Source organism: Prevotella sp. ICM33 (assembly GCF_000517825.1).
GTDB lineage: Bacteria > Bacteroidota > Bacteroidia > Bacteroidales > Bacteroidaceae > Prevotella > Prevotella melaninogenica.
Genome location: NZ_JACD01000046.1, coordinates 1 through 57,671, shown reverse-complemented (window position 1 = coordinate 57,671; position 57,671 = coordinate 1). Strand labels below are relative to the sequence as shown.

The window sequence follows — 57,671 nt, the reverse complement described above, 5'->3', positions numbered from 1 at the left end:
GCACCATAAAGAGGCTCAGCAGCATAAGTCGATTTGGGCAATTGAAATGTTTTTTGTATTTTTGTACGACAAAAGATAGTATATCCTTTCATACCTTATAATATATAAGGAGGGTAGGGAGGATAAAGAAAGACTATCATGCGCAGTAATGTAGAAATTACATGAAACAAAAACTATGGCAAAATTAACAGTAAACAATTACGATGAGCTTGCTGCCCGACTGGGTGAGAAGCTTGGTGAGAGCGAGTGGTTACTCGTTGACCAAGAGAGAATTAACCTCTTTGCTGATGCTACCCTCGACCATCAGTGGATTCATGTTGACACAGAGCGTGCAGCTGTAGAAAGCCAGTTCAAGAGTACTATCGCACATGGCTATCTTACACTTTCACTGCTCCCACACATGTGGCAGGAGATTATTGAGGTGAACAACCTTAAGATGATGGTCAACTACGGTATGGATAAGATGCGCTTTGGTCGTCCAGTCCTCGTGAACTCACGCATTCGTCTTGTTGCCACGCTCGATAGTATTGAGAATATCCGTGGTATCTGCAAGGCTGGTATCAAGTTCCAGATTGAGATTGAGGGTGAGCGCAAGCCAGCACTTGAGGGTGTTGCAACCTTCCTTTATTACTTTGAATAAGTAGAGATAAACTCTTATAAATACGCATAAGCGGGCATAAACGATTTGTATTGTTTATGTCCGCTTATTGTTGTTTTATGTTATCAAAGTACGACTTTAGCTATACAATTAATGTTAAAAATCGGCTTATATCATTAACGATAAATATAAATTGTTGTACCTTTGCAGTACGAACAGATTATTTTCAGGTAACAATATAGATTAAAGTTTACTTCAGGAGTTTAAAGTTATCAAAACATTTAAGGAAAAAAGAATGGTATACGACCAACTAAAACTGCAGAACCAACTCTGCTTCAGATTGTACACAGCAAGCCGCCTTGTTACTCAAACTTATTATCCATTGCTTGAGGATTTAGGTATTACCTATCCTCAATATCTTGTACTAATGGCTCTTTGGGAAGAAGACAATCAAAAGGTGATGGAACTTGCACACCGACTTTATCTTGACTCAAACACAATGACTCCACTTGTTCAGCGTATGGCTCAACTTGGATTGGTTAACCGTGTCAAGGGTGAAAAGGATGGAAGAGAAACCTATGTTTCGCTTACTGAGCATGGACAGCAATTGCAAGAGAAGGCGAAGGATATCCCATCGTGCATGGTAGGAAAGTTGTTTGAGAGCGAAGAAGAGATTGTTCAGTTCAAGGAAATAGCTGCTGATCTTGATCGTCTTATTGCTCGTCTTTCGGGACAACGTTCTAAAGAGAAGGAAGAGGCAATGGCTAAGATGCGTGAAGAGCGCTTAGCTTCTAAAAGAAAAAGAAAGTAATTTCAATAAACTTTATCACATAAAGTAATGAAGGTGTACCAATAATAGGATGACTATTAGGGTACACCTTTGTTAATTCATAATTCATAATTCAAAATTCATAATTCAAAATTCATAATTATGATTACTTAATAACGCTCAAAGTTTAAACCTCAAATATCAAAGTTAATAGTTCAAAGGATGAAAAACATTCGCGAAATTCGTAGTCGGTAAAAGTGAGATAGAGGTTTGTACATATCATAAAGTTCAAAGTTCAAACCTCAAAGTTCAAAGTAAATGGTTCAAAGTTTAAAGTAAATTTTCCCCTTTTCTTGCTCATTCTCCATATTTTTCATAATTTTGTAACGTGTCATTATATCATTGTTTTAAAATGATAAAGGCAGCTGAAGACACGGAATAAATGAAAGAAGAAGAATGAAGAAAATACTACTATTATTGACAGTGCTTCTCTTTACTATGGGAGCACGTGCGCAAAAAGATATTGTTTCGATGGCTGATGCTATTAAAATCTTTCAAGCAAAGACACTACAAGTGGGTAAACAGGTGCTTGAAAAGCAAGGCTACAGCTATAAAGGAGTCTCATCGGACGAGTTTGGAAAGGACTATAACTGGGTGAAGAATATGAACCTAACCAGTGACTTCTTACCAACTGCCATGGGACGTGGTAACTCCAGTATGGTACTCTTGGCACAAAATGGCAAGACGGTTTATATCTATGTCTTTAACCGTACTGCCTTTGCGGGCTTGCAGGCACAGGTGAAAGCGATGGGATATGACATGGGTAATGCTGTGAAGGGAGACAAGACCACGCTGATTTGTACGAAGGATAATCAGCCAACAATTAGCTTTCTGACCCTCCAGCAGCCACTTCCTTACTGTGTGCAGATTACCGAGTAAGCGAAAAAGACAATAAGATAAAAGGATAGAAAACGAAGATAATGAAGAAGAAACCAACCTATAAGGTACCCGTATCCATCTGTGCTATTGTGCTTGTGGTGGGTGCTATAGTACTTGCTGTTCTTATGGAAACACGTGAGATGGCTCCTCCTCGTAAGTACGAAGTGGATATGTCGGGTGAAGTTATCGGTATTGATAATGGTCCGAAGATTCCTGTATTGACAAAGGAAGAGGAGAAAGATGAAGAGGTGAAGGAGGAGAAGAAGACAGAAGCTCCAAAGAAAGAATCTTCTGAGTCGGAAGAGACAGCAGATCCAGAGAACCCTGTTATCGTTCCTAATGTTCCAGAAGGTCAGACTGAACCAGTTGTAAAGGCTCCTGTGCCTGAGATTAAAAAGCCTACGATTGACCAGATTGAGAATTAATGTGGATGATATAGGTGTTGGGTGTTAAATGTTGGGTGTTGATGGTTTGTAAAAAGGGCTATATAACATCGTATTCTCGTTTTGTCCCAATCTTCGGGCGGGTGTTGATGGTTTGTAAAAAGGCTATATAACATCTCACATAGAATATCAAGTTATATGTACTTGGTATTTTTAAAAATAAGTTGCTGTCACTTTTAACATTTCGCATAAATGAATGAAATGTTGGTACTTATGAGCCTAAAATAGCTGACAGGAGTGACAGCAAGTTTTATTTTACCAGCCATTAACCCCAATGTAAAGCATCTTGTTTTTGGATAGTTTTGTTTTATTGTCGGTATTTTGTCAGTCTTTCTATCTTGAACTAATTCGCTACAACGCTAATATAAAGACAATTAGTTCGTTCGACAATAAAACAAAACTTGTTTAAGTGCTAATCTTATTTACCTTAAAAGGGTAAACCTATTACCAATTAATATGGGTTATTCTGCCGTTCTTGATTGTCGCAGAGATAACATAACTACGTTTTGACTTACCACCCTTGCGATCGATATCCAATGTAGCTGGTATCTTTAGGCGAATATCTGCACCCGCTTCATTACTCTTTTTGGTTACTTCAGTAGGCGAACCAAGGTGCCAGTTAATTGTCTTGACATCAGCTTGATAAAGTCGGTCGGTCATATAACGGCGAATATCCTTCACCGTAGCACCACCTGAACCAAGGAAGTTTAATGATGGCGCAACAGCACCAGAAATCTTATCCGTGCTTTTACTGTTGATACCTTGTAAGAGTTGGCGCACCGCAGCAACCGCTTTTGCTCTCTCACCATCCGTTACCTTTGCAACAGCTGACTCCTCAGCCTTCTCTGGTGTCAGAATATTCTTCAACTTCTCATCGGCTTCCTTACTATGAATACCATTCGGATGCTGCGCCTTATAGCCAAGATAAGCATTCTCGTTGTTTTTAGCTACAGCTCCTGCCCAGTCTATCTCGTCAATCTTTGCTTCCAACTCACCACGATGTTTTGAGTCTGGATACTTAGCAATAAACTGCTGCAACACTTCCTTTGAGTTGCTGGTCAATGCCACAGAAAGGTCATTATCAGACTGTTGCATGTTCTGAGTGGTAGTTGTCAGCACCTTTAGACGGACTGATATACTATCACGATGTGCCTTAGAAGCAGATGGATTCTCCTTGAGATAATTCTTTAGTACGGTTGGCTCGCTACTACTCATTGCTTGTGCGAAAGCCTCCTGTTCATTGTTAGCTTTGCTTGCTCCCACCCCTTGGTTATAAAGGAAGAGCAATACGGCTGCAGTGATAGCAGCGATGAGCAGTGAGACAGCCAATGACAGATGATTATTCTTATCCGGAGTGCTTTCCTCATCGTCCTCAGCTATAGCCTCGGCATTAGCAATCACCTCCTCGTCAGCATTATCATCCATGATGAAGTCGGCGTCGACAGCCTCTTCCTCCGTGTTTGGCTCGTTAATCGTTTCTTGTGTCTTATCGTTGTAATTATCCGTTTCGTGTTCTTCCGTTTCCTCTACTGGGATGATAACATCATCGTTTCCTGTTGCTTCCCCCTTGTCAACTGACATGAGAACAACAGGCTCTTGCACCTTACTATCGTTTGTAGCCTCGCTTGTGTGATGCTCTGTAGCCGTAACAGAACTATCAATATGGTGTTCCGTATGATGACAGTTTGGACATGATGATTCCTCTTTGAGGTATAATTCACCGCAATGAGAACATTTAATGATATGTCTGGCAATCTCTACACCGCAGCTTGGGCATACGGGAGCCTTGTCGCTCACTTGATGGCCACATTCAGGGCATTTGATGATCATTTATCTAACGTAAGATTATAGTAGTGTGGATAATTATCTATTTCCTTTTCTCTTGGTGTTGAAGCTAACGCTTTCGTCGGAATCGCAACTCACGCATACTGTGGTTACCCATCAGTCGAGACTTATCAACATATCCTCTCACGCCGTTGATACGTCCCTTGCCAGTGTACTGCCAAGCAAAGATGTCTCTTCCATCGTTCAGCTCTGGCTCGCGTCCGTTATACTGTGCAATGAAAAGTTTATAGCCGTCGAGTGCACCGCTGAGATACCTGTTATAGAAGTTTGTATATGTGTAAACCAATGGTTTAACACCATATTCCTGTGTCATAAGTACGAGGAACCTCTGTAAACTATCGCGTAAAGCCTCCGTACTCAGTCCGCCAGTAGTCTCAATATCTACCATTGGGATGAGGTCTTGGTCTTGTGGACGACACTGCATGCGGAAGTTGCGCAACTGCTCCTCTTGTGGGATAGCAGGGCGATAGAAGTGGTAAGAACCGACATTCATACCATAGCGTTGTGCTGCCTCGATATTCTCAAGATAGCGTTGGTCAATACGTGAACCGCCTTCAGTGGCTTTTAAGTAAACGTAATTGAGTTTATGATTGCTGTTTTCAGCTACTGTTTCCCACCATACATCGCCTTGGTAATGGCTCATGTCAAGCCCATGAACATGGCTGCAGGTGTCTTCGCATTGGATAGTATATTGTGCCTTTAGACCTGCAAAAGAGAATATGCAGGCGATGAGCATTATTATCTTTTTTAACTTCATAGATGCAAAGATAACATTTTAAGTTGAGATAGCAGTCTGAACAAAGTATAATTCTGTTGATTTTAGTATTTCTTAATTCATAAATCTTAGATTTATTGTGTCTTAATGTCAGTGCGTAGAGTGAAAAGAGGTGTAAGATTTATAAATTTATAGGGCATGATGATTAATTCAAAATCGGCTTATGAAAGGGGGAAATAGCCAGACGAAACTGTGGGAAAAGTAGTTTGTTACTATGCTTTCATTCAGTGTTTCCTGTCGTTCAATACAATCTGATAGTTTTCTTGTAATGGTTTTTGTCAATTATTTTCTACCGGCTCGAACGCAATACATGCTCTTTTAGCTTCTTAAAGACGCCCTTTAGGCTTGCAAAAGATGCCCTTTAAGCCTCTTACTAACGCCCTTTTGAAGTCCAATTAAGCACCTTTTGTTTTACTTCTTTATAACTATTTGATTTACTGATGGTTGTAAGCGTGGTTTTCTTAGGTGTTTTTTGTCTTTTTAGGAGTTGTTTTCAATGAAATTATGTAAGGTTTTTTTCAAGTCTTTATTGTTGTTTTTTGCGGTGTTAAGATAGAGTAGTTTTTAGTGTGAAAGGGTGGGGTGAGATCGTTTGTTGGTAGTGTTTAGGATAGCTTGGGATAGCAAAAAAAACAGGTCCTTTCGTTAAAGTGGTATGATAAACGTACGCACATTTAACGAAAGGACCTGAAAAGATAAGCCTTTTGTTAGCTTATTATGCTTCTGCAGCCTTCAGATACTGGTCGTAAAGCCACTGCTTTTGCTCGGCAATTGTGAGCTGACTGTTGTCGAGTTCGAGGGCATCATCAGCCTTGCGAAGCGGTGATGTCTCACGATGAGAGTCGATATAGTCACGCTCTTGCACATTCTTAAGGATGTCGGCAAAGTCTGCTTCCATTCCCTTCGCCTTCAACTCATCGTAACGACGTTGCGCACGTACCTCTGCTGAAGCGGTAACGAAGATTTTAAGTTCGGCATTCGGGAATACCACCGTACCGATGTCGCGACCGTCCATAACGATTCCTTTCTCTGCTCCCATGCGCTGCTGCTGTTCGACAAGTGCCTTACGCACAAAGGCGAGTGTGGCGATAGGGCTAACATGAGATGACACCTCCATCGTACGGATTTCGTTCTCAACATTCTCACCATTGAGGTAAGTGTCTGGACGCCCCGTCTCCTTATTGAGTTGGAAACTGATGTTGATATCCTTCATCTGCGCCTGCAACTCCTCTTCACGGATGGTTCCGTCTGCGTTGAAGAGGTTATGACGTAGCGCATAGAGTGTAACGGAGCGATACATAGCACCCGTGTCTACATAGATATAGCCAATCTCCTTGGCAAGGTCTTTTGCCATTGTGCTCTTTCCACATGATGAAAGGCCGTCGATGGCGATAGTTATTTTCTTCATATACTTTGTTAATTCATAATTCACATCTACTTAATTCATAATTCACAATTCATAATTCATAATTATGATTACCATTGCTTGATATGTTTATTGCTACACACAGCTTGTCAATTCATTATCACCCATCATTCAACACCAAATACTCTACCCATAGTTTGTTAATTCATTATCACCCATAACTTAACAAATCATCAACACCTATCACCTAACACCCATCACCTAACACCCAACACCGAATACCCTACACACATTCTCATTGGTTTGGTGGGCAAATTCGGCTTCATCAACGCCATAACTAAGGGCAAGGGTGCGCATCACTTCAACGATGAAAGCACTCTCGTTACGCTTACCACGATGAGGGACTGGAGCCATGTAGGGGCTGTCGGTCTCAAGAACGATGCGGTCAAGGGGTACTGCTGCAGGGAGATCTTCGCGCAGATGACTGCTCTTAAAGGTTGATACACCACCCACTCCAAGCACGAAACGGTCGAAACGAAGGAACTCCTCTGCCTCCTTCTGATTACCGGTAAAGCAGTGGAAGACACCACCCGGCAGTTCTTTTTCGTAGGGGCGCATGATATGTAGCATCTCGTTTTGTGCCTTACGGCAGTGAATCATCAGCGGAAGACGTGTCTCAACGCTCCATTTCACAGCCTCCTCAAAGGCTGCAAGCTGCTGTTTCTCGTATTCACGTGTCCAATAGAAATCAAGTCCTACCTCACCAATCGCAATCACTGTCTCACCCTGTTTGGCTGTTCCTTCTGCCTTCTGGCGAAGCGAGAGTAGGATTCGTTCGTGCATAGCGTCCAACACTTCACGCCAATCATCGCGCACCTCCTCTGGCTGCAGTCCAATCATTGGATAGCAGGTGTCAGGAAACTGTCGGCAAACAGCCAATACAGTGTCCACTGATTTGAGGTCGATAGCTGGTAGGAAAATCTTTCCTACACCTGCCTCGTGGGCACGACTGATAACCTCTGGGAGGTCGTCAGCAAAGTCTTCTACATCTAAATGGGCGTGGGTGTCTATTATCATTGGGTGGTGAGTGTTGGGTGTTGGGTGTTAAATGTTGGGTGTTGATGAATTGTTGGAGTGGTGGGTGTTGGGTGATAAATATTGAGTGTTAATGATGTGTTCCTAAGAAAGTTATTCTAAGAGATACACATCGCCTAAGTCTCCCCAGCCTTTCCTATTTGGGCTCCCCTCCTTTCGGAGGGGTCGGGGGAGGCTTCACCACTTCCTATGTAGCATCCTCTGTGCATACGCTAACAGTTCTGCCTTGCGTTCATTAGGAAGGTTTACTGCCGCAATATATTTGTTTGCTTCATCAAAATAATAGTTGATGCGCTCAATAGCTAACTTGTCAACGCCGATACTGTTATACAACTCTGTGACAGCGGCAACCTTCTCCTCGTGATTGAAGTTCTCACAACCAATCCACTTCTCCAACTCCTTACGCTGACGAGCATTCGCCTTGTTGAAAGCATTGATGAGCATGTAGGTCTTCTTATTGCAAATAATATCGCCACCTATCTTCTTACCAAATACCTTTGGGTCGCCATAAACGTCAAGATAATCGTCTTGTAGCTGGAAAGCAAGACCAATCTGCTCGCCAAACTTGTAGAGATTCTCCACATCTTCAGCAGGAGCATCAGCAAGGATAGCACCAATCTTCATCGCACAAGCCAACAGAACACTGGTCTTAAGACGAATCATCTCGATGTATTCTTCCTCCTTTACGTCATTACGATTCTCAAACTCCATGTCGTACTGCTGACCCTCACCAATCTCAAGTGCCGTAACGGTGAAGAGACGAAGCACCTCACTGAGGTGTCGGCTGTCGCACTGTGCCATTCTTTCGAAAGCTAAAACGAGCATTGAGTCGCCCGATAAGATAGCCGTATTAGCATCCCAACGCACATGAACAGTCTGCTGTCCGCGGCGAAGCGGAGCATCATCCATCAAATCATCGTGCAAGAGTGTATAGTTGTGATAGGTCTCAAGGGCGCAAGCCGGTGAGAGAATCGTCTCCGGGTCGTCCTTAAAAAGATTGTAAGAAAGCAGCATCAGCGTAGGACGGATGCGCTTCCCTCCCAATGAGAGGACGTATTTTATCGGTTCGTACAAGCTTTGTGGCTTGCGGTCATAAGTAAGGTTATTTATATACTCGTTTACTTTACTCAGAATTTCATTAGCAGTGTACATATAGAATTGGAGTTAAAAGTTGTTTTCAAAATAAGCGTTGAAGGCTTTTGGGCGGGTCAAAAGTCTTATGCAAGTTGGAAGACAAACGGAATCTCTATCAGCGAACGGCATGGTTTATTCTTCTCAATGCCTGGCTTCCACTTACCCATTGTCTTGAGAACGCGTAGTACTTCGTCGTTGAGAACAGGTACCTTACCACTCTTGATTCTGACATCATCAACCGTACCATCAGCATTGATGATGAAAGTAATATTCACCGTTCCCTGCAGTTTGTTCTCCTTTGCAGCAGCAGGATATTGCAATGTCTTTGTAAGCCACTTCATAAACTCCACCCATCCGCCTGGTGGTGTTGGTGTTTCGGAGAGTATTCGCTTGCTAACCTTGTCGTCATAGCGTTCTACAACCTTGTCGGAATTATCATCGGTCATCTTCTCCATCTCCTTCTTAGCCTCTTCTTTTATCTTCGGAGGTTCAGGAGTAGTAGTTACCATCGGCATAACAATCGGTTCGTTACTTACCTGTGGAGCCCCCGTCTTCTTATCGTTCGAGTTCATACTTCCTGCATCGTGAGGCGTAACCTTATTCGGAATATCACGGCGTTTAAGGTTGAGCATGTCCTCCATCGTAGGCTTCTTGTCTTCTTGTGTCTTGGCAAGGTCTTGCTGGTCAATGGCAGGCAGCATGTCCATATCGTGGAGCGTGACATTCTTGATGGCCTTAGTATTAGCCGAATCATCATCACTCCCCGTTGCATTATACTCCATGGCAACAAAGAAGAAAGACAGTGCAACGATGATTCCCAAAAGGAAACCAACCCACCGCTTATTCTCTAAATCTGCTCTATTTGACTTCTTTATTTCCAAGATAAGATATACTAAACACCTTTTTCTGCCGTTATACAATCCATAATGGGCACAAAAACGTCTCATTATAAGTTGCAACGACAAAAGTAATAAGATATTCGGAAAAAGATGTAACTTTGCCGAGAAATTAATTTAGATTAAATGAAAAAAATCGTTTTCACCCTCCTGTTAACCCTTTTTGCGGTTGTAATACGAGCGCAGGAGAGTCAAACTGAATACAACTTCCTACGTCTTCCAGTGAGTGCGCATGCTGCTGCATTGGGTGGAGAGAATATTACTATCATTGAAGACGACCCTTCACTGATGTTCTCTAACCCTGCTTTGGCTTCTTCCGTAAGCGATAAAACCGTGGGACTTAGTTACATGAATTATATGCGTGGAGCCCATTATATGGGTGCTTCTTATACGAAAGCATTGGGTGAGAAAGCTACGCTTGCAGGTGGTGTGCAGTATATGAACTACGGAAAGATGAAGGAAGTCGATGCTAACAACGTACAGACGGGTACTTTCAATGCCAGCGAAATCGCTGTTGAAGGTATCTTCTCCTACGAATTAGCACGTAATTTGGTGGGTGGTATCACGGCAAAATTCATTACTTCTTACATTGGTAGTTATAACTCTATGGCGGTGGGTGTAGACCTTGGTCTTAATTGGTATGAGCCTGAAAGACAGTGGTCGGTATCGTTAGTTGCCAAGAACCTCGGTGGACAGATTAAGGCATACGAAGAGGAGTATGGTAAGATGCCGATTGATGTGCAGGTGGGTGTGAGCAAGACTTTCGCTGCCCTCCCTGTCAGAGTGTCTGCTACCCTCGTTAATCTTACGCATTATGACTATCGTTTTATCAATCACCTCAATCTCGGCGCAGAAGTCTTACTGTCTGAAAGTATTTGGGTTGGTGGTGGTTACAACTTCCGTAAGGCAGACGAAATGACCATTGGTAAGGATGAGAACGCCAGTGCGCATGGTGCAGGATTCAGTGTCGGAGCTGGTATCAACCTTGAACAATTCAAACTCAACCTTGCCTACGGTAAGTATCATGCTGCCAGCAACTCAATATTGGTGAACTTGGCGTACTCCTTTTAGAAGGCATAGATAATTCAGAATTCATAATTCAGAATTCATAATTATGAACACTAATGTTAACTGTGGTTTATTGCTACTGTAACGTGTTATCTCGTCAACTACGAATTACGCAAATGACACGAAATCTTTTGTAATAAGGATTCGCGTAATTAGTAAAATTCGTAGTCGGTAAAAGTGAGATAGAGTGCTAAAGCACATATCATAAAGCTCAAAGTTCAAAGCTCAAAGTTCAAAGCTAATATGGTAATCATAATTATGAATTCTGAATTATGAATTCTGAATTATTACAGCGTCTACATGAACAGCATGCCCACTTGGAAGACCACAGCACTAACGATCCAAGCTAATGCTGTAGTGTAACCTGCAGCAAAGAGAGCCCAACCCCAACTGCCTGTTTCGCCTTTAATAGCTGCTATCGTGGCTACACAAGGGAAGTAAAGCAGTACAAAGAGAAGGAACGAGAAGGCTGTAAGTGTTGCAATAGGCTCTGCTTCCTCGTAGCTGATGTGATGCATAGTTGCTACATCCTTTGTAATCAGATTATGTAGCTTTGAGTATTTGCCTGTCTCACTACTATAACCACTGTCGTCAGAGAAGCTACCATCATTAGAATAGAGTACGCCCATTGTTGATGCAACAATCTCTTTTGCACCCATACCAGACAACAAGCCAACATCCAATTTCCAATTGAAACCCTGTGGACGGAACACTGGCTCAACGGCTTTACCGATTCGTCCGATATAGCTTTGTTCCTGTCGTGCTTGATTATCCATGTTCGGATCGTCTGGAAGAGGGAAGTAGCCTAAAGCCCATACGATGATAGAAGCAACAAGGATAATACCTCCCATCTTTTTAAGATACTGCTTACCTTTCTCCCATGTATGGCGACCAATTGCCTTCCATGTTGGGAAACGGTAAGGTGGTAGCTCCATCACAAATGGCGTATCCTCACCTTTGACCACAAAAGCTGAGAACAAACGACTCATTGCCACTGCCATCAATACACCTATTATATATAAGGAGAGCATGGCAAGCGAACGATATTTCAACGCAAAGAACGAACCCGTAATCATTACGTAGATAGGTAGACGAGCCGAACAACTCATCAAGGGGAGAATCAACATTGTTATCAATCTACTCCTCCGACTCTCAATCGTACGTGTTGCCATCACCGCTGGCACATTACAACCGAAGCCCATGATAAGTGGGATAAATGACTTTCCATGCAGTCCCATCTTGTGCATCAGTCGGTCCATGATGAAGGCGGCACGTGACATATAGCCGCAGTCCTCCATGTAGGAGATAAAGAAGTAAAGTATTAATATCTGAGGGAGGAATACAATAACAGCTCCTACACCGCCGATAACACCATCGACGATCATATCTTTTACTGGTCCGGCAGGCATATTCTTAGAAATGAACTCGCCTAACCAACCCACACCAGCCTCTATCCAATCCATTGGATACTGACCAATGACGAAGGTTGCCGTGAACATCACCAACAATATAAAGAAAAAGATTGGGAAGCCAAAGTATTTGTTTGTCAAGACATGGTCGATGACATGGGTGGTCTGATAGGTATCTTTCTTATCACCTGTCGAGAAGTTTGCTTCCTTCAGCGCACCATTAATAAAACCATACTTGGCATCCATGATGGCTGTCTCGCTGTCATTACCCGTCTCCTCCTTTACACGAGCGGCTGCCGTATCACGATGATTGAATATCTCAATCGAATCACCTAACGGACTAACGAGTTGCTCTACGTCCTTGTCATGCTCTAACAGCTTGATGGCAAGATAGCGGGTAGAGTAGCGATGGCAGAGTTCAGGGTATTTCTTCAAATGCTCCTGCATCTCTTTAATACCATTCTCTATCTCATGTCCGTGGTTGATATGGATATGACGGAACTGCAACGACTCGTCTTCTTTCCCTTCATAAACGGCAATAATCTGGCGGAAGAGTTCCTTCACACCTCTACCATTGGTGAATACTGTTGGTATCATCGGCACTCCGAAGAGCTCAGAAAGCTTTTGTGCATCAATATGGTCACCACGCTGTTCTGTCTCATCAAACATATTTAGCGCACAAACCATACGTATGTGCATGTCTATCAACTGGGTTGTAAGATAGAGGTTGCGCTCAAGGTTAGACGAGTCTATCACATTGATGACTACGTCTGGAGTCTTGTCAACCAACTGCTTACGCACATAGAGCTCTTCAGGGCTATAGGCTGATAGGCTATAGGTACCGGGGAGGTCAACAAGGTTAAACACATAACCATCAAACTCGGCATGACCAACCTTCGCATCAACCGTCACACCCGAATAATTACCTACTCGTTCGTGTGCTCCCGATGCAAAGTTGAAAAGCGATGTCTTACCACAATTTGGGTTACCGACAAGTGCCACATTGATTGTATGACTCTTACGGCGCACAGCATCTGATTGTTTCTCGGGCGTTAGCTCCTTGTCCGTGCTGTCGTATGCGGTTGAATCCATCTCAACCTGATTATCTTCCTGCTCCTCCTCATTTCCAACAGAGTGAGTCTTCACATCCGACAATACCTCAATCTGGTCAGCCTCGCTATGACGAAGACTAACCTCATAACCCATAATCTTATATTTAACGGGGTCTTGCAAGGGTGCATTGAGCAATACCTCAACGGTCTTACCCTTGATAAATCCCATCTCTATGATTCGTTTACGAAAACCACCGTGTCCCGATACCTTTACGATAACACCAGTTTCTCCAGTCTTTAATTCTGATAACTTCATAGCTTTGATAATTTAGAATTCAAAGTTCATAATTCATAATTATGATTACTTCTGTCTGTTGTATTTATTGCTGCAAGCAACTTGTTCACTTGTCTACTTGTCCACTTGTCTACTTGTTTACTCGTTCACTCGTCAACTTTTCAAAGTCCCTTTGTCTTCTTCTCAAGCAACTTGTTTACTCGTTAACTCGTCAACTCGTCTACATCGTAAGAAACAAAGGTAATGAAAAAAAACAGAATAGAAAATGTTTATATAGTAAATACCTAATAATGGGGATAGGCAACGGCATGAAAAAAGGTATAACAGGTATTTTTCTTCATGAATAATAACAATACACTTGCCAGAGGGATGAGGTAATAAAAGCCTCCTTACACAAAGAGCTACTATTACCAAACCTACAAGAATAGTTTTGTTTTAGTTTGCTGTCACTTTTAACACTTTACGTAACAATACTGTAAATTAATGAGTTAAGTGATGATTGCGGCTGACAGAAGTGACAGCAACTCTGAAATACAGAGAAGACAAGATGTCTACTATCAGTTTATAAACAAGGCGTTTATCCTCAAAGTTATTAAGAATCTGTACGCTATACCTCTGTCGCTCTTAGTTTCATCGTTCTCTCCGTGCCATTTCCTTTTCTCCGTTCCCTCCGTTTCTCCGTGTGACTTATTATATAAGTTTGTAAATAAAATTCACAACCTTGAAAAATAAAGACCATCTTTTAGACTTGAATTAACGCCCTTTTGACTTGCAAAAGATGCTCTTTGAGAGCCTTAGTAACGCCCTTTTGAAGTCCAATTAAGCACCTTTTACTTTCTTGTTCTGTAACTTGTTGATTGTTATAGAGTTGCGATGGTGATGAGAAATACTGTTTTTTGTGTGAAAAGAGGTGTTTTGTGGGGTTAATATGTAAATATATTTCTAAACATATAGACGGCAATAGCTATTTTTATTAGCTCTTTAAAAACGAGTAAAAGATTATCCTATGCAAATGATTCTTTGGTTTTTGCATATGTAAGGATAAGAATTTTGCATAAATAATCGTTGTAAGTCAATACCACACATATGGTATTTTTCGTCGCTTTCGATAAACTTTTCGGAATATTGTTAGGATAGAATGGGAAATTATCCCTATCTTTGTAATGAATTAAAGATATTGCCGCAGTGCTATTCTCCACATAGCCACGCTTATATAATAAGGTAGGGCGACATAGCATTGTAGGTAAAAATGTATAAATATAAAAGATTGTAAGATATGAAATGTTTAGAATTACTATTCCCAAAAGCTGAGAGTACAAAGGCATCACTTATATTATTGGCATCACGCCTTGTGTCGGATTGACATTTGCGAGCCACGGACTCGACAAATTACAGCACTTCTCAGAAACAGCTACACACTTCCCTGCACCCTTCGGTATGAGTGGTGAGGTGGCAGTAGGATTGAGTATTTTCGGTGAGTTAGTATGCGGTTTGGCATTCGTTTTTGGTTTCCTCACACGTTTAGCACTCTTACCAATGATTTTCACCATGATAGTTGCCTTCACAACTGTCCATGGCGGTTCTGTTAGCAATGGTGAGTTAGCCTTCCTTTACCTTGTCATCTTCGTTCTTTCATGGTTCGCTGGTGCTGGCAAGTTCTCTGTTGATGGTATCATTAGAAGCAAGATAAGCGGGGGTAATTCATAATGCATAATTCAAAATTCATAATTATGAACACTAATGTTAACTGTGGTTTATTGCTACAGTAATGTGTTATCTCATCAACTACGAATTACGCTAATTACACGAATTCTTTTATAACAAGGATTCGTGTAATTAGCGTAATTCGTATTCGATAAAAGTGAGATAGAGTTTGCACATATCATAAAGCTCAAAGTTCAAAGCTCAAAGCTAATAATGGTGTTCATAATTATGAATTTTGAATTATAAATTATGAATTATAGTAGTAATCATAATTATGAATTTTGAATTATGAATTCTGAATTACCAACATTCAATATCTTTTGCTATATCGGGCATTGTCTCTCGTTTGAAGACAGGACTCTTCACGCCTGCGCGCTTCTGTTGACGATAATCATCGAGCAGGCGGAAGGCATATTTACCAAGTGTTAAGATAGCAACGAGGTTACAAATAGTGATGAGTGCCATGAAGAAATCACCAATACTCCATACAAGGTCGAGGCTGGCAATGGCACCAAACATCACCATCACACCACCTGTTATCACACGCAAAGCGAGAATGGCTGAAGGCTTTTGAGTAAGGAATCGTACGTTTGCCTCACCATAATAATAGTTTCCGATAATACTACTAAAAGCGAAGAAGAAGATGGCAATCGCTATAAATATTGGACCTGCTGCGCCCACTTCGCTCTCTAAAGCAACCTGAGTAAGGAGAATTCCTGACTCAGAATTGTTGACATAAAGTCCACTGATGATAATGATAAAAGCCGTACAGCTACAAACGAGGAGCGTATCTGTGAATACACCGAGCGACTGGATGAGTCCTTGTTTCACGGGATGAGTAGTAGATGCGGTTGCTGCAATATTAGGAGCAGAACCCTCACCCGCCTCATTACTGAATAGTCCACGCTTAATACCGTTCATCATCGTAGCACCTAAGCCGCCACCTGCCACCTGTTCAAAGCCAAAAGCATTCTCAACGATAAGGCGGAAGACGTGTGGAATGAGTTGAATATTCATTACAATAATGACCAAGGCAAGGAGTACGTAACTCACTGCCATCAGCGGAACGAGTACGCTACTAACCTTGGCAATACGCTGAATACCACCGAAAACTATTGCTAAAGAGAGTATAGCGAGAGCGCCACCCATCCATGTCGGATCAATAGAAAATGCCTTTTGCATAGCACCACAAATCGTATTACTCTGTATGGATATATAAGCCATACAGAAGGTCATTGTTATCAGCACGGCAAAGAGTTTTGCCATCCATTTACAATGCATACCATGTAGAATGTAATAGGCTGGTCCACCAATGAACGAGTCGGCATGACGACGCTTATAAAGTTGGGCAAGTGTAGACTCTATGAAGGCTGTCGCAGAACCTAAGAGGGCAATAACCCACATCCAAAAGACAGCACCAGGACCACCAATAGCTATCGCAGTTGCCACACCAGCAAGGTTTCCAGTACCTACACGTGAGGCAATTGAGACGGCAAAAGCTTGAAAAGATGATACATGTTTCTCACCTTCGTCATGTGTTCCTGTCGAATCTCCTAATAGGCGAACCATCTCGCCAATCATGCGAAACTGCACAAAGCGCGTCCGCCATGTAAACCACAAAGCACAAATAACGAGTCCTGCTACGAGGATATATGTCCATGTAAAATAATTGACAGATACTATGGCTTGATTCAGCCAGCCGTCTGCGGAAAACAATTCTATCATTTAATATAAGGCTAAAAATTACGCGCAAAAATAATAAAAACATCTGAAAGATATAAGTTTTGTGTGCAAAAAAATTAGCTATTCACTTGACTTTCATAATTATTTCACTAACTTTGCACAATGCTAATGGTTGACAAACACAATGGTAAGAAAAAGAAAAAACAAGTTTAGAGATGTACGCGAATTTCTGATGATTGCATTGGCAATGATCATCGGCAGCTTTGGCTGGTGTGCATTCTTATTGCCACATCATATCACGATTGGTGGTATTGCGGGTATTGCATCGGTTATTCAGTGGGGTCTTGATATCCCTGTGCAGTATACCTACCTTACTATCAACGGCATACTACTCTTTGTCGCGTTAAAGATATTGGGTTGGAAGTTTTGTGTTAGGACGATTTTCGCCGTACTGGTGTTCGCCTTTTCTACGTCGGTATTGCGTGAGGTCTTTGCTGGACATCCGTTGTTTTCAGACGAACCTTTCCTCGCCTGCGTTGTAGGTGGTGTGTTATTAGGTGTCGGAGTCAGCATCGCCTTGCAGTATAATGCCAGTTCGGGCGGTTCGGATGTCATAGCAGCCATGATTCACAAGTATCGTGATGTGTCACTCGGACGTGTCATCCTTGCTTGCGACCTCTGTATCATCAGTTCCAGTTACTTAGTCTTGGAAAATTGGGAAAAGGTTATCTATGGTTACATAGTTCTCTTCGTAATGACCTATGTGGTGGACTACCTTATTAATGGTATGCGTGGTTCCGTACAGTTCTTTGTTATCTCTGAACACTGGGGAGAGATTGGTTCTGCCATTAACAACGATGTTGATCGTGGCTGTACGGTTATTGAGGCACGTGGATTCTACACTGGTAAGAAGGTGGGGATGCTCTTTGTCATCGCACGTCGTTCTGAAGCCCACTCCATCTATCAAGTGATTGACGAAATAGACCCTAACGCCTTTGTCTCACAAGGTGCTGTCAATGGTGTCTATGGCATGGGATTTGATAGAATGAAAGTAGCACATAAAAAGAAAACAGCTGACGAGAAAGTCAGAACAAAAGAATAAGAAAGAAGGAAAGATTGTAAAGATGAATATTCAGGAACTCGAAGGTAAGCGTATTGCTGTTCTCCTTTCTGGCGGTGTTGACAGTTCGGTTGTGGTCTATGAGTTTGCACGATTAGGACTGCATCCAGACTGTTTCTATATCAAGATAGGACCGGAAGAGAAGGAAGACTGGGACTGTAACTCTGAAGAAGACCTTGAAATGGCTACACTTGTGGCACGCCGCTTTGGCTGTAAGTTGGAAGTCATCGACTGTCATAAGGAGTATTGGGACCAGGTGACACGCTATACCATGGAGAAGGTGAAGGCTGGTTTTACGCCTAACCCAGATGTGATGTGCAACCGACTGATAAAGTTTGGGGCTTTTGATGAGAAGATGGGACATGACTATGACCTCATCGCAACGGGCCATTATGCACAGACAGAATGGATTGACGGACGTAAATGGCTCACCACAAGTCCTGATCCAGTCAAAGACCAGACTGACTTCTTAGCACAGATTTACGACTGGCAGCTGAAGAAAGCAATCTTCCCTATTGGCCACTACGAGAAGAATGAGGTGCGAGAGATTGCCGAGCGAGAGAATCTTATCAATGCGCACCGAAAGGATTCGCAGGGAATCTGCTTCCTTGGAAATATCGACTATAATGAGTATGTACGCCGCTATTTAGGCGAAGAAATAGGCGACGTCATCGAACTTGAAACGGGAAAGAAGATTGGCGAACACAAAGGACTATGGTTCCATACTATCGGGCAACGGAAGGGACTCGGTCTTGGCGGTGGCCCTTGGTTCGTTATTAAAAAAGATGTAACTAAAAATATCCTGTATGTAAGTCATGGCTATGACCCTGCTACAGCCTACAAAAAAGATTTCCCGCTCCATGACTTCCACTTCCTAACAGAAGGTATTACAACCTTACCTGAGAAGATTACCTTCAAGATTCGCCACACACCTGAGTACCATCCAGCAACTGTTGAACAGTTGTCGGACGGTAGGTGTATTATTCACTCTACCGAAAATATCCATGGCGTTGCCCCTGGACAATTCTGTGTTGTCTATGATGAGCAGCACCATCGCTGCTTTGGTTCTGGAGAAATAACTTTGTAAAGTTGACGAGTTGATGTGTTGACAAGTTGACAAGTAGACGAGTTGACAAGTTAACGAGTTATGTGTTCTGTTTGTTGAGTTAGTCTGAAGGTTCTTTATGTTACCTTTGCTACAAAAACAAACAATCATTGTCGGGTTGTTTTTTCATACAAAAAGAATAGATAAAGATAGGCTATAACAGCTTTTCTAAGTATTGCTGTCAGGTAAACATTCACTATATCCTTTAGAAATTAGTGGCTTACTATCTTTATTACTATAATCTTATCGCCTCTTTCTTTCTGTCTTCAAATGATGTGTTGACGCCCCGCACATGTCGTGCTGATGCTTAGCACCAATGGTGCTGAGTACTAATTACGTTGTAATATATGACCGATGAGGGTTTAATTTGTTGTTAGAAGTGGGTTATACTATTAAAAATAAGGTTCTTCCGAAATATGGAGTGATAAACTAAAAGTCTTATATGATAGGCACACGGAGGCACGGAGAGGACGGAGGTTGTGCAATGTTACGGAGGTGCTGACGGCACAAAGAGCGACGGAGGCGTAGCGTACAGATTCTTGAGAAGTCTTTTGGGATAAACGCTTTGTGTATAAATTACTAATAGAAATGGCAAACAAACTCCGTCGCTCTATGCACCGACGGTGCCTCCGTGACTTCCATTGCTTTGTTTTAATAATCCTCCGTCCTCTCCTTTTCTCCGTGTGACATTTCGTCAGAAACCTAACCTTAAGTGGCAAAAATTATCACTCCAAAATCCTGAAGACCCAGAAATAAGCTTAATAGATTACTGGTCTAAGAGCAGAGAAACAAATTAAAACGATTTTTCTTATATAGTTAATAGGTGGGATTTGATCGTTTCCTGCCACTCATCAAACGACTTTGTAGATAATTCTTCTTGTTAACTTCGTTTTCTAATATCTTTTATTTTCTTAAACTAATGTCGTATACTTTTGTCTACTTATTTACATATTCAAATGTGTCCTTTTTACAACCACATCCCGTTCTCTTTTATCTAAATATCTGCTCAACCCTTTTGTAGCTTACAACCTACGAAGATTTTATAATTATAAGTGTTTTATGTACTCTTTTGTTTGAAATAGAAATTAATAATACATTTTATGATTTAAAGTATAATTTTAATCGAAAAAAGATTGCTTCTTTTATAAATAATATTTATATTTGCAGCAGATATGTTATAGAACGAATAACCTGTAAGAGTATTTACTCATCATTCGTCTAAAAAACTCTTCAAATAAGAGTTAAGATACCATAGAGATAATAGTTGCATCTGATATTTGGTCACTAATAAATATGTATATATGAAGCAGGTTTACTATTTTATTTTCTTAATGCTACTGGCGTTTTCGTCAGTAAACGTAAAGGCTGACACGACTGTAAGAGTCAAGGTTGATGATATCAACAGAGTTTCAGTCAAAGTAAATTATGTGCCCGTTATCAATCTTGCTAACGGAACAAATGAAATTACTGTGCCCCAATATGGTGCCTTAACCATTGAGGCAAAACAAGGTTATTACTTAAAGAGCGTCCTCAAGACGATTAATAATGATAACTCTGCACCACAGACTATTAATAATCTAACCAGTTGCAACATCTATGTTTCGGATGCAGACAATAATAAGCTCTTCACTGTTAAAAGTGCTGACTTAGCTAAAGCTCGCACAGGTTCATGTACTGTAAACGTTGATAATGCCTCAAAAGTGAGGGTGTCACGCAACGAATCACGCACGTCTGTAGAGTTACAAAATGGTGAAAACACAGTAAAATGGATTCCTAATACCGAAAAAACGCTTGTAATTACCAATGCTAATTATGGTGATGCCCCTATATATAAGGTGACCCTCGACGGTAACGACGTTACTCCTTCAAGTGGTCAATACTTTGTCACGTTGACCGCTGGCTGTGTTGTTGACATTAAAGCCGATTATCCAGACGTATCTTATCCTGTTAAATTCAACTTTACTGACGAGAAAGCAAAGGGTGTTATCTCAAAGGTAATGGCTGATGGTGTGGAAGTTAAGAACTACAATGACGCTGATTTCAAGCTGAAAGCTGGAACAAAATTATCATTAACTTTCGACCAAAGCAACTATGCTTTAGATGCTTTCAAGGTTAATGGGACTGCCACTACGATATATGGTACCTACGAATGCTATGTGAAAGACAACCTTGTCTTTGATGTTCAGGCACATAAATATGCTACTGTAAAGGCTGTGTTGACTGTTGATAACGCAGCAAATATCACCGCTTATGAGGGACAAAGCTATAATAATAAGGTGATAACGCTACAGAATGGTAGCAATAATATTGAGTTAGGCGAGAAGAACAATGTCATCCAAATAAAGCCAAACAGCGGTTGTAAGATTGAGTCAATCAAGGCAAACGGTACTCCTGTAACAGCCAATTACGAAGGAGCATACGAGATAAGATTAACCGATGGTATGACGATTGAGGTTACGACATCAGCCATTGTGCGCGACCAGAAGGCAACAGTTTTCATTGACGACATCAGCGTTGCGAACTATGGTTTGAGTTTCTATCGTTCTGACCGTTCGATGGTAAAGATGCAGACAGGTGAAAATACAGTGATGTTCTCTGCTGACGACCATCATTTCATGCTTGCTGCTTACGGAAATGACATGAGTAAGATGGTGATAAAATTGAATGGAACAAATCTTGACCCATCTTATCCTGGCGGCACAAGTTTTGAGTTTGATTTAAAGAACGGGGACCGTTTGGAGGTCTTACTCAAGGGCGACACAGCTGGTATTGATGCCATAGAAGCCGTAAAACAAGGGAAGGCTGTAGTCTATCGTCTCGATGGCAAGCGCATAGAAGGCACACAACTGCCTAATGGAGTATATATTATTAACGGTAAAAAAGTTATAGTTAACAAGCGATGAGAAAAATTCTACTCACTGTATTTTGTTTATGTTCGGTAGGATTAGCTTACGGTCAGTCGAAGCTTGACCTACAAAGTCAGTTGGAACTGTTCAAACTCCGTAACACTTCCATTCCTACCTACAACAGTCGTACACGTTCGTTTGAACGCCCAAAGAGTGTACCAGAGAACACAATGGCAATGGTCGAAATGAAGGATCAGAACGACCGTGCAGACTTAGAGGCACAAGGCGTAAAGGTGCTGCGTGTACGTGGTAATATTGCCATTGTCGTGGCTCCAATAAAAGACATTGAGCGTATTGCAGGCTTAAAGTGCGTTCGTCGTATGGAACTCCCACGTCGTGTTTATCAGAAGATGGACGTCGTACGTAAGGAGATTGGCGTAGATAAGATTCACAAAGGCATCGACCTCCCACAGGCTTACACTGGTAAAGGAGTGGTAACGGGTATTGTTGATGGTGGTATTGACCCTAACCATATCAACTTCCTCAAGCCAGACGGAAGCACGCGATTTGGTTATATCAGTAAGATTACAGCCAGTCAGTCAAATAAGGATGGTTATCAATTCGATAACTATTACCCTCGTGTCGTGCTTGATACCTTAACAAACCGTGATAATGCATACGCTATTGAGGACTTTACGACTGATTCCTACACTACGTTCCATGGTACTCACACTACAGGAATCATGGCGGGTGGATACAAAGGCAATATCAACTATGCTAAGACTAACGATAACGATAGGTCTTATAAAGTGACAGGTCCTAATCCTTTCTATGGTTGTGCGACAGAGTCAGAACTTGTGGCTTCATGCGGTGATTTGCGTGATCAGTATATTGCATTTGGTGTTGATGATGTCGTACAGTATGCAAAACTATCAGGAAAGAACCCAAAGCCATGTGTTATCAACCTTTCATTAGGTAGTAACATTGGTGTACACGACTCTACAAGTGTAATGAATCGCTTCCTTGCAGAGGAAGGAAAACACGCTATTATCTGTGTTGCAGCAGGTAACGAAGCGAATATGGCTATCGCATTGAAGAAGAATTTTACCGCTGCAGATGAAACGGTTAAAACCTTCCTCACGCCAATGCAACCAGATACTTTACGTTCTGGAGGTAAGACCTACTTTAATCTTCGTAACGGACAGATAGCAGCTTATAGTAATGACTCTACAGAATTCGAGTTACAAATCGTTGTTACTAATACGAAGCGTGGCAACCGTGTTGTTAGCAGAATCCCTCTTCCAAATAATACAAAAGGCCAACCTATAACCTACGCATCAGGTGGTGAGTATTCAATGTCAGGTGCTGTTATTAACCAAGGCTTTGCGAAAGCGTTCGATGGTTACGTCACAGCGGCTTCTGCAATAGACCCTGAAACGGGCCGTTACTACGCTATGGCGCAGATAATGACCAGTGATAACCAGAAAGATAACAAGGATGGAAACTATAAACTGGCGTTGCTAATAACGAGTAAGAAGGCTGGACAGCGTGTTGAAGTGTACAGTGATGCACAGTTTATCTACTTTGATAGCAACAAGCAGGAGGGTTTCGTAAGCGGAACACGCAATGGTTCTATCAGCGATATGGCATGTGCTGCAAACATCGTTACTGTTGGTAGCTACAATGTACGCAACCACTGGTCATCTCTCGACGGCTTTGTTTATGGCTACAACAAGCGAGGTGACGAAGATGACTTCCCTGAAGGCGAGGCTTCACGCTTCTCTTCTTTCGGTACATTAGCCGATGGTAGAAACCTTCCACACGTATGTGCTCCGGGTGCATCTATCATCTCTTCTGTTAATACATACGCTGTAGAGAATACTGACTTAGGTTATTCTGATATGGCATTGCAGGGTAGATTGGAGAAAGGTGGTAAGAAATACTACTGGCATCAATCTCTTGGTACATCTATGGCTACGCCTGTTGTGGCTGGTGCTATTGCCCTCTGGCTTGAAGCAAACCCAAGTTTGACTGTCAAGGACGTAATACGTATCATTCAGCAGACTGCTCGTAAGGATAACTATGTCACTAATACGGGCGACCCAGTACAGTGGGGTGCAGGTAAGTTTGACGCTTACGCAGGTTTGAAGCAGGTACTAAAGGAAAAGGAAACCAATGGTATTAATGGTGTAAGATACGCAGAGAGTCAGGCAGTACCTGTCATTACAATGACTGGCGAACGCTCTTTCTCAGCCTTCCTTGCTGGTGCAAAGCAGCTGAATCTACGTGCTTACTCACTCAGCGGACAGTTAGTTCACTCGCTCTCATCACAAGGTGACGAACTTAACGTTAATGCCTCTTCATGGAACAAGGGCGTTTACTTGATTCAAGTAAATGGTGGTAAGGCACAACGTATCGTTATCTATTAAGGCTTGATACACATCGAATAATATTCCCAAAGGATAGGACTAACACTCCTAACCCTTGGGAATACGATAAGTAAACATAAGCTATAAAATCAGAACACAATAATATTTATATTTATATGAAGCACAAATTTACTTTTTTACCATCATTCCTCCTCTTAGTGATGGCTATGTTGTGGAGTTCGCTTGCTGCCCATGCGCAAGACGAAGTTTTGATTCGATTCCACACCAATGTGCCTGAAAAGGCAAAGAATTCTGGTGTGGCAGCACAGGTTTCTTTTGTGTTGGGCTCTAAATCAGACAAGGCTGATGTCTCTATCGACTATGGTTCTGGTGATACCGAAGTTGAGATTAATAAAGCTATTGTTGAGAATGATCATGGCGAACAGGCCATTAAGGGTACTCTCTGTACAGATGTTGTGTCAGATGCAGGCTGGGTAACAATCAAAGGTGACCCAGACGACCTCTATTTCTTCAATGCTTCTGGTAATGAGATCGACCAGATTCAGTTTAATGATAACTTGAAACTCCAAGTCTTGAACTTAGAGCATAACAACTTAAAGTCACTCAACATCGATCATTTACAGAGTCTGAATATTATCTATTTGCAGGATAATCCTTTCTCTGCTACAACTCCATTGATGATTGGTCGTATGCCAAATCTTATGGTGTTGGAGGTTCCACAGATTGGACATATCTCTCCAGACTTCACGCTTAAGAACTTTCCTAATCTCCGTTCGTTTGATGCTTACCACACTATTAGTCTCAAGACAGCAGATCCAACAGGCTGCCCATATCTGCAGCGTTTGAGTCTTGACATGACAAGTGTTGAAAGTGTAGACCTCTCAAAGAACTCATTACTGCAAATACTCAACGTGGGTGACTCTCGTGTCAAGACTCTTGACCTTAGTCATAACCCTGAGATTACGCAGCTCTACATCTCTCACTCTTCTGGAGCTGTCAATACTGACGTGAAGTTCGAGACCATTGATGTGTCTCACTGTCCGAAGCTCTACTATTTCTATTGTGGTGGTAACAACTTGAAAGAGCTTGACTTAAGAAACAATCCAGAGCTCTTCACACTCTCTTGCGACCGTAACCTCCTACGGAACCTTGACGTTAGTCAGAACCCAAAACTATATAGTGTCAATGTACGTTATAACTATATGGACTTTGCTACACTGCCAGAGCCAGGCAACTGGTTTGAGTATTATCACGAGCAAAACCCTATGGAGTTGAACGATACATATAAGGTAGGTGATGTCATCGACCTTAGCAAGCGTGTGCTTCGTGCAAATACAACGACTCAGGCAAGACTCTTCCGTGTTCCAAAGGCTGACCCAACAAAGCCAGTAGAGTTAGATGACAGCTATTATTCTTATGAGAATGGTAAGGTAACTTTGAAGAAAGCACTTGATGAAGAGGTCTTTGTTCAGTTCACTAATAGCCGACTCAGAGACTATCCTATCCGCACAGAAAACTTCCGTGTGAAGACTGTTGCCGAGTTTGGAAAGGACGTGAAGGCTATTCAGCTCGCAAGTCTTGGCGACGCAGGTTCTCCTCTGAAGATGTCTGTTGGTATCCTTGGTGCTACAGCAGCTAATCCTGTAACTGTAAAGGTTGACTTAGGCGATGGTAATACTACCCCATTCGAGATTAAGGATGAGCGCCCAGCTACAGCCAATATCGTGACTACACGCACTGGTGCTGGAGACATTATCGTATATGTCCCACAGGATAAGTACGTAACAAGTCTTGAGTCTGATGGCCAGTACATTGACAACATCGACCTCTCTGCACTTACAGAACTTCGTACGCTTACATTGAAGAGAGCAAATCTTACTACTATCGACCTCTCTTATAACAATAAGCTTGAGAAGCTTGACCTCTCTTACAATCAGCTAAATCGTGTTGATCTCCGTGGTCCATCATCTTATTTTAATAAGAGTAAGTTGACTGATATCAATATTAGTCATAACCAAGTTGACTCATTGCTCTTCAATACCATCTATGGTGTAACCAAGCTCAATGTAAGTCACAACAAACTGAATAAGTTGGATCTTAAGGATGCCGATAACTTGCGTATGCTTGATATCTCTAACAATAAGTTCACTCGTCTTCTCCTCAACCACAGCGAACTTATAGAGGATATCAATGTGGCAAACAACGAACTTACTGAGGTGAAGATTCCACCTGTAGCACCAGTTAAGAAGTTGAATGTTAGTGGTAACTACTTCACATTGGCTAATATGCCTAACGACTTCGGTCTGACTCGTGGTAACTTTATCTATGCACCACAGCATGTATTGCAGATTTCAACCTCTTCACCAGGCATCGACCTCTCTGAGCAGTATATAACAAAGGATGGAGCAACAACTAACTTTGTATGGAAGAAGAAAGATGGTACACCATTACAGTTGGGCAAGGACTACACCATCACCAATGGTTCAGCTAAGTTCACCAACCTCGCACTTGACTCAATCTATTGCGAGATGACGCATGCTGCCTACCCTGATTTCGAAGGACAGAACGTCTTCAAGACTACTAATGTTCATCCTATTGCCTTCCCTAAATATGAGTTGGCATCATTTACTACTGTCAACCAGACCGATAGCGTAGTATTGTCTCTCGCAAGCTATGTTCCTGGTAAGTCTGTTTACTTCGAGTGGGGCGGCAATGGTAATGTTACACAGTACACACTTGGAGAAAAATATAAGATTTTCCAAGCTAAATCTAAGGCGAACACAAAGGTACGTGTACTCGTTGCTGAGGCTGATGATAAGGTGAAAGTCTTCAGCGTTGCAAACGTTAAGATGACTGATGTAGACCTCACTGGTTTGAAGGAAGCGAAACTCATTTCTATAACTCAAGCTGGACTTACATCTGTTAAGCTTCCTGCAGCACCAAATCTTACTGATTTGAACTTTGATGGTAATGAGTTGACAGACATTGACTTGTCACCGTTCCCAAAACTTTTCGCAGTGTCATTGATTGGTAATAAGATTAAGAACTTCGACTTGTCAAAGGCACCAAACCTTGGTATTGCTTACCTCTCAAGCAATAAGATGAAGGAAATCAAGCTTGATAACCCTAAACTTGAGAGCCTTGATTTGAGCGATAACGACCTCGAAAACGTGTCACTCGACAAGCTTCCTCAGTTAGAGCAGTTGTGGTTGAACGCTAATAAGTTGACAAAGGTTGACGTATCAAAGAATACCAACCTTAGAGTTCTCAACGTTGTAGGCAACCGTCTGAAGTTCTCTACAATGCCATTGCCAAGCAATAACGGCAAACGATTTGATAGATACTCTTACAACCTTCAGGCACCAATTGATGTTAAGTGCGTTGATGGTAAGGTTGACCTCAGCTCTGAAGCTGTCGTAGGCGGTGAGATGACAACCTACCACTGGTTCATCGGTAATGTGACCTATAAAGATGGCGAGTTACAAGGTGAGAAGTTAGACGTCAATGATGAGTACACACTTGAGAATGGTGTTACCACATTGAAGCTTGACAAGACATTCACCAACCTTGTTTGTGTGATGGCGAACGATAACTTCCCTAATGCACTTATCTATACAAACTACATCGCGTTCACACCTGCAACAGGCATTGATGCCGTTACAGCAGATAAGGATGTTAAGATTCAGTTCTTCGATGGTGCAATTAGCGTTCTTGGCGCACAGAATAGCACAGTTGCTATCTACTCAATCGATGGTAAACTCGTTTACCAAGGTAAGGTTGCTGACGATAGCAGCCGCATCCCTCTCGGTCGTGGAACCTACATCGTACGTGTAGGAAACAAGGCAGCAAAGATTAGCGTAAAGTAAATTAGTAGTTAATAAATAGTCAATCCCCTTGTTTGTTGTAGAATACTTATTCGGCAACAACAAGGGGATTCTTTTGTTTATGCTGCCTTATAAAGTCTAATAAAAATTCTTCTTGTTTCTATCTCGGTGACAAAATGCAATGTTTTAGTACCTAACACCATTGGTGCTCACCATCAGCACGACGTGTGCTAAGCATCGACACGTTAGGTGATGAGGGTAGGAGAGGGACTTTATAATCATTAGAATGGGCAGAATACAGCGTGTTCAGAATAGCTGTAAAATAGATTTAGAGGTCCTTAGTATGAAGATAAAAGTAGACAATAACTTCTTTGTCTATCTTAATCTCTAATAGGTTATAATACTGCAATGCCTTTCATCTTTATTTGTCTAAATTGAAAAGAATGTCTCATTATTTCATAATCCCGAAGGCTCAATAACATCTTACGAACAGTTTTTACATAGGTAAATAAGAAAGTAACGTATACAAAAACAGACAAATGGTTAAAATTCGTCATAAAAGATTAGATTATATGCCTTTTAATCCTTATCTTTGCACGCAATAAATAATACTTATGGACTGGTTAATTGATATTTTTTCGGCAGAGAAACAGGATACGGTAGCCCATATTATGCTATTGTATTCTATTGTCATTGCCTTGGGTATCTACCTTGGCAAAATTAAAATTGGAGGTATTTCGCTTGGCGTTACCTTTGTGTTGTTTGTGGGCATTCTTGCTGGTCACATTAAATTTACAGGACCTATCCCCGTATTGACCTTTGTACAAGACTTTGGATTGATTCTTTTTGTCTTTATGATTGGTTTGCAAGTCGGACCGGGCTTCTTTGAAAGTTTCGGTAAAGGTGGTCTGAAGTTGAACATTCTTTCGACGGTGGCAATCCTGCTCAACGTCCTTGTGATGTTTGCTTGTTACTACATTTTCTTTGACACGCAGGACAAGACAAATCTTCCTATGATGGTCGGAACGCTCTATGGCGCTGTGACGAACACTCCTGGTCTTGGTGCTGCGAATGAAGCACTCCACAGTGTCTTCAAGAATGGCATGGACTTCGACATCGCTTCTGGTTACGCTTGTGCTTATCCTTTGGGTGTGGTAGGTATCATCGGTGCAACGATCGCTATCCGTTATATCTGTAAGGTAAACCTTCAAGAGGAGAATGAAAAGCTGAATGAGGAAGAAGCTGAGAATCCTCATGCAAAGCCTTACACAATGTATTTGAAGGTACAGAATGCGTATATCGCAGGCCGTAAGCTCGAAGAAATATCAGAATTCCTTAATCGTGACTTCGTTTGTACACGTCTTATGCACGAAGGTGTATTGTCTGTTCCTACCTTAGATAATATTTTTGAGTTAGGCGATGAGATTCTCGTTGTCAGTGCAGAGGCTGACGCAGCTGCTATCCGTGCTTTCATCGGTCCAGAGATTGAAGTAGACTGGCATGAGGAAGACCAGCCACAACAGTTGGTTAGCCGTCGTATTGTTATCACCAATAGTAAGATTAACGGAAAGACTTTGGGCGATATTCATTTCCGTTCAGTATATGGCGTGAACGTAACACGTATCAGCCGACAGGGTATGGACCTCTTTGCTGGTCGCAACCACCGTTTTATCGTGGGTGACCGTATCATGGTTGTTGGTCCAGAAGAGAACGTTAACCGCGTTGCTTCTATGATGGGTAACTCTGAAAAGCGCCTTAACGCACCAAATATTGCAACCATCTTCGTTGGTATCATCGTCGGTATCATCTTCGGTACGTTGCCAATTGCGATTCCTCACATGCCTGTACCAATGAAACTCGGTCTTGCAGGTGGTCCGTTGGTTATCGCTATTCTTATTGGTCGTTTTGGTTATCGAATGGGACTTGTGACCTATACTACAACGTCAGCGAATATGATGCTCCGTGAGATTGGTTTGGCACTCTTCTTGGCTTCTGTAGGTATCAAGGCAGGAGCAACCTTCTGGGACACCGTAGTACAGGGTGACGGATTGAAGTATGTGTACACAGGTTTCATCATAACGATTGTTCCAATTCTTATTGTCGGCACTATTGCTCGTTTGAAGTATAAGTTCAATTACTTCACAATTATGGGTATGCTTGCCGGAACCTATACCGACCCACCAGCCTTGGCTTATGCTAACTCTATCTGTGCAGGTGAGGCTCCAGCTGTAGGTTACTCAACAGTTTATCCGCTCAGTATGTTCCTTCGAATCTTCTTAGCGCAGGTAATTGTACTCTTCTTCTGCCAGATTTAGGAAAGAATAAGATAAAAACGAAAAATAATTAGGGTGTATCAAATTTCTGATGCACCCTATTTTTATTCTCTTAAACCGAAATCGGTTATTAGAGCCTAAACATATTTTGTTTTATTATCGAGCAGATTGTCTGTCTTTGGGACGCAGGCGTAGCGGGCTACGTCAAGTTACAAAGGCAGACAAGATGCCGACAAGAAAATAAAAGATGTTAGGAAACAACACAAAAGCAAGAATTCCTGAAACATTGTGGTCTAATGACCGATTGGGGTTAAATGTGTGAGAGAATGATTTTACTCTAAATACAACGTCTTTAGCTATCTGTTATCTTACACCAAAGTTTCTCCTTAATCATCTGAATTTTCTTTACATTATTTCGTTGTTTATTTGCTCCAAATGGCTCTAAAACCTCTTTTTGAATAGCCTTTGTAACTTCCTTAATATCAATCTATTGCAAAATAGCTTTTTAAAAGGTGCTTAGTAAGGTTTCAAAAGGGCGTTAGTTAGCCCTCAAAAGGGCATCTTTTACAAGCCAATTGGGCGTTAATTGCAAGCTGATTTATGCCCTTCTCAATTCGAAGATTAGATTTTTCTTTACATTATATTATTGTTCTATGGCATCCGTGATAGGAGAGTAGGGATTGAGCGGTAACTCATGATGCTATTACTTTGTTCCAGATTATTTTGTTATTTGGTCTTTGTATACTTTGTTACCTTGTCTTTTTTATCTTATTTTTATTTTGTCTCCCCCTAATCTCTTGTCTTTCTTTAAATCAGCAATTTTGTTCATTTACACGCCCATTTACATGTAAACAAAACTTATCAACATGTAAACAAAATCCTATTTTTCTTTTATAACTAATACCTTGTTTGGATGTTCACTTGTCAACTTGTCAAGTAAAACCTGTTTACTTGTCAACTAAACACTCTTCTGTTTATAATTATAAGTGTTTTATGTACTCTTTTGTTGAAATCAGTAAGTATTCAATTAAATTTTAAAAGAAAATGTAATTTTACTCGAAAAATGCTTGCAACTTATATAAATAATATTTAAATTTGCATTCCATGAAAGTAATAATCTTTTTATATTGTGAAAAAGCAGCAATATATTTAGGTTTAAGACTCATCTCTAATAAAATGTTTCAGAAAGGAACAAAATCGTAAAGTTTAGCGAAACAGTTACACAATAATATTTTAATAATCAAAAGAGATCTATGGAGAAAAGAATTACTCTCTTTTTGTTTGGTCTTATCCTGTCATTAGGAACAGCGTTTGGTCAGGCAAAGATTAACGGAACCGTAGTTTCTCAGGACGATGGAGAAGCCGTTATCGGAGCATCTGTCATGGTACAAGGTACTACGACGGGTACAGTTACCGATATTGATGGTCACTTCACTATCGACGTTCCTGCAGGAAAGAAACTCGTAGTCAGTTACATTGGTATGGTCACTCAGACCGTAACAGCAAAAGATGGCATGAAGGTTGTCCTCTCTAATGACAATCATCAGCTTACTGAGGTCGTCGTAACGGGTATGACCCAGCAAGACAAACGCCTCTTCTCTGGTGCTGCTACCAAGATTGATGCTTCAAAAGCTAAGCTCGATGGTATGGCGGACGTGAGCCGTTCACTCGAAGGTCGTGCTGCCGGTGTGAGCGTTCAGAACGTATCTGGTACGTTCGGTACAGCTCCTAAGATTCGTGTTCGTGGTAACACGTCAATCTTCGGTTCATCAAAACCTTTGTGGGTTGTGGATGGTGTCATCATGGAAGACATTGCCAATGTTGATGCAAGTTCGTTGTCATCAGGTGATGCAAAGACTTTGATTTCTTCTGCTATTGCAGGATTGAACGCTGATGACATTGAAAGTTTCCAGATTCTGAAGGACGGTTCTGCTACATCTATCTATGGTGCTCGTGCTATGGCAGGTGTGATTGTTGTAACTACAAAGAAGGGTAAGGCTGGTCAGAGCCATTTGAGCTATACTGGTGAGTACACCCTCCGTTTGAAGCCAAGCTATAAGAACTTTAATATCATGAACTCACAGGACCAGATGGAGGTTTATCGTGAGTTGGAGAAGAAGGGCTATTTGAATTATGCTGAGATTGCTAACGCCTCTACAAGTGGTGTTTATGGTCGTATGTATCAGCTCATCTCTGAGTATGACGCTACTAAGGGACAGTTCGGTCTTGAGAATACACAGAAAGCACGTGACGCTTATCTCCGTGCTGCTGAGTATCGCAATACTGACTGGTTCGACCAGCTTTTCTCAAGTTCAATCATGCACAACCACTCTGTGAGTGCTTCTGGTGGTACAGACAAGGGTCAGTACTATGCTTCACTCTCTGCGATGTATGATCCAGGATGGTATAAGTCAAGCCGTGTTCAGCGTTACACTGGTAACATCAATACGACTTACAATATTAATAAGAAGGTCGGTTTGAACCTTATCGCTAATGCTTCTTATCGTAAGCAGAGAGCTCCAGGTTCGTTGAGCCGTACGATTGACCCATCAACAGGTGCTGTTAGTCGTGCTTTCGATATCAACCCTTACTCTTATTCTTTGAACACTTCACGTACACTCGACCCAACCGAGTCATATACACGTAACTATGCTCCGTTCAACATCTTCAATGAGTTGAACAATAACTACATGGACTTGAATGTACACGACTTCCGTATACAGACAAGTATCGACTATAAGCCAATAACAAAGTTGAAGCTTACTGCTTTGGTAGCTGTTAAGAGTGCTGCTTCAACGATGGAACATGTCGTTCGTGAAAACTCTAATCAGGCTTTGGCTTATCGTGCAATGGGTACAACAACTATCCGCGATGCCAATCCTTATCTTTATACTGATCCTGACAACCCATTTGCTCTTCCAGAGTCAATCCTCAAAGAGGGCGGTATTCTTGACAGAACAGGTAACCACTTCTTTGGTTGGGATACCCGTCTTTCTGCTGCTTACAACGATGTATTCAATGATACACACATCGTGAACCTCTATGCCGGTGTTGAGAGTAATAGCGTTGACCGTAAGGCTACTTTCGACCGCGAGTGGGGTATGATGTTTGATGCTGGTGAGATTGCTAAGCTGAACTATCGTGCATTCAAGATGTTCCAGGAGAAGGGATCTGACTACTATGGCTTGTCAAATACCCACATCCGCAGTCTTGCTTACTTCGGTACAGGTACCTATTCTTATAAGGGTCGCTATCAGATGACTGGTACTTTCCGTTATGAGGGTACTAACTATCTGGGTAAGGCTACATCAGCTCGATGGTTGCCAACCTATAACGTTTCTGGTGCATGGAACGCACATGAGGAAGAATGGTTCAATAAGGTATTTAAGCAGGCGTTGACACATGCTACATTCCGCTTGAGCTACTCACTTACTGGTGACCGTCCTCCTGTAACTAACTCATTGCCAATCTTCACAGCAACAGTGCCTTGGCGTCCATTTACTTCTATTCAGGAGACGGGTTACGATGAGCAGTTCGGTAATAAGAACCTTACCTACGAGAAGAAACGTGAGTTCAACCTTGGTTTCGACTTTGGATTCCTTGACAACCGAATCAATCTTACAACTGATTTCTACTGGCGTCGCAATAGTGACCTTATTGGTTACGTGAACCATCCGCAGTTGGGTTCTTATAACCTTGCTAACGTTGCTTCAATGAAGTCTAATGGTATGGAGCTTTCATTGAATACACATAACATCAAGACAAAGGACTTCAGTTGGGAATCTAACTTTATCTTCTCATGGACACACAATGAGATTACAAGTCTCTTCACCCATGCACGTGTTATCGACCTCGTACAGGGAACTGGTTATAGTCTTGTAGGTTATCCTGTAAACTCTATCTTCAGCATCCCATTTGCTGGACTCAATGGTGAGGGTTTGCCTACATTCATGAACGAGGATGGTAGAAGAACTATCTCTGGTCTTAACCTTCAGGAGCGTGATCAGGAGAAGATTAAGTATTTGAAGTTCGAAGGTCCTGCCGACCCAACTACAACGGGTTCATTCGGTAACGTCTTCCGTTATAAGAACTGGGACCTCAACGTATTCGTTACTTATAGCTTTGGCAATAAGGTTCGTTTGAACCCTGTCTTCAGTAACCGCTATGACGATATGGATGCTTTGCCTAAGGAGTACCGAAATCGTGGGGCATACAGTGGTGAGCATGCTCTGACTAATATCCCTGTAATTGCTTCACGTCGTCAGAACCGCAACAATTCACAGTTGGATGTAGCTTACAATGCTTATAACTATTCTGATGTTCGTATCGCAAAGGGTGACTTCATTCGTATGAAGGAAATCTCATTGGGTTACACTTTCCCTGCAGCAATGATTAGAACTATTGGCGTTAGCAGTTTAGCTTTGAAGCTTCAGGCAACTAACCTCTTCCTCTTCTATTCAGATAAGAAGCTGAACGGTCAGGATCCAGAGTTCTTCAATACAGGTGGTGTGGCTGCGCCAGTTCCAAAGCAGTTCACCATGACATTGAGATTAGGTCTTTAATATTTTAACGGAGGCTTCATATTCAGCTGAGAATATCCAAATGTTGATAGTAACTTTGGAGTTCCTAACAAGGCGAATGGTTGTAAGATGATACAGCCATTAGACAATAAAGAGATGCTGAATCAGAACCAGAAGTAATTTAATATAGAACGAATATGAAAATTAAGAATATCATATATAAGGGCAGCTTGATGCTTGCATCTGTAGCGATACTTGCATCTTGTTCTGACCAATTGGATACGTTGCCAGACAACCGTACGACTTTGGACACACCAAAGAAGATTGCGGGTCTGCTTGTGACAGCCTATCCTGACCGTACACCGACGCTCTTTAACGAGTGGATGTCTGACAATACCGATTACATGGGAGCACAGAATAGCCAGGGTAATCGTGGTGGTGATCAGTACTTCTTCTGGCAAGAGCAGACAGAGGGTGGTAATGACTCTCCTGAGATGGTGTGGATGCTTTATTATGAGGGTGTCTATAAGGCTAATGAAGCTTTGGCTGCTATTGATGATCAGGGTGGTCCAAAGAACGATATACTTCGTAATTCAAAGGGTGAGGCTTTGCTCATTCGTGCCTATGACCACTTTATCCTTGCTAACGAATTCTGCCGTCCTTATAATGGCAAGACCAGTACAAAGGATGCTGGACTCTATTATGCAACAGGAATTGCAGACTTCTCTGCGGCTGCAGAACAGAGTAATCGTGGTACTGTAGCTGATGTCTATGAAAAGATTGCTGCTGATATTGAGGCTGGTATCCCATTGCTTAACGATACCTATGAGGTACCAAAGTATCACTTCAACAAGCAGGCTGCTTATGCTTTTGCAACCCGTTTCTACCTCTATTATGAGAAGTGGGAGAAGGCAAAGGAATATGCTGATAAGCTCTTAGGTAGTAATCCTGCTGCTTCTTTGCGTGACTATAGAGCATTGCAGGCTATGCCACTGAGTAAATCAGATCAGGCAGTAAAGAGTGCTGAGGCTTATTGTAGTGCTTCTGCAGACTGTAACCTCCTTGTTCAGACCAGTGTCAGCAATGCTGGTATGGCTCTTGCACCATGGTTAACCAGTAAGCGTTATACACTCACTAACTACTTGTCAGAGACAGAGTTGTTCCAGAGTAATAACATCTGGGGTACATCGTCAAACCTCATTTGGAAGCCATTTACCGTTAATTCAGGTGAGAGTAACTTCGCTTTATTGATGAAACTTCCACGTGAGTTTGAGGTTCGTAATACGACAACAGGCTCTGGTTATCTCCGCACATTGAACGTTGATTTCACTATGGATGAGGCTTTGCTCAACCGTGCAGAGGCTGAAATCATGCTTGGTCAGAATGATGCTGCTTGTGCAGATATGACTATTTGGATGAAGAACTTCTTCAATACCAATGTGACCCTTACCCCAACAAGTGTACAAACTTACTTCAAGACAGTTCCATATGCATACGCTGATGCTGCTAAGATGATACCAAGTTTCAAGAAGCACATCAGCCCTCGCTTCACAATTGACGTTGAAGGCTCAGTGCAGGAGTCACTCTTACAGTGCTTGCTGAACTTCCGTCGTATCGAGACAGTACATCAGGGAATGCGTTGGATGGATATCAGACGTTACAATATCGAGATTCCACGTCGTTTGATTGGTGCTAATGGTAGACCTTCAAAGAACCTTGATTGGTTGGAGAAGGACGACCCTCGTCAGGTGGTACAGATTCCACAGAGTATTCGTGAGGCTGGTGTTGCAGGCAACCCAGCCAAGGCTCTTGTAGCAGGTGCGAAGCTCGTTGACCTTTCTCAGTACAAATTGCCAGTACTTTCAGCGGTCAATCAGTATTCTGCTCCAGTAAGTGCACACTCTTTTTAATAGCTAATTAAAGGATTAAGAAATGAAGAAAAACATATTAGCTTTATCGCTATTGGCGGCAGTGGCAGCAGGCTTCACTGCTTGTTCAGACGATAATTTGTCAAGCGAGAGCGTTATCAAGCCTTCTAAGACGGCAAACACAGTCTTTGACAAGTGGCTGTACAAGAACTTCGTAGTACCTTATAACATTCAAATACAGTGGCGTTATGAGGACAATGAGTCAGACATGTCTTACTATGATGTACCAGCCGATTCAGCTCAGTCAGTGGAGTTAGCGCATATTGTGAAGTACACTTGTGTTGAGGCTTATACCGAAGCAGCAGGTATTGATTTCACACGTCGCTTCTTCCCAAAGCTCTTCAGCTTCTTGGGTGAGTTCGAGTATGGAAACAATGGTAGTATAAAACTCGGTACTGCTGAGGGTGGAAAGAAGATTCGTCTCTTGGGTGTTAACCATCTTGATAAAGTCAAGAACAATCGTACCGCTTTGGATGAATATTATCTTAAGACGATTCACCACGAGTTTGTTCACATCGTGAACCAGACTAAGGACTACCCACGTGAGTTTGGTAAGATAACACCAACAGGTTATGTTAATGATTCGTGGCTTTCTGAGAAGTATGGAACAGGCTATGAGAAGCGTGGTTTCGTTACAGCCTACTCACAGAAGGAAGAACGTGAGGATTTTGCTGAGGTGGTAAGTACTTACATTATTTCTACCGATGCACAATGGAACGCTATCCTCAAGAAAGCAACCATTGTGGATGCTAATGGTGCAGAAGCAAAAGATCAGCCAGGTGTAACAGCTATTGAGAAGAAGCTCGAGATTGCTAAACGTTACTATAAAGAGACCTTTAATGTCGACCTTGATAAGGTGCGTGATACTGTCATTGAGCGTGAGAACAACGTTGTTAGTGGCAGTTATAATCTGACAAATCTTAATTATTAAGAAAGGATCATTATATGAAAGCAAATAAATTATTTATATATCTCCTACTTGCCTTGCCAGCTCTTTTCCTTCAGTCATGCCAGACAGAAGAAGAGAATGTCTTTGGAAAGCCTTACTCTGAGCGTATGGACGAATTCCTTCAGAAGGCACAGGAAACGTTGGTTGCATCGCAATATGGCTGGGCTTTAGACTATTATCCACAGAGAAACCAGGCTTATGGTGGCGTGGCTTATACTATCAAGTTCACCCGTGACAATGCGATTGTACGCTACGAGAACAATCCTGATGATGGCGAAGTAAAGTCATTGTATAAGATGAAGGAAGACGACGGACCCGTTTTGTCGTTTGATACGTACAACACTTTCCTCCACATTTATGCTACTCCAAAGAATGGTGAGTATCTCGGTAAGGAAGGCGACTTCGAGTTTGTTATTGATAGTATTGGTGCTGACCGCATCAAGATTCACGGCAAGCGTTCGTTGAATACTATGTATCTCAATAAACTCTCTGGCGAAGCTTCAGAATATATAGAGAAGGTAACAGAACTTACCAACCTCTTTGTTTTCTCTGATGTAGCTCTTAATATTGGTGGAAAGCCTTACACACTCGTTGTCACCGATAAGAACAATCGTCAGTTGGCTATCTATGATGGTAATAATCTTGTTGCTGAGTCTGCTTACGCCTTTACTGATAAGGGAATCCGTTTGTATGAGCCTATTATGTTGAATGGCGTACAGTTGTACGACTTAACATTTGATAAGGCTACTGCTAAGTTCACTGGAACAGGCGTAGAGTCTACTGCTTCAAACGTTGATGTTAACCTCATTGCGAATATGATAGGTGCTATCAACGCTTCTAATGGTGAAAAGACTATCACTAAGACCATTCCATATCTTAACAAACTCGACATCACTTGTGATGCATCATGGGTTCACCTCTCTAAGGATGGCGATAAGCTCACTATTAAGGTCGATGCTAACCCAATTGCAACGAATGCACGTGCTGCAAAACTTAAGATTTCAAATGGTATAAAAGAGGCACAGGTTCAGATTATGCAGTTCGACCTTTCTGCACTCATGGGTACTTATGAGCTCACGATGACCTCATATGTATCAAAGGATGGAAAGAAAGGCTTCTTTGAGAATACACGTACAGCACGATTGAGATATGCAGGCTCTGGTGCGAACCGCAAGTTCTACCTCAATGTTCATAGTGATTATGGTTCAGACTATGTATTCCCATTGACCTACGTGGCTTCTGCCAATGCGTTCTTGATGCAGGGTGGACAGAAGGTGATAACCCTACAGGGTCAAAGCATAACCTATTACATCGGTAATGCCTTTAATATTGATGAGAAGAGTGGTACAGGTACAGGCACGGGCGCTTATAACCTCATTACCTTCACCGTTGCAGACAATGGCGATATCAGTGCGTCACTCTGTGGACCATTGTTCAGCATCTCTAATGGACAGGTACAGTATACTGGTTTGACTACTGAGCGTATCATGCTCTGGGCTTACACTGGCGAACCATTTACCTCTCAAAACCTTGCTGGTTGGTGGGATTACTGGATTAACCCAGTAATGACCAAGAAGGCTACCGCTTCACCTGCCAAGCCTTCTATCTTGACAGAGGAGTCGTTAGAAAATACTGAGTCAGTATTGATGCCACAGTATCTACCAAACCGTGTTGCACGCTTCGATGTAGACTGGAACTCATTCCTCACAACATCTACAGCGTCTCAAGTAAAACTAAACAAGTAAGTGTTTTATGAAAAAGATATTTAATATTTGTCTTCTCCTTGCTGTTACTGCAGGTTTCGTTGCCTGTAGTGACGACAACGATGCAGGTAGTAGTTACTTGCGTGAGAACACTGTGAAGATAGTAAGCTCAAATCTCTTCTTCAATGCCGCAGCACAGAAGGGTGGTGTGAAGTTTACCGCACCAGCTGGCTCATCAGTATCAGTCAGTGATTCATGGGCAACAGCTCAGTTGCAGAATGACTCTGTTATTGTTAGCGTAACCAATAACCCGGGTGTTGATAGTCGTTCTGCTGTGTTGACAATCAAGAATGGTAAGGATTCTACTAATCTGCCAATCTTGCAGGCTGGTGCTCTTTTCAAGTACAAAGGTGCTAAGTATTACGCTGTGAGTGATAAGGATACAACCCTCACTCTACCTTATACTGCATTAGGTGCTGAGCCTTCTATGGAGCTTGCTGATGCTGCCGATGCTTCTGGTGTGACATCAATTGAGAATAAGGACTCTGCTTTCGTGGCACATATCGGAGCTAACACAACAGGTGAGATTCGTACTTTCTCACTCGTTTTGAAGAACCAAGAGAATCGTGATACTATCACTGTAACGCAGGGTGGTATTGACGATCTCGCAGGTAAGACCTATAGTCTCTATGGTTATGACCTTCTTAAGATGACCTCATCTACAACTGATATTAACACATTGGTTACGCAGATTGTTGGTACACTTGAGAAGAAATCTGATACCGAGTTGACCTTTAATTCAAGTGACACGGGTATGAAGATGACGCTTACCTTTGACCCTGCTAACGTGTCATTGACATTGAAGGGTGGCGAGTATGTTCTTTCAAAGAGAGTGAATGATACCACTTATTTCTACAGAACTGCTATTTGGGACATCAATCATTATGGTGCATTCATGAAGCTAATTCGTCAGCAGACTGAAGCACATAATGCTGGTCAGGTGAGTGATGCTGATTTTGCTAAATTCCAGAAGGTTGTTCCTGGTATTTATAACTATTATGCGTCAAATCAGTTGACAATGACAGCAAGAATGTCTTACTCTAAGGCGGATAAAATGGTTGCTGGTATTCTTGAGGATAGTGGTAAGAATGCCGCTTACATAAAGAGCTTAACGTATTTAGGACCTTTAGGTTTCCCTCTTAATTCATTTAATGGAAACGTCTTCGCAATCTATAAGTATAACCAGCAAGGAACCCAGTTATACCTTAATGGTCCTCTGTTCTTGCTTCAGCCTGTGATGCTTTTCCACCCTTTAAGCACAAATGCTAAGCCTGCTGCGTTCATGCAGAAGAGATAATGAAAGGTTTGAGAAGGTTTTAAGTGGACTCTTGTAAGTAGACGGAGTACACAAGTAAACGAGTTGACAAGTTAATTGTTTTGAGGGGTATGGCTCCTTGGGATAATTAACTTGTCAACTCTTTTTTGTGGTTTTGCATTCCTTGATGGAGACAGGGTAATGGGAGACATGAGACAGGGTAATAAGAGACATGGTAACAGAGTAATGGGAGACATGAGACAGAGTAATAAGAGACATGGTAACAGGGTAATGGGAGACATGAGACAGAGTAATAAGAGACATGGTAACAGAGTAATGGAAGATATGGTACAGGGTAATAAGAGACATGGTAACAGGGTAATAAGAGGCTCTTCCGAAGTATGGAGGATAAATTAAAAGGCTTATATAATAGGCACACGGAGTCACGGAGAAGACGGAGGTAAACGCAATGTCACGGAGGTACCGACGGCACAAAGAGTGACGGAGGCGTAGCGTACAGATTCTTGATAACTATTTTGGGATAAACGTTTTGTGTATAAATTACTAATAGAAATGGCAAATATGCTCCGTCGCTCTATGCACCGACGGTGCCTCCGTGACTACCATTACTTTGTTTTATAATTCTCTGTCCTCTCCTTTTCTCCGTGTGACATTACGTCAAAGCGCATTACACCAAATTTATGAATACTCAAAAGAAGGGTCTGAAATTTATTTACAATGATTTCGCTTTCAAGGCTTAAAATCGGTATGAAAAACGTGTGTTTTACAGCCTTTGTAAGTTTCCTATAATCAGACTGTTACAAAGTTGGTTGATAAAAGGTGCTTAATTGGGTTCTTAAAGGGCGTCTTTAAGAGGTCAAAAGGGCGTCTCTTGGAAGCCAATTAGGCGTCTTTTAGAAGCCAAAAGAGCATCTTTTGAAATGGAGGTAGTGAAATTTTATTACAAAAGAAGAGTAAAGGGGGGATTGCCCCAGCTCCCATTGAGTTAATAATTAATCTCAATGGAAGCTGGATAAACTCTGTAAGGATCGAAATACTCGGTACAGCTATTAATCATGTCTTGGAGATTTGCCTTCACATTCTTTCGATAGAGCTCTTTTCCGTTGACGATAACTGTCACAGGCTTGTTCATGTCTATGAGTTCGCTATTCAGATAAATACGTAGTCTACCGCCCTTTGTATTTGTGTAGCTGCGGTTAAATCTCATTTCAATACCCCAATGCTTGTCTCTCTCAACAGCGGTATATTCCACCTCTTTGATATTAATCTTCACTACATTGTTGTGGATATTCATGTCATAGTAAGTGCGATTCTGCGTAGGAGAGCTTAACACTTGTAGGTTGTAGAAGCCCGAACGATGCCGACCATCCATCTCATAATCTTCCCAAAGAACCGTCTTTGGATAGGGATTACGAACGAAATTCTTAAGCCATGGAGTAGTGAGGTCGTATTTAATATGATGCTGCATATCGGGCAAGAGGTTGATGCGATGAACAAAGAGTGGACGTTTGTCGGCATCAAGCGGGCGTGCCAACTGAGCAGAATCAAAGGCAATCTGCGTATAGTAAGTTAGAATATTGCGGTAGAAACCAGTGTCATCCGCTCCTGTGAGGAATGAGAAACCAATGTTAGCACAGTTTTCTATGGGTGCATTTTTCAAGGGTTCGCCACCAGCCATTGGACCAGCTGCAGCCCAATAGTCAGCGTAGAAAGAGGCAAGACGCTGACTACCATAGCCACCTTCAGATATACCAAAGACATAGAGGCGGTTGGCATCAACATTACCCTCGACAAGTGCTTGTCGGATAAGCTTCTCCCAAGCAAACTGCTTTGCTACTTGCCACCAGCGATAGTAGTCGCCTTCGTTAGGAATCTGTGGAATGAAATAGAGTGAAGGACCATCTTGGAATCTGTTTCCTAAGATAAGTCCGGTCGCCCATTCTTGTTCCTTTGGTCCAGAACCATGCAGGTAAAGGAACAACGGAAGTTTGCCTGCTGCGCTTCCCTTTACACCATAGTAGTAAGGCATGACGGCATTCTTTTCCAATGTTTCAGGTAAATTCCACGATGCTTTCAAGCCCTTCTGTAAGTCTTCAGGCTTTGCGAGCTTCTGTTCATTTAGTTCGTGATTCGCCTCACACCATGCATCCCATACCATCTTTTGGTTTTGAGCGATATCTTTGTTCTTTATCAGTTGCTGTATATCCGTAGTATAAGTCTTGTTACGTTGAAAGGCATCCTTGCTTTTCTGTTCTTCATTCTGCTTCTTTTTAAGCGTTTGAAGAAAGTAGTTTTTCACTTTCTCCTGCATATTACTTCCCTGTGCGTGAGCGTTGTTGGTGATAGCAGAGAGTGCGAGCGTCAAGCCCACAGCTGCGATAAAGTTCTTGATAGGTTTCATTATCAGTATTTATTTATTTGGGTTTACCCTTCTTTGAATGATTTAGGGTTGCAGACAAAGGTAAGCATTTTTAGAGAACTGTGCAAGAGTTGCAGCCTCACCCCCAGCCCCTCTCCAAGAGGGAAGAAGAAGCCTCACCCCCAACCCCTCTCCGAATGGAGAGGGGAGTAGTCACCGATATAGCCTACAAGATGGATTGGTATTATAGATTTGTATAATACCTTTTAATATCTTCTATAGGGATATCACGGTAATCACTCCCCTCTCCATTCGGAGAGGGGCTGGGGGTGAGGCTTTATTAGAATCCGCCACCCATTGGTGGACCACCTGCAGGACGACCACCGCCAAAGCCTTTCTTTCCACCTTCACGTGGACCCATTCCAGGACCATTGCGGTCGAAGTCTGGACTATCCTTTGGTTTAGGCATAGCGTTCTTACCACCAAAGAGGTTCAGACGGTAGGTAGCACGCAGCATGATATAGCTGTTAATACTATTGTATTCAGTATCTGTACGGCTCATAGAGTTGATGACACGTGAGAGGTTGCTCTGCTGACGTAAGATGTCATAGAACTGCAAACTGAAGGTCAGTGCATTACCTTTCAACATACTCTGTGAAATTTGCGCATTCCAAAGTAGCTCATTGGTGTTCAATGAAGCATCGCTATATCCACGACGACTGTTCTGGTGAAGGTCGGTCGAGATGCTCATGTTCCAAGGGAGGTTAAGACTCAACGTACCACCATATGCAAACTGCCATGTACGTAGATTGCTCATACTCTGAAGATTATTCTTCGTGTTCGTATAATCTACTGAACCGTCTAACTCCAATTCTAACCAAGAGGTGCGATAGCTGGCAGCGAGTCGTTCTCCTAAGGTCAATGACTTCGTTATATTCTTCTCTAAGTTGCTTGTTCTGTTAAGCTGCAGATAGCTGACGTAACGATTGAAGTTAGCACGCGTAAAGGTGTGGAGATTCCATACGCCAGCAGAGTCGATACTTGTGTTATACATTAATCCTGCATCAGCATCCCAGTTACCATTTACGTTCACTGGTCGTATCGTACGTGCACCTGTAATCGCATCGTAGGTCACACTGTTACCAATCGCATTTCGTGTCGTTGAGAAGTTCGCGAAAGTCATCAGCGCCTGTGAATGACTCTGCTTGTACGTGTTATAGAACAAGCGGAAGTTATTGGTGAAGGCTGGCTTCAAACCAGGGTTACCAACTGAAATATTCTGTGGGTCAGTGTTGTCGACGATACTTAACAGCTGACTCATCGTAGGTTGAGTGATAGTACCCTTATAATTGATACGCAGATTGCTCTGCTCGCTGAATTTATAACGGAAGTCGAAAGTAGGACTCCAGTTGAATACAGTGCGTGCTGTGTCAACGTGTACACCGAGGTAATCCTGCATGTAAGTAGAGTGTTGTGGCTGGAACATCACACCCACGTTCATCTTCCACTTATCACGAATCATTCGCATCATCACCTGCATGTCGTGTGTGTAGGTGCGATACTCAGAGTAACGACTCAAGTTATCATCGAGATAGCTTGCCATAGGGTTGGTCAGCAGTCCGAGATAATTGTCCCATGAACGGTAAGCAGGCTGCAGACTACCGAATGTTCCTGATGGCATAGCAGAGAGATCATAGGTGTCACGGTCGCTCTTTGAGAAGCCATACTTAAACTGATAGCTGAACTGCAGGTAAGTCTTGCGGGCTATTGGCTCGCTATAAGTTGCCTGCAAAGCATAGTCCCAACTCTTTGTTGGCATAAGGTTGTAACGATAGGCACGATAAGTAGAGTCGTTTCCGAGTGCATCTTGCAACTGGAAATACTGAATATCTTGCGTTGAGAAGGTCTTTGAATCCGAATCACTATAGTTACCATCTACGCGCAAAGTAACGTTTCTTCCGTTGCTTGAAAGCTTGCGATTCACCTGCAGCATAGCACCCAAAGCGGTTGTATTGCCATAGCTTATGGTCATATTACGCTGTGTATTCACCATCGTTCCCAATGCTTTCAGCTGTGCGATAGAGGCTGCTGATAATGGATCATCCACTGTTTCGTATGGGTCAGCGTTATAGGCAGCAGAAGAACTAACCACCTGTCCGTCGTTCTTAGTGAGTCTGAAGTTTGGTCGGAACATAATATTCCATACAGAGTCAGGTCGCCATTCCAAGCGGAAACGGCCGTCCCAAGAGTTCGTTCTGGTGTATTCTTGTGAAAGACGGTTGGCAAATGAGCCCTGACTTGCTACGAAGTTCTCACTTGATACACGTGTGTTCAAATCGCCATTAGAGTGATTCCAACGCACACTACCATCCCACTGCAGGGTGTTTCCATTGTCATAATTCATGTTCAGACCCACCATCTTGGTCGCATTCAATCCCTGTCTTACGCCACCGAAACCGCCACGTGGACCACCACCGAAGCCCATGTCGTTGACATTATTGGCTGATGCAAAGCCCATCATACGGAACTTATTGTTGAAATAAGCGCCCATCGCCTTCTCTGAATAGCGGTTATGCGTACCGATACCGAGGTCAATATTAGAGAATAAACCCTTGTTCATCCCCGACTTTATACCAAAGTCGAGAACAGTTGACTCGTTACCATCATCGATACCCGTCACACGACTCAAGTCACTCTTTTGGTCGTAAGCCTTAATAGTTTGTACGATAGATGTAGGGAGATTCTTCATCGCGGTCTTGGTATCGCCCACCATGAACTCCTTTCCATCAACAAGAATCTTCTTAACTTCCTTACCATTAATCTTAATGGTTCCATCACTCGACACTTCCGCACCAGGTAATCTCTTTACAAGAGCCTCAATCGTCGAACCTTCTGGTACACGATAAGCCGAAGCATTGTACTGGAAAGTGTCGGCCTTTACGACAACTTTCGGTGCACTTGCCACAACTTTCACCTCTTTCAAAGTGCGTGAGTCTACTTGGAAGTCTAACTGACCCACTGATACGTCTTGCTCATTGGCAATGGTAATGTTCTGAAAAATAGTCTTGTAACCTACATAAGACGCTTTTAAAATGAATCGTCCATTACTCGGAGCCGTAATCTTAAAGCTTCCTGCCTCGTCTGAAGTGGCACCAACAACATAGCTACTGTCCTGCTTCAACAGCTGAACAACAGCAAATGGTACCTTCTCTTTTAACTCTCCATCGTAGAGTGATCCCGTAATTGTTCGGTTCTGTGCCAGCATCGATATAGAGCCAGTCAGCAGAAGAACAAATGTCAACAGTCTTTTTACCATAAGTTTATTGTTAATTTCTAAATCTTGTCGTTGAACGATATATATGACGACAAGAATGTGATAAGGTTTAATGCAGGTTAATATTTTATTGAAAAAAGATTTCAAGATGCTTATATATAAGAGTTGTTTAAAGTCTAAGGAAGAATGCTATTGGTTCTTTTGTGGTGTTGAAGGCATTTGATAGTAAACAACTTGCAAACACTGCACACGGAGTAAGTGATGTGCGCAAAAACATTGGTTTGAGTATTAAAGTGTGTGAAATAAGTATGTAATTCTATGTTTGAGTAAAAAGAAAAGGCGTATTTTTGTATTGAATATTAAAGGAGAAAGCTTATGAGACAGAATATTATTATATCAAAACAGTTCAAGAGTGAATTGGCAACAGCCATCTCAGAATGTGAGAAGGATAAGATCTTTGTACTCGTTGATGAAACGACACGTGAGATGTGTTGGGAACTTATCAAGGACTATTTCTGTCTGAAGCAGGTACAAGTAATAACGATTGGTACGACTGATAGCAGTAAGACGCTTGACACATTGGCTTCTGTATGGGAAGCATTGCAGCAGGGAGGAGCCACACGCCACTCACTGTTGATAAACCTTGGTGGTGGTATGGTGACCGATCTTGGTGGTTTTGCTGCTTCAACTTTCAAGCGTGGAATTAACTTTATTAATATTCCAACCACGTTGCTTGCGATGGTAGATGCCAGTGTGGGCGGTAAGACGGGTGTGAACTTCGGAGGATTGAAGAATGAGATTGGCGTGTTTAGTGAGGCTGATGTCGTTCTCCTAAATACCGAATGGCTTAAAACACTCGATACGGCAAACATCCGTAGCGGTTATGCTGAGATGTTGAAACATGGTTTGATAGCTGATGAAGCCATGTGGGCAGAGCTGATAAACTTCAATCTTGCTCAGTTAGACTTACAGCAGTTGAGCGAAATGCTTGGTAAGAGTGTGCGTGTAAAGGAGTGTATTGTTCAGGAAGATCCACATGAAAAGGGTATTAGAAAGGCATTAAATCTCGGACATACCTTTGGTCATGCGTTTGAGTCATGGTCATTAGAAAAGAGTCCAATTCTTCATGGTTATGCAGTGGCTTTCGGTTTGATAGCTGAGCTTTATCTGTCTGTTGTGAAGACTGGCTTCCCAACGGAACGTATGCGTCAGACGGTCAACTTCATTCGTGAGTATTATGGCACATTACCTATTACATGTAATGATTATCCTAAACTCATTGAGTTCATGCATCATGATAAAAAGAATCGTGGTAATGAAATCAATGTTACGCTCTTAGGTGGTATTGGTGATGTCCGTATCAACCAGTCTGTCAGTGAGGATGAAGTTAAGGAAGCCCTTGACTTTGTGCGTGAGGGGTAAGTAAAGGGTATTGGGCTAATAAGGCTAATAAGGCTAATAAGACTAATAAGGCTAATAAGACTAATAAGGCTTAAGCCTAATCACCAATCTTATCCTATTAGCACTCCCCTCCTTTGGAGGGGTCGGGGGAGGTTTTTTACACCCCCTCTTCCTCAGCTTTCTCCAACTCACTCTTTGGTTGTTGTTGTGGCTGGTCGCTTGGTGTATCAAGTTGTGTAGCCTTACTGATTCGCATGCGGCTCATATTATCGATGGTTACATCCAATGGAACATACTCATCGCTCTTTGGATCAGGTGAACCCACACTTGCACCAAAGTAGAGTTTGTTACCCTCTGCACGGTCGAACATGAAACCAATCAGTGCACCATCCTTACCATATTGGTTATCAGTGTATTCTCTGAAATCATCTTTCGTAAGTGTACGCTCATAGAAAGATGAACCATCATGACGGAGAATCTGTACATGGAACTTGTTATCGTAGTATTTACGTCCGTCTTCATCGCTGACAATTGACAATGACTTGTCTGCAAAGCGGTGGATACGAATCGTATAGGTACTACCCATCCATTCTATCTTCTTCTCATATTTGAAGTCGGTCATTGGCTGTGGACCGCTTGGTACCTTTGGTTTAGGTGCTATCTTGGTGATAATATCGTTTGATTTCTTTTCTTGCTTGCAGGCTGTGATACCAAAAAGTATCAAGCCCAAGCTTAATAATTGAAATATCTTTCTTGTCATAATGCGTAATTCTTGTACGCAAAAGTACGTATTTTCTTTGAACCCTGCAAGAATGAAGTGTAAAAGATAGCTTTTCAAGTGGGGTAACGATACCAGATTATAAGGATACGGATAGGATATAAATAGGAAGATTCTCTATTTCCTGAAATCGCTAATCAAACATGATTCTCTCATTAGTATGCTCAGCATAAAGTCACTATTAAAATGGTGTTGACCCTGCGCACCAATGGTGCGGACGCTCCGCACCGTTGGTGTTAGGCGTTAACACGTAGCTTATCGATGCTAATGAGTAAGGATGAAAATGCTGGACATAAAAAAAGGATGCACGAAATGTGCATCCTAAAGAGATTCTATTGAGAAACAACCTGTTACACAATGAGTGAAAAGACTTCCTTAGGCGTCTTTGATGCACTCCTTTAGTAAATTGATAAACTTCTCTTCGCCCAGTCCTGAACGCTCAGAAGCGGTGCGGACAGTAGCTTTTTTGAGAATCAACTTACCCAATGGTGTGTTTAGCATTTTGAAAGATGGATAGCGAGAAGCGAGTTCTTTCTTCAGATTTGGATAAGCTGTAAAGAGGTCTTTCAGACGTGTGTCTGGTGTTATCTCAATAGGAGTGTCTGATTGTGCAGCAGACGCTTCGTCGTCTTCATTGTCAGAAGGAGTAGTGTTCGCAGCACTTTCCTCTTCTTTTCCAGCCCATGTCAGCAAGGTCTGTGAACCTGTCAACTCACGGATATGTGTGCAATCCTGCATCATCTCGAGTACACCACGGAAGCGGCCTTCTGCATCGCGCACAGCAAAGTAAACGATGTAGATAAATACTTCTGGCTTGTTAATCCAGAATTCAGCTTTATCTTGTTCGCCACTACGGAATTTCTCTACGATTTCCTCAACGATGTGTACACTCTTACGTGGGTGACAGTTAGACACCTGTCGTCCGATAACATTCTTCGATCTTGGGAAGATACGATGGTCGGTATCTGAATAGAACTTCACCAACTCGTTCTCGTCTACGAAAGAGATGTCTACTGGCAGATGCTTATAAATAAGGTTTATCTGCTCTAAGGTCAGCTTACCTGTTGCCACATCCAACTCCTGCTGTGGACCTGCAGAGTAGCCATACTTGCTGAGCAATGCCTGCAGGTCTTCTGCAAAGCCCTTTTGAGGTGTTGAGTGTTGAGTGTTGGGTGTTGATGGAGAGTCTACTTTGAAGAAGGCAAAACCAATCTCTTGGTCGCCCGACTTCATATCCTCAAACTCCTCTGCCGAGATAAGAGCGTATGAAGTAGGGTAGAGGATAGTCTCCTCCTTTTCCATCAAGTCGCGTGCATAGGCGATAAGCTCATTTTGTTTAGCGATGAAAGCTTCATCTTCGCCAGCCTCTAAGAGTCGGAGTGAATCCTTAATCTCATCACGAACGATGTCGTCAAAGTTCCACATTGTTGTCGTTGGGCGGTCAAATCCTTTCTTCTCCAAAAGTGGATAGAGCTGATTCTGCTTACGGTGATAGTGGATAGGATACTGACGAATCTGGTCGTAGAGTTCTAACCACTGGTTTTTAATGACAGGATATTGTACAAGATCCTCGACCGCAAGGAGCAGTCTTCGCATCTCGTCATTCTCTTTATAATAATGTGAGAGTGGGTGATCCTCTGGTACATCAGGGCGGCTGTAGTCCATGAAACCTTCAACGAGCTCAATAATCTTGCGCATGTCTGCACGGATACACTCGTCGTCCTCACGCGACTTCATGTTCTGTTCGATGAAGGCAAGGTGATAAGGGCGAATCTTTCCTATCTTCGTCTTCATCACTTCGCGTGCCTCTTCTAATGAGAGCTGTCCTGTTTCATACTTTTCTTCAAGCTCAAGCATTGCCTGCATTTTCTCCATCTCAATTGCTGGGAGAAAGTCTTTCATCTTATTTGCCATAACTTTGTTACTGATTTTTATTATTTCTAATGCAAAGATACTGAGTTGTTGGGAAATACAAAGATAACATATGTTACCTTATTTAGTTAAATAATGATAATTTGTTATTTGGATTTATGTAATGGTTTGAATGATTAATGTTTTACCTTCTATTATTTCTTTACTTTCCCATAATTTATTATCTTTGCCATAGTTTCGTTGGATAAATTATTTTAGGGATAATTTATGACCTTCTTGTGCATGAGAGAAAAAACCGAAAGCTCGGACTTTATCTATCGTCACAAGAAATAGAAAGTTTGACCTCTTTAGACATTACAACAGATAACGTATAAGAAAAAAGTATGGGACTACAAACAAAACGCCTGCTATTGAGAGCGTGGAAAGAAAGCGATGCTGAAGCATTATACAAATATGCTCGGAATCCAAACGTTGGTCTGATTGCTGGTTGGCTACCGCATACAAGTGTAGAGAACAGTCGTGAGATTATAAAGGTAGCATTCTCTGCTCCTGAAACCTATGCGGTTGTGTTGAAAGAAACAGGTGAAGCTATCGGTTGCGTTGGAATAATGGCTGTAAGAAGTGAAGTCAAAAGCGCAGATATGGCAGACAACGAGTGTGAGATAGGTTATTGGATTGGTGAACCCTATTGGGGACAAGGCTTGATACCTGAAGCCGTAAACGAATTGCTTCGGTATGCGTTTGAGGACTTAGGGAAAACTACAGTTTGGTGTGGGTACTACGATGGCAACGAGAAATCAAAACGAGTACAAGAGAAATGCGGATTCGTTTACAGTCATACAGAAGGCAATAAACCTGTTCCAATGTTAAATGAGGTTCGCACAGAACATTTTACTAAAATCACTTTAGACGATTGGAAGAAACTGCATCGGTAGTTTGAAATAAATTACAAAAGAGGTTATGACAAAAATAAACTTAATAATTATGCTTTTCCTTGTCGTATTTATGATTCACGAATACGAGGAAATTATTATGTTTAGGCGTTGGATTGACAGGAATAGGGGAGAATTGAGAAAACGATTTCCTAAAATCGAGTCGTTCTTTACTCGACATGGAGCTTTCGATTATTCCACTTCCACCTTTGCCGTTGGAACTGCTCACGAGTTCATACTTGTTTCTGTTGTTTCGTTTTGCTCGGTTTGGACAGGTCAATATCAATTGTGGTTTGCTGCATTGACAGGATATTCCGTTCACTTGTTAATGCATATCGTACAGTGGATTGTATATCGAAAGTATGTGCCAGTTATCATTACAAGCCTCCTAACATTACCTTACTGCATCTATTCTTTTGTTGAATTCTCAAAAGTAACAGTTCTATCCTTCTCGCAAATGGTTTTATGGGCAGTTATTGGTATTGTTCTTACCATACTAAGCGTGTTTTCTGCATTCTTCTTTATGGATAGGTTTCAACGTTGGGAAGAAGGTAATAAATAAGAAATAAATGATGGAAGAATATTATAAGATAAACAAAGAAGCGTGGAATGTAAGAACAAGAAATCATTTGTATTCTTCCTCATAAATTTATTATCTTTGCCATAATTTCTATGTAATATTCATAGCATTATGATTAAGTTTTGCAAAAGCATTATGTATAGGGATAATAATTATACCAGAATTGTTGGAAAAGAATATGATAACGAAAACATTGTTTTGCCCTGATATTCTTCTGTAATTCATTAAAAATAGTTGAGAATATGACTTGTAATGTTACAGAAATGTGGATTATAATCAGATTATTTGTAACTTTGCAAACAGATATATCAAAGTTTATAAAGTTATGAAAGGATTAGGAATTAGTGAAAGGAACTGCTATCTGCTTATTAATTGTAGGATAGGATTAAGTCCATCTAAATAAACTTGCTAAGATTATTATGAAGCAAAAGAAACATTATGAAGGATTGACTGACACAGAGGTGTTGAAGAATCGTGAGCAATATGGGGCTAATGTGCTAACACCCCGAGAGAAGGAACCACTATGGAAACAGTTCTTGGAAAAGTTTGAAGACCCACTGATTATTATTCTGCTTATTGCGGGTTTTCTCTCTATTGCTATCTCTTGTTGGGAGTATTGGGGCCTTCATGTTGAAGATGGCGCAGCTGTTTTCTTCGAACCAGTCGGTATATTTCTCGCTATCTTCTTGGCTACGACGATTGCTTTCTTCTTTGAATTAAAAGCGGATAAAGAGTTTGCTATCCTCAATCAAGTGAACGATGAAGAGGAGGTGGAGGTCATCAGAAATGGAAATACAACGACTGTTGCTAAAAAAGATATTGTAGTTGGCGATATTGTTATTATCAATACGGGTGCCGAGATTCCTGCTGACGGTAGGTTGTTGGAGGCAATCTCATTGCATGTTGATGAGTCTACACTGAATGGAGAGAGCGTACCTGCCTATAAATCGGTAAAAGAAGAGGAGTTTGAAAAGGATGCTTCATACGCTACGAACCAGGTGTTACGTGGTACGAAGGTAATGGAGGGGCATGGTATCTTTCAGGTTGAGGCTGTAGGCGATAAGACAGAAAATGGTAAGGTGTTTGAGGCTGCACAAATTGATGATAGCGTTAAAACACCTCTTAGTGAGCAACTTGATGGACTGAGTGTGCTTATTACTAAACTAAGTTACGTCTTTGCAGGACTTATCATTGTAGGTAGATTAATGGTGTTTTTCCATTGGAGTGCTATTGTTTGGACCTTAACCGTTCCTACAATCGTATTTTTTTGGCTTGTTATCACGAAGTTTGATGGTTGGAAATGGTATTCGAAAACAATTAGCACTATAGCGTATTTCTGTATTCTGATGGCGTGTGTGATTGTTTTCCACGATTGCCTCATGCCCGATAAGAGTATGGCAGGATTATTTGCTCATGCACTGAATACAATGATGATTGCCGTTACATTGATTGTTGTTGCGGTACCAGAAGGCCTTCCTATGGCTGTGACGTTGAGCTTGGCTTATAGTATGCGCCGAATGATGAAGACCAATAATCTTGTACGTAAGATGCATGCGTGTGAGACAATGGGGGCTACAACAGTTATCTGTACGGATAAGACGGGTACGCTGACGCAGAATCAGATGCGTATTTATCAAACTCAATTCTATGCTTTAGCTAATCAGACATTAGATGATGGTCTTGCTTCTTGTTTGTTGAAAGAGGGGATAGCTGTCAATTCTACTGCCTCAATAGATTATACGGATGCAAGTAATCCTAAGGTTCTGGGCAATCCTACTGAAGGAGCATTACTACTTTGGTTGAAGGATAATCAGGTTTCTTATCAGGAACTGAGAGAGGCTGTGCAGGTTATTGATGAACTTCCTTTTACTACGGAACGGAAGTATATGGCAGTGCTTGTCAACTCTGCTTTGATGGAGGATAAGCAGATTCTCTATGTGAAGGGTGCGCCAGAGATTGTCTATGGTCTTTGCAAACAAACTGATTGCTATGTGCCGAAAGAGGAGATTGAGCATCAGTTGGAAGGCTATCAGGAGCAGGCTATGCGAACTTTGGGCTTTGCCTATCAGATTGTAGATGGTAAGACAGAGGTCTTTAAGGATGGACGGGTTGTTGCTGATAATCTAACTTTTCAGGGTATTGTCGCAATTAGCGACCCTGTGAGAAGTGATGTGCCTAATGCTGTTCGTGAATGTATGAAGGCGGGTATTGATGTGAAGATTGTTACAGGTGATACCTCAAGGACGGCAAAGGAGATAGGTAGACAAATTGGCTTGTGGACAAGTAATGATACGGATAAGAATATTATAAGTGGTCCTGACTTTGCTGCACTTTCTGATGATGAATTGGATAAGCGGGTGAAGGATCTGAAGATTATCTCTCGTGCTCGTCCGTTAGATAAGAAACGTCTTGTGGAATCATTGCAGCGTTGTAATGAGGTGGTAGCTGTTACGGGAGATGGAACCAACGATGCACCTGCGCTACAAGCGGCTCATGTGGGACTTTCTATGGGTGATGGTACTTCTGTTGCTAAGGAGGCTTCGGATATTACGATTATCGATAATTCTTTTAGTAGTATTGGTAAGGCTGTGATGTGGGGACGTTCGCTTTATCACAATATACAACGTTTCTTACTCTTTCAGCTAACTGTCAATGTTGCGGCTTGTTTCCTCGTACTTGCTGGTGCGTTTATGGGTACGGAGTCTCCGCTGACGGTAACGCAGATGCTGTGGGTAAATCTTATTATGGATACCTTTGCTGCAATGGCGTTGGCTTCTTTACCTCCGTCAGAGAAGGTGATGAAGGATAGTCCACGTGATAGGAATGCCTTTATTATCAATCGTTCTATGGGCTGGAATATCATTGGTGTGGGTGGTTTCTTCTTTGTGTTGCTGTTGGTATTGCTTTATATCTTCGAACATGCTGATATTACTGCATTGAGAGATATTCTTCATTTGCAGCTTGGTGAGGTTAATGGACTTAGCCCATATGAGCTGACTTTGATTTTTACTATCTTTGTGATGACGCATTTCTTCTATCTGTTCAATGCGCGTGCTTTTGAAACTGGACGTAGTGCGCTTCATTTTAAGGGGTGTCGTGGATTGCTCTTTATTATCTCAATTATCTTCATTGGACAGATTGCGATGGTGGAACTTCCTATTCTGCAGAAGTTCTTTAATATCGTTAAGGGTGGTCTATTTTTTGAAGATTGGGCTATCATCTTGATTGGTTCCTCTTTAGTCTTATGGGTTAGAGAGGCTTGGCATTTGATAAAATCGTCTAAAGAATAACTGAATGGGGGATGCCCCCTTTTGTGTGTGATTGAACATTTTGGTGGAATTGCCGATGGTGCTGTGATTACAGAAAGTTTTATCGTGGATTGATATATATAATAAGGTGTAATGAGGTTTATTCCCTCTCTAACGAAGAAAAAACACTTTTTTGATAAAATTTTCCCCAAAAACATTTGGAGGTTATACGGAAAGTTTATAACTTTGCATTCGCTTTACAAAACAAGCCACTTGGCAAGTTACTTAAAGCAGTAAAGAAAGAGTTCTTTGAAAAGATTTACATAAACAGAGAAGTAGTACAAGAAGCGTCTGTTTGNTTTTATATCAAATGGNTGGGTAAAAGNAACGAACCNATCAATTCATTGTCCNTGCTTTTGAGNCACNGNCTCAAAANAATTANGGAACAANAGAAAAGGTGCTTTTTACTTGATACTTTTAGGATAAGCGTTCTGAAACAGAGATTACTCGGTGNAGNGTTTGGGTTAAGNTGGTATTCATTATCANTTATCACCCATCACTTATCACCAAAACATATTTTACAATGGAGAGTTTGATCCTGGCTCAGGATGAACGCTAGCTACAGGCTTAACACATGCAAGTCGAGGGGAAACGGCATTGAGTGCTTGCACTCTTTGGACGTCGACCGGCGCACGGGTGAGTAACGCGTATCCAACCTTCCCATTACTGTGGGATAACCTGCCGAAAGGCAGACTAATACCGCATAGTCTTCGATGANGGCATCAGATTTGAAGTAAAGATTTATCGGTAATGGATGGGGATGCGTCTGATTAGCTTGTTGGCGGGGTAACGGCCCACCAAGGCGACGATCAGTAGGGGTTCTGAGAGGAAGGTCCCCCACATTGGAACTGAGACACGGTCCAAACTCCTACGGGAGGCAGCAGTGAGGAATATTGGTCAATGGACGGAAGTCTGAACCAGCCAAGTAGCGTGCAGGATGACGGCCCTATGGGTTGTAAACTGCTTTTGTATGGGGATAAAGTTAGGGACGTGTCCCTATTTGCAGGTACCATACGAATAAGGACCGGCTAATTCCGTGCCAGCAGCCGCGGTAATACGGAAGGTCCAGGCGTTATCCGGATTTATTGGGTTTAAAGGGAGCGTAGGCTGGAGATTAAGTGTGTTGTGAAATGTAGACGCTCAACGTCTGAATTGCAGCGCATACTGGTTTNCTTGAGTACGCACAACGTTGGCGGAATTCGTCGTGTAGCGGTGAAATGCTTAGATATGACGAAGAACTCCGATTGCGAAGGCAGCTGACGGGAGCGCAACTGACGCTTAAGCTCGAAGGTGCGGGTATCAAACAGGATTAGATACCCTGGTAGTCCGCACAGTAAACGATGGATGCCCGCTGTTGGTACCTGGTATCAGCGGCTAAGCGAAAGCATTAAGCATCCCACCTGGGGAGTACGCCGGCAACGGTGAAACTCAAAGGAATTGACGGGGGCCCGCACAAGCGGAGGAACATGTGGTTTAATTCGATGATACGCGAGGAACCTTACCCGGGCTTGAATTGCAGAGGAAGGATTTAGAGATAATGACGCCCTTCGGGGNCTCTGTGAAGGTGCTGCATGGTTGTCGTCAGCTCGTGCCGTGAGGTGTCGGCTTAAGTGCCATAACGAGCGCAACCCCTCTCTTCAGTTGCCATCAGGTNANGCTGGGCACTCTGGAGACACTGCCACCGTAAGGTGTGAGGAAGGTGGGGATGACGTCAAATCAGCACGGCCCTTACGTCCGGGGCTACACACGTGTTACAATGGCCGGTACAGAGGGANGGTGTAATGCAAATTGCATCAAATCTTGAAAGCCGGTCCCAGTTCGGACTGGGGTCTGCAACCCGACCCCACGAAGCTGGATTCGCTAGTAATCGCGCATCAGCCATGGCGCGGTGAATACGTTCCCGGGCCTTGTACACACCGCCCGTCAAGCCATGAAAGCCGGGGGTGCCTGAAGTCCGTGACCGCAAGGATCGGCCTAGGGCAAAACTGGTGATTGGGGCTAAGTCGTAACAAGGTAGCCGTACCGGAAGGTGCGGCTGGAACACCTCCTTTCTGGAGAGGATGCTTATTAGTTGATTTATTTGATAAGTATTTAAGTATACA

33 protein-coding genes, 1 rRNA gene and 1 pseudogene (1 of these 35 running past the window's edge) are annotated in these 57,671 nt (G+C 42.1%); 23 read left to right on the top strand and 12 right to left on the bottom strand.

Annotated features, from left to right (window positions below; translation table 11 throughout):
• From HMPREF1505_RS05360 to HMPREF1505_RS05340, 5 genes are all read left to right on the top strand, one after another.
• Window positions 1-9: the end of a lipoprotein 17-related variable surface protein gene (locus HMPREF1505_RS05360; RefSeq protein ID WP_036923570.1), read on the top strand. Its footprint begins 1,341 nt before the window's first position; 9 of the gene's 1,350 nt are visible here — the last part of the coding sequence; its start codon lies beyond the left edge, outside the window; it ends in the stop codon at window positions 7-9.
• Window positions 10-175: 166 nt separating this feature from the next.
• Window positions 176-640 (top strand): MaoC family dehydratase, encoded by a 465-nt coding sequence (locus tag HMPREF1505_RS05355; RefSeq protein ID WP_004359353.1) that lies wholly within the window; start codon window positions 176-178, stop codon window positions 638-640.
• A 253-nt stretch (window positions 641-893) separates the two neighbouring features.
• A complete protein-coding gene (locus HMPREF1505_RS05350) occupies window positions 894-1,409 on the top strand; it encodes a MarR family winged helix-turn-helix transcriptional regulator (protein ID WP_036923568.1) in 516 nt (171 codons plus the stop codon).
• Window positions 1,410-1,823: 414 nt separating this feature from the next.
• The gene (locus HMPREF1505_RS05345) at window positions 1,824-2,306 is read left to right on the top strand and encodes a hypothetical protein (RefSeq protein WP_036923566.1); all 483 of its coding nucleotides are present in this window, start codon (window positions 1,824-1,826) and stop codon (window positions 2,304-2,306) included.
• Between the two features lie 41 nt (window positions 2,307-2,347).
• On the top strand, window positions 2,348-2,731 hold the full coding sequence (locus HMPREF1505_RS05340) for a hypothetical protein (RefSeq protein WP_004359358.1): 384 nt from the start codon (window positions 2,348-2,350) through the stop codon (window positions 2,729-2,731).
• Window positions 2,732-3,193: 462 nt separating this feature from the next.
• Here the strand turns inward: HMPREF1505_RS05340 and HMPREF1505_RS05335 are convergent, their stop codons facing one another.
• The 6 genes from HMPREF1505_RS05335 to HMPREF1505_RS05310 form a co-directional block, all read right to left on the bottom strand.
• Window positions 3,194-4,579 (bottom strand): zinc ribbon domain-containing protein, encoded by a 1,386-nt coding sequence (locus tag HMPREF1505_RS05335; protein WP_036923563.1) that lies wholly within the window; start codon window positions 4,577-4,579, stop codon window positions 3,194-3,196.
• 64 nt (window positions 4,580-4,643) lie between these two features.
• Window positions 4,644-5,351, bottom strand: a complete 708-nt coding sequence (locus HMPREF1505_RS05330; protein WP_036923561.1) for a glycoside hydrolase family 25 protein — start codon at window positions 5,349-5,351, stop codon at window positions 4,644-4,646.
• Window positions 5,352-6,084: 733 nt separating this feature from the next.
• On the bottom strand, window positions 6,085-6,777 hold the full coding sequence (gene cmk / locus HMPREF1505_RS05325) for a (d)CMP kinase (protein WP_036923559.1): 693 nt from the start codon (window positions 6,775-6,777) through the stop codon (window positions 6,085-6,087).
• Window positions 6,778-6,996: 219 nt separating this feature from the next.
• Window positions 6,997-7,812, bottom strand: a complete 816-nt coding sequence (locus HMPREF1505_RS05320; RefSeq protein ID WP_036923557.1) for a TatD family hydrolase — start codon at window positions 7,810-7,812, stop codon at window positions 6,997-6,999.
• A 195-nt stretch (window positions 7,813-8,007) separates the two neighbouring features.
• A complete protein-coding gene (locus tag HMPREF1505_RS05315) occupies window positions 8,008-8,982 on the bottom strand; it encodes a polyprenyl synthetase family protein (protein WP_036923554.1) in 975 nt (324 codons plus the stop codon).
• A gap of 65 nt (window positions 8,983-9,047) precedes the next feature.
• Window positions 9,048-9,845, bottom strand: coding sequence for an energy transducer TonB (locus HMPREF1505_RS05310; protein WP_197017496.1), 798 nt, complete (start codon window positions 9,843-9,845; stop codon window positions 9,048-9,050).
• A gap of 141 nt (window positions 9,846-9,986) precedes the next feature.
• On the opposite strand from HMPREF1505_RS05310, the gene porQ reads away from it, so the two are divergent.
• Complete coding sequence (porQ, locus tag HMPREF1505_RS05305; RefSeq protein WP_036923552.1) at window positions 9,987-10,931, top strand: type IX secretion system protein PorQ; 945 nt, start codon at window positions 9,987-9,989, stop codon at window positions 10,929-10,931.
• A gap of 293 nt (window positions 10,932-11,224) precedes the next feature.
• On the opposite strand, the gene feoB is transcribed toward porQ, so the two are convergent.
• Window positions 11,225-13,705: a ferrous iron transport protein B gene (gene feoB / locus HMPREF1505_RS05300; RefSeq protein ID WP_036923550.1), complete on the bottom strand. Its 2,481-nt coding sequence runs from the start codon at window positions 13,703-13,705 to the stop codon at window positions 11,225-11,227.
• A gap of 1,255 nt (window positions 13,706-14,960) precedes the next feature.
• Between feoB and HMPREF1505_RS05295 the strand changes: the two are divergent.
• Window positions 14,961-15,391 (top strand): annotated as a pseudogene (locus HMPREF1505_RS05295) (DoxX family protein).
• A gap of 297 nt (window positions 15,392-15,688) precedes the next feature.
• Here the strand turns inward: HMPREF1505_RS05295 and HMPREF1505_RS05290 are convergent.
• The gene (locus tag HMPREF1505_RS05290) at window positions 15,689-17,113 is read right to left on the bottom strand and encodes a sodium:alanine symporter family protein (RefSeq protein ID WP_036923548.1); all 1,425 of its coding nucleotides are present in this window, start codon (window positions 17,111-17,113) and stop codon (window positions 15,689-15,691) included.
• Window positions 17,114-17,255: 142 nt separating this feature from the next.
• Here HMPREF1505_RS05290 and HMPREF1505_RS05285 point away from each other — a divergent pair, with 142 nt between their 5' ends.
• The 11 genes from HMPREF1505_RS05285 (at window position 17,256) to HMPREF1505_RS05235 (ending at window position 41,086) form a co-directional block, all read left to right on the top strand.
• Window positions 17,256-18,173 carry a YitT family protein gene (locus HMPREF1505_RS05285; protein ID WP_036923546.1) on the top strand — a complete coding sequence of 306 codons (918 nt, stop codon included), beginning with the start codon at window positions 17,256-17,258 and terminating at the stop codon, window positions 18,171-18,173.
• A gap of 22 nt (window positions 18,174-18,195) precedes the next feature.
• Window positions 18,196-19,278, top strand: a complete 1,083-nt coding sequence (gene mnmA / locus HMPREF1505_RS05280; RefSeq protein ID WP_036923544.1) for a tRNA 2-thiouridine(34) synthase MnmA — start codon at window positions 18,196-18,198, stop codon at window positions 19,276-19,278.
• 1,319 nt (window positions 19,279-20,597) lie between these two features.
• The gene (locus HMPREF1505_RS05275) at window positions 20,598-22,199 is read left to right on the top strand and encodes a hypothetical protein (RefSeq protein ID WP_036923541.1); all 1,602 of its coding nucleotides are present in this window, start codon (window positions 20,598-20,600) and stop codon (window positions 22,197-22,199) included.
• Complete coding sequence (locus tag HMPREF1505_RS05270; RefSeq protein ID WP_036923540.1) at window positions 22,196-24,571, top strand: S8 family serine peptidase; 2,376 nt, start codon at window positions 22,196-22,198, stop codon at window positions 24,569-24,571. Before HMPREF1505_RS05275 ends, HMPREF1505_RS05270 begins: the two co-directional genes overlap by 4 nt.
• A gap of 116 nt (window positions 24,572-24,687) precedes the next feature.
• Entirely contained in the window at window positions 24,688-28,398 is a 3,711-nt protein-coding gene (locus HMPREF1505_RS05265) for a leucine-rich repeat domain-containing protein (protein WP_036923538.1), read from the top strand.
• Window positions 28,399-28,970: 572 nt separating this feature from the next.
• Entirely contained in the window at window positions 28,971-30,671 is a 1,701-nt protein-coding gene (locus HMPREF1505_RS05260) for a putative transporter (protein ID WP_036923536.1), read from the top strand.
• 1,211 nt (window positions 30,672-31,882) lie between these two features.
• Complete coding sequence (locus HMPREF1505_RS05255; protein ID WP_036923534.1) at window positions 31,883-35,191, top strand: SusC/RagA family TonB-linked outer membrane protein; 3,309 nt, start codon at window positions 31,883-31,885, stop codon at window positions 35,189-35,191.
• Window positions 35,192-35,346: 155 nt separating this feature from the next.
• On the top strand, window positions 35,347-37,059 hold the full coding sequence (locus HMPREF1505_RS05250; protein ID WP_036923532.1) for a RagB/SusD family nutrient uptake outer membrane protein: 1,713 nt from the start codon (window positions 35,347-35,349) through the stop codon (window positions 37,057-37,059).
• 22 nt (window positions 37,060-37,081) lie between these two features.
• Window positions 37,082-38,008, top strand: a complete 927-nt coding sequence (locus tag HMPREF1505_RS05245) for a putative zinc-binding metallopeptidase (protein WP_036923530.1) — start codon at window positions 37,082-37,084, stop codon at window positions 38,006-38,008.
• 14 nt (window positions 38,009-38,022) lie between these two features.
• Window positions 38,023-39,771: a DUF4302 domain-containing protein gene (locus tag HMPREF1505_RS05240; RefSeq protein ID WP_036923529.1), complete on the top strand. Its 1,749-nt coding sequence runs from the start codon at window positions 38,023-38,025 to the stop codon at window positions 39,769-39,771.
• Window positions 39,772-39,778: 7 nt separating this feature from the next.
• Window positions 39,779-41,086 carry a BACON domain-containing protein gene (locus HMPREF1505_RS05235; protein ID WP_036923527.1) on the top strand — a complete coding sequence of 436 codons (1,308 nt, stop codon included), beginning with the start codon at window positions 39,779-39,781 and terminating at the stop codon, window positions 41,084-41,086.
• A 964-nt stretch (window positions 41,087-42,050) separates the two neighbouring features.
• On the opposite strand, the gene HMPREF1505_RS05230 is transcribed toward HMPREF1505_RS05235, so the two are convergent.
• Both HMPREF1505_RS05230 and HMPREF1505_RS05225 read right to left on the bottom strand, forming a co-directional pair.
• Complete coding sequence (locus HMPREF1505_RS05230; protein ID WP_036923525.1) at window positions 42,051-43,466, bottom strand: lipoprotein; 1,416 nt, start codon at window positions 43,464-43,466, stop codon at window positions 42,051-42,053.
• A 298-nt stretch (window positions 43,467-43,764) separates the two neighbouring features.
• Window positions 43,765-46,740 (bottom strand): TonB-dependent receptor domain-containing protein, encoded by a 2,976-nt coding sequence (locus HMPREF1505_RS05225; protein ID WP_036923524.1) that lies wholly within the window; start codon window positions 46,738-46,740, stop codon window positions 43,765-43,767.
• A 333-nt stretch (window positions 46,741-47,073) separates the two neighbouring features.
• On the opposite strand from HMPREF1505_RS05225, the gene aroB reads away from it, so the two are divergent.
• Window positions 47,074-48,120 carry a 3-dehydroquinate synthase gene (gene aroB, locus HMPREF1505_RS05220; protein WP_036923522.1) on the top strand — a complete coding sequence of 349 codons (1,047 nt, stop codon included), beginning with the start codon at window positions 47,074-47,076 and terminating at the stop codon, window positions 48,118-48,120.
• A gap of 136 nt (window positions 48,121-48,256) precedes the next feature.
• Here aroB and HMPREF1505_RS05215 read toward each other — a convergent pair whose 3' ends face one another.
• Window positions 48,257-48,859 (bottom strand): DUF4738 domain-containing protein, encoded by a 603-nt coding sequence (locus HMPREF1505_RS05215; protein WP_036923520.1) that lies wholly within the window; start codon window positions 48,857-48,859, stop codon window positions 48,257-48,259.
• Window positions 48,860-49,252: 393 nt separating this feature from the next.
• A complete protein-coding gene (locus HMPREF1505_RS05210; RefSeq protein WP_036923518.1) occupies window positions 49,253-50,791 on the bottom strand; it encodes a DUF438 domain-containing protein in 1,539 nt (512 codons plus the stop codon).
• A gap of 341 nt (window positions 50,792-51,132) precedes the next feature.
• Between HMPREF1505_RS05210 and HMPREF1505_RS05205 the strand changes: the two genes are divergently transcribed.
• The 4 genes from HMPREF1505_RS05205 (at window position 51,133) to HMPREF1505_RS05190 (ending at window position 57,620) form a co-directional block, all read left to right on the top strand.
• Window positions 51,133-51,684, top strand: coding sequence for a GNAT family N-acetyltransferase (locus tag HMPREF1505_RS05205; RefSeq protein WP_036923516.1), 552 nt, complete (start codon window positions 51,133-51,135; stop codon window positions 51,682-51,684).
• A 25-nt stretch (window positions 51,685-51,709) separates the two neighbouring features.
• On the top strand, window positions 51,710-52,243 hold the full coding sequence (locus HMPREF1505_RS05200; protein WP_036923514.1) for an HXXEE domain-containing protein: 534 nt from the start codon (window positions 51,710-51,712) through the stop codon (window positions 52,241-52,243).
• 437 nt (window positions 52,244-52,680) lie between these two features.
• Window positions 52,681-55,551, top strand: coding sequence for a cation-translocating P-type ATPase (locus HMPREF1505_RS05195; protein ID WP_036923513.1), 2,871 nt, complete (start codon window positions 52,681-52,683; stop codon window positions 55,549-55,551).
• Between the two features lie 538 nt (window positions 55,552-56,089).
• Window positions 56,090-57,620 (top strand): 16S ribosomal RNA (locus HMPREF1505_RS05190).
• Window positions 57,621-57,671: the final 51 nt, after the last annotated feature.

What these genes read in the sequence shown, in the direction of transcription:
- HMPREF1505_RS05355 (WP_004359353.1), top strand. Translation starts at nt 176, where the DNA reads ATGGCAAAATTAACAGTAAACAATTACGATGAGCTTGCTGCCCGACTG.
- HMPREF1505_RS05350 (WP_036923568.1), top strand. Translation starts at nt 894, where the DNA reads ATGGTATACGACCAACTAAAACTGCAGAACCAACTCTGCTTCAGATTG.
- HMPREF1505_RS05345 (WP_036923566.1), top strand. Translation starts at nt 1,824, where the DNA reads ATGAAGAAAATACTACTATTATTGACAGTGCTTCTCTTTACTATGGGA.
- HMPREF1505_RS05340 (WP_004359358.1), top strand. Translation starts at nt 2,348, where the DNA reads ATGAAGAAGAAACCAACCTATAAGGTACCCGTATCCATCTGTGCTATT.
- HMPREF1505_RS05335 (WP_036923563.1), bottom strand. Translation starts at nt 4,579, where the DNA reads ATGATCATCAAATGCCCTGAATGTGGCCATCAAGTGAGCGACAAGGCT.
- HMPREF1505_RS05330 (WP_036923561.1), bottom strand. Translation starts at nt 5,351, where the DNA reads ATGAAGTTAAAAAAGATAATAATGCTCATCGCCTGCATATTCTCTTTT.
- cmk (WP_036923559.1), bottom strand. Translation starts at nt 6,777, where the DNA reads ATGAAGAAAATAACTATCGCCATCGACGGCCTTTCATCATGTGGAAAG.
- HMPREF1505_RS05320 (WP_036923557.1), bottom strand. Translation starts at nt 7,812, where the DNA reads ATGATAATAGACACCCACGCCCATTTAGATGTAGAAGACTTTGCTGAC.
- HMPREF1505_RS05315 (WP_036923554.1), bottom strand. Translation starts at nt 8,982, where the DNA reads ATGTACACTGCTAATGAAATTCTGAGTAAAGTAAACGAGTATATAAAT.
- porQ (WP_036923552.1), top strand. Translation starts at nt 9,987, where the DNA reads ATGAAAAAAATCGTTTTCACCCTCCTGTTAACCCTTTTTGCGGTTGTA.
- feoB (WP_036923550.1), bottom strand. Translation starts at nt 13,705, where the DNA reads ATGAAGTTATCAGAATTAAAGACTGGAGAAACTGGTGTTATCGTAAAG.
- HMPREF1505_RS05290 (WP_036923548.1), bottom strand. Translation starts at nt 17,113, where the DNA reads ATGATAGAATTGTTTTCCGCAGACGGCTGGCTGAATCAAGCCATAGTA.
- HMPREF1505_RS05285 (WP_036923546.1), top strand. Translation starts at nt 17,256, where the DNA reads ATGGTAAGAAAAAGAAAAAACAAGTTTAGAGATGTACGCGAATTTCTG.
- mnmA (WP_036923544.1), top strand. Translation starts at nt 18,196, where the DNA reads ATGAATATTCAGGAACTCGAAGGTAAGCGTATTGCTGTTCTCCTTTCT.
- HMPREF1505_RS05275 (WP_036923541.1), top strand. Translation starts at nt 20,598, where the DNA reads ATGAAGCAGGTTTACTATTTTATTTTCTTAATGCTACTGGCGTTTTCG.
- HMPREF1505_RS05270 (WP_036923540.1), top strand. Translation starts at nt 22,196, where the DNA reads ATGAGAAAAATTCTACTCACTGTATTTTGTTTATGTTCGGTAGGATTA.
- HMPREF1505_RS05265 (WP_036923538.1), top strand. Translation starts at nt 24,688, where the DNA reads ATGAAGCACAAATTTACTTTTTTACCATCATTCCTCCTCTTAGTGATG.
- HMPREF1505_RS05260 (WP_036923536.1), top strand. Translation starts at nt 28,971, where the DNA reads ATGGACTGGTTAATTGATATTTTTTCGGCAGAGAAACAGGATACGGTA.
- HMPREF1505_RS05255 (WP_036923534.1), top strand. Translation starts at nt 31,883, where the DNA reads ATGGAGAAAAGAATTACTCTCTTTTTGTTTGGTCTTATCCTGTCATTA.
- HMPREF1505_RS05250 (WP_036923532.1), top strand. Translation starts at nt 35,347, where the DNA reads ATGAAAATTAAGAATATCATATATAAGGGCAGCTTGATGCTTGCATCT.
- HMPREF1505_RS05245 (WP_036923530.1), top strand. Translation starts at nt 37,082, where the DNA reads ATGAAGAAAAACATATTAGCTTTATCGCTATTGGCGGCAGTGGCAGCA.
- HMPREF1505_RS05240 (WP_036923529.1), top strand. Translation starts at nt 38,023, where the DNA reads ATGAAAGCAAATAAATTATTTATATATCTCCTACTTGCCTTGCCAGCT.
- HMPREF1505_RS05235 (WP_036923527.1), top strand. Translation starts at nt 39,779, where the DNA reads ATGAAAAAGATATTTAATATTTGTCTTCTCCTTGCTGTTACTGCAGGT.
- HMPREF1505_RS05230 (WP_036923525.1), bottom strand. Translation starts at nt 43,466, where the DNA reads ATGAAACCTATCAAGAACTTTATCGCAGCTGTGGGCTTGACGCTCGCA.
- HMPREF1505_RS05225 (WP_036923524.1), bottom strand. Translation starts at nt 46,740, where the DNA reads ATGGTAAAAAGACTGTTGACATTTGTTCTTCTGCTGACTGGCTCTATA.
- aroB (WP_036923522.1), top strand. Translation starts at nt 47,074, where the DNA reads ATGAGACAGAATATTATTATATCAAAACAGTTCAAGAGTGAATTGGCA.
- HMPREF1505_RS05215 (WP_036923520.1), bottom strand. Translation starts at nt 48,859, where the DNA reads ATGACAAGAAAGATATTTCAATTATTAAGCTTGGGCTTGATACTTTTT.
- HMPREF1505_RS05210 (WP_036923518.1), bottom strand. Translation starts at nt 50,791, where the DNA reads ATGGCAAATAAGATGAAAGACTTTCTCCCAGCAATTGAGATGGAGAAA.
- HMPREF1505_RS05205 (WP_036923516.1), top strand. Translation starts at nt 51,133, where the DNA reads ATGGGACTACAAACAAAACGCCTGCTATTGAGAGCGTGGAAAGAAAGC.
- HMPREF1505_RS05200 (WP_036923514.1), top strand. Translation starts at nt 51,710, where the DNA reads ATGACAAAAATAAACTTAATAATTATGCTTTTCCTTGTCGTATTTATG.
- HMPREF1505_RS05195 (WP_036923513.1), top strand. Translation starts at nt 52,681, where the DNA reads ATGAAGCAAAAGAAACATTATGAAGGATTGACTGACACAGAGGTGTTG.